General features: G+C 59.8%; 55 protein-coding genes and 2 pseudogenes (2 of these 57 running past the window's edge). 25 read left to right on the top strand and 32 right to left on the bottom strand.

Annotated elements, in window-relative coordinates; genetic code table 11:
• Both lgt and thyA read left to right on the top strand, forming a co-directional pair.
• On the top strand, positions 1-774 hold the 3' portion of the coding sequence (lgt, locus tag ACTG2U_RS10210) for a prolipoprotein diacylglyceryl transferase (protein WP_058057980.1). It extends 51 nt beyond the left edge of the window; only the last 774 of its 825 coding nucleotides appear in the window; its start codon lies off the left edge, out of view; the stop codon is at positions 772-774.
• The gene (gene thyA, locus ACTG2U_RS10205; protein WP_019445582.1) at positions 774-1,568 is read left to right on the top strand and encodes a thymidylate synthase; all 795 of its coding nucleotides are present in this window, start codon (positions 774-776) and stop codon (positions 1,566-1,568) included. The genes lgt and thyA overlap by 1 nt, the downstream gene beginning before the upstream one ends.
• A 188-nt stretch (positions 1,569-1,756) precedes the next feature.
• On the opposite strand, the gene rlmD is transcribed toward thyA, so the two are convergent.
• Entirely contained in the window at positions 1,757-3,109 is a 1,353-nt protein-coding gene (rlmD, locus tag ACTG2U_RS10200; RefSeq protein ID WP_429011792.1) for a 23S rRNA (uracil(1939)-C(5))-methyltransferase RlmD, read from the bottom strand.
• Positions 3,110-3,382: 273 nt separating this feature from the next.
• Between rlmD and ACTG2U_RS10195 the strand changes: the two genes are divergently transcribed.
• Positions 3,383-5,107 (top strand): proline--tRNA ligase, encoded by a 1,725-nt coding sequence (locus tag ACTG2U_RS10195; protein ID WP_335812289.1) that lies wholly within the window; start codon positions 3,383-3,385, stop codon positions 5,105-5,107.
• A 94-nt stretch (positions 5,108-5,201) separates the two neighbouring features.
• Here the strand turns inward: ACTG2U_RS10195 and ACTG2U_RS10190 are convergent, their stop codons facing one another.
• The 3 genes from ACTG2U_RS10190 to ACTG2U_RS10180 form a co-directional block, all read right to left on the bottom strand.
• On the bottom strand, positions 5,202-5,882 hold the full coding sequence (locus tag ACTG2U_RS10190) for an SDR family oxidoreductase (protein ID WP_100645096.1): 681 nt from the start codon (positions 5,880-5,882) through the stop codon (positions 5,202-5,204).
• Positions 5,883-6,011: 129 nt separating this feature from the next.
• Positions 6,012-6,644: a TIGR04219 family outer membrane beta-barrel protein gene (locus tag ACTG2U_RS10185; RefSeq protein WP_005354809.1), complete on the bottom strand. Its 633-nt coding sequence runs from the start codon at positions 6,642-6,644 to the stop codon at positions 6,012-6,014.
• Positions 6,645-6,739: 95 nt separating this feature from the next.
• Positions 6,740-7,189, bottom strand: a complete 450-nt coding sequence (locus ACTG2U_RS10180; RefSeq protein ID WP_005335782.1) for a copper chaperone PCu(A)C — start codon at positions 7,187-7,189, stop codon at positions 6,740-6,742.
• Positions 7,190-7,279: 90 nt separating this feature from the next.
• Here ACTG2U_RS10180 and ACTG2U_RS10175 point away from each other — a divergent pair, with 90 nt between their 5' ends.
• On the top strand, positions 7,280-8,029 hold the full coding sequence (locus tag ACTG2U_RS10175) for an enoyl-CoA hydratase-related protein (RefSeq protein WP_439974436.1): 750 nt from the start codon (positions 7,280-7,282) through the stop codon (positions 8,027-8,029).
• A 17-nt stretch (positions 8,030-8,046) separates the two neighbouring features.
• Here ACTG2U_RS10175 and ACTG2U_RS10170 read toward each other — a convergent pair whose 3' ends face one another.
• Entirely contained in the window at positions 8,047-8,475 is a 429-nt protein-coding gene (locus ACTG2U_RS10170; RefSeq protein ID WP_005335785.1) for a DUF2753 family protein, read from the bottom strand.
• A gap of 285 nt (positions 8,476-8,760) precedes the next feature.
• On the opposite strand from ACTG2U_RS10170, the gene ACTG2U_RS10165 reads away from it, so the two are divergent.
• Positions 8,761-9,420 (top strand): CatB-related O-acetyltransferase, encoded by a 660-nt coding sequence (locus ACTG2U_RS10165; RefSeq protein ID WP_335812290.1) that lies wholly within the window; start codon positions 8,761-8,763, stop codon positions 9,418-9,420.
• A 94-nt stretch (positions 9,421-9,514) separates the two neighbouring features.
• Here the strand turns inward: ACTG2U_RS10165 and ACTG2U_RS10160 are convergent, their stop codons facing one another.
• Positions 9,515-10,222, bottom strand: a complete 708-nt coding sequence (locus ACTG2U_RS10160) for a ParB-like protein (protein WP_139461962.1) — start codon at positions 10,220-10,222, stop codon at positions 9,515-9,517.
• Between the two features lie 184 nt (positions 10,223-10,406).
• Here ACTG2U_RS10160 and ACTG2U_RS10155 point away from each other — a divergent pair, with 184 nt between their 5' ends.
• The 3 genes from ACTG2U_RS10155 to ACTG2U_RS10145 all read left to right on the top strand — a co-directional run bounded on the left by ACTG2U_RS10155 (position 10,407) and on the right by ACTG2U_RS10145 (position 14,126).
• Entirely contained in the window at positions 10,407-12,011 is a 1,605-nt protein-coding gene (locus ACTG2U_RS10155; protein WP_429011793.1) for a peptide ABC transporter substrate-binding protein, read from the top strand.
• 118 nt (positions 12,012-12,129) lie between these two features.
• A complete protein-coding gene (locus tag ACTG2U_RS10150; RefSeq protein WP_013723462.1) occupies positions 12,130-12,429 on the top strand; it encodes a hypothetical protein in 300 nt (99 codons plus the stop codon).
• A 137-nt stretch (positions 12,430-12,566) separates the two neighbouring features.
• Positions 12,567-14,126: a methyl-accepting chemotaxis protein gene (locus tag ACTG2U_RS10145; protein WP_421346872.1), complete on the top strand. Its 1,560-nt coding sequence runs from the start codon at positions 12,567-12,569 to the stop codon at positions 14,124-14,126.
• 68 nt (positions 14,127-14,194) lie between these two features.
• Here the strand turns inward: ACTG2U_RS10145 and dusA are convergent, their stop codons facing one another.
• Positions 14,195-15,181, bottom strand: coding sequence for a tRNA dihydrouridine(20/20a) synthase DusA (dusA, locus tag ACTG2U_RS10140; protein WP_439974435.1), 987 nt, complete (start codon positions 15,179-15,181; stop codon positions 14,195-14,197).
• A 137-nt stretch (positions 15,182-15,318) separates the two neighbouring features.
• On the opposite strand from dusA, the gene zur reads away from it, so the two are divergent.
• The 3 genes from zur to ACTG2U_RS10125 are packed head-to-tail and all read left to right on the top strand — an operon-like array spanning position 15,319 to position 16,463.
• Positions 15,319-15,777, top strand: coding sequence for a zinc uptake transcriptional repressor Zur (gene zur / locus ACTG2U_RS10135; protein ID WP_005335805.1), 459 nt, complete (start codon positions 15,319-15,321; stop codon positions 15,775-15,777).
• Positions 15,767-16,228, top strand: coding sequence for a chemotaxis protein CheX (locus ACTG2U_RS10130; protein ID WP_005343179.1), 462 nt, complete (start codon positions 15,767-15,769; stop codon positions 16,226-16,228). Before zur ends, ACTG2U_RS10130 begins: the two co-directional genes overlap by 11 nt.
• 4 nt (positions 16,229-16,232) lie before the next feature.
• Entirely contained in the window at positions 16,233-16,463 is a 231-nt protein-coding gene (locus ACTG2U_RS10125; protein ID WP_042052444.1) for a hypothetical protein, read from the top strand.
• Between the two features lie 73 nt (positions 16,464-16,536).
• Here ACTG2U_RS10125 and brnQ (ACTG2U_RS10120) read toward each other — a convergent pair.
• The 3 genes and pseudogenes from brnQ (ACTG2U_RS10120) to ACTG2U_RS10110 all read right to left on the bottom strand — a co-directional run bounded on the left by brnQ (ACTG2U_RS10120) (position 16,537) and on the right by ACTG2U_RS10110 (position 20,472).
• Positions 16,537-17,814, bottom strand: a pseudogene (gene brnQ, locus ACTG2U_RS10120) (branched-chain amino acid transport system II carrier protein).
• 451 nt (positions 17,815-18,265) lie between these two features.
• On the bottom strand, positions 18,266-19,570 hold the full coding sequence (gene brnQ / locus ACTG2U_RS10115; RefSeq protein WP_041236099.1) for a branched-chain amino acid transport system II carrier protein: 1,305 nt from the start codon (positions 19,568-19,570) through the stop codon (positions 18,266-18,268).
• Positions 19,571-19,761: 191 nt separating this feature from the next.
• A complete protein-coding gene (locus ACTG2U_RS10110) occupies positions 19,762-20,472 on the bottom strand; it encodes a tRNA1(Val) (adenine(37)-N6)-methyltransferase (protein WP_439974434.1) in 711 nt (236 codons plus the stop codon).
• Between the two features lie 119 nt (positions 20,473-20,591).
• Between ACTG2U_RS10110 and srmB the strand changes: the two genes are divergently transcribed.
• Positions 20,592-21,815, top strand: coding sequence for an ATP-dependent RNA helicase SrmB (srmB, locus tag ACTG2U_RS10105; protein ID WP_236399255.1), 1,224 nt, complete (start codon positions 20,592-20,594; stop codon positions 21,813-21,815).
• Between the two features lie 72 nt (positions 21,816-21,887).
• Here srmB and ACTG2U_RS10100 read toward each other — a convergent pair whose 3' ends face one another.
• From ACTG2U_RS10100 to rnr, 4 genes are read right to left on the bottom strand one after another with little or no spacing between them, the layout of a single operon-like run.
• The gene (locus ACTG2U_RS10100; protein WP_335819949.1) at positions 21,888-22,343 is read right to left on the bottom strand and encodes a GNAT family N-acetyltransferase; all 456 of its coding nucleotides are present in this window, start codon (positions 22,341-22,343) and stop codon (positions 21,888-21,890) included.
• A 56-nt stretch (positions 22,344-22,399) separates the two neighbouring features.
• Positions 22,400-22,972, bottom strand: a complete 573-nt coding sequence (locus tag ACTG2U_RS10095) for a Crp/Fnr family transcriptional regulator (protein ID WP_108612042.1) — start codon at positions 22,970-22,972, stop codon at positions 22,400-22,402.
• Between the two features lie 2 nt (positions 22,973-22,974).
• Positions 22,975-23,724, bottom strand: a complete 750-nt coding sequence (rlmB, locus tag ACTG2U_RS10090) for a 23S rRNA (guanosine(2251)-2'-O)-methyltransferase RlmB (RefSeq protein WP_069554628.1) — start codon at positions 23,722-23,724, stop codon at positions 22,975-22,977.
• Positions 23,721-26,114 carry a ribonuclease R gene (gene rnr, locus ACTG2U_RS10085; protein ID WP_439974433.1) on the bottom strand — a complete coding sequence of 798 codons (2,394 nt, stop codon included), beginning with the start codon at positions 26,112-26,114 and terminating at the stop codon, positions 23,721-23,723. The genes rlmB and rnr overlap by 4 nt, the downstream gene beginning before the upstream one ends.
• Before the next feature lie 134 nt (positions 26,115-26,248).
• Here rnr and ACTG2U_RS10080 point away from each other — a divergent pair, with 134 nt between their 5' ends.
• Positions 26,249-27,271: a GGDEF domain-containing protein gene (locus ACTG2U_RS10080; protein ID WP_439974432.1), complete on the top strand. Its 1,023-nt coding sequence runs from the start codon at positions 26,249-26,251 to the stop codon at positions 27,269-27,271.
• A 131-nt stretch (positions 27,272-27,402) separates the two neighbouring features.
• On the opposite strand, the gene ompA is transcribed toward ACTG2U_RS10080, so the two are convergent.
• A complete protein-coding gene (gene ompA, locus ACTG2U_RS10075) occupies positions 27,403-28,437 on the bottom strand; it encodes a porin OmpA (protein ID WP_439974431.1) in 1,035 nt (344 codons plus the stop codon).
• 267 nt (positions 28,438-28,704) lie between these two features.
• On the bottom strand, positions 28,705-29,742 hold the full coding sequence (locus ACTG2U_RS10070) for an SGNH/GDSL hydrolase family protein (protein ID WP_439974430.1): 1,038 nt from the start codon (positions 29,740-29,742) through the stop codon (positions 28,705-28,707).
• 254 nt (positions 29,743-29,996) lie between these two features.
• On the opposite strand from ACTG2U_RS10070, the gene ACTG2U_RS10065 reads away from it, so the two are divergent.
• Complete coding sequence (locus ACTG2U_RS10065) at positions 29,997-30,383, top strand: YgiW/YdeI family stress tolerance OB fold protein (protein ID WP_005335826.1); 387 nt, start codon at positions 29,997-29,999, stop codon at positions 30,381-30,383.
• Positions 30,384-30,468: 85 nt separating this feature from the next.
• On the opposite strand, the gene mltC is transcribed toward ACTG2U_RS10065, so the two are convergent.
• From mltC to mutY, 3 genes are all read right to left on the bottom strand, one after another.
• The gene (gene mltC / locus ACTG2U_RS10060; RefSeq protein WP_042052484.1) at positions 30,469-31,572 is read right to left on the bottom strand and encodes a membrane-bound lytic murein transglycosylase MltC; all 1,104 of its coding nucleotides are present in this window, start codon (positions 31,570-31,572) and stop codon (positions 30,469-30,471) included.
• Positions 31,573-31,689: 117 nt separating this feature from the next.
• Positions 31,690-31,962 carry an oxidative damage protection protein gene (locus ACTG2U_RS10055; protein WP_005335828.1) on the bottom strand — a complete coding sequence of 91 codons (273 nt, stop codon included), beginning with the start codon at positions 31,960-31,962 and terminating at the stop codon, positions 31,690-31,692.
• Between the two features lie 8 nt (positions 31,963-31,970).
• Positions 31,971-33,023, bottom strand: coding sequence for an A/G-specific adenine glycosylase (gene mutY, locus ACTG2U_RS10050; RefSeq protein WP_439974429.1), 1,053 nt, complete (start codon positions 33,021-33,023; stop codon positions 31,971-31,973).
• 237 nt (positions 33,024-33,260) lie between these two features.
• Between mutY and ACTG2U_RS10045 the strand changes: the two are divergent.
• A pseudogene (locus tag ACTG2U_RS10045) lies at positions 33,261-34,498 on the top strand (multifunctional CCA addition/repair protein).
• Between the two features lie 118 nt (positions 34,499-34,616).
• On the opposite strand, the gene ACTG2U_RS10040 reads toward ACTG2U_RS10045, so the two are convergent.
• Positions 34,617-36,215 (bottom strand): BCCT family transporter, encoded by a 1,599-nt coding sequence (locus tag ACTG2U_RS10040; RefSeq protein ID WP_005335834.1) that lies wholly within the window; start codon positions 36,213-36,215, stop codon positions 34,617-34,619.
• A 9-nt stretch (positions 36,216-36,224) separates the two neighbouring features.
• Positions 36,225-36,752, bottom strand: coding sequence for a hypothetical protein (locus ACTG2U_RS10035; RefSeq protein ID WP_005335836.1), 528 nt, complete (start codon positions 36,750-36,752; stop codon positions 36,225-36,227).
• Positions 36,753-36,915: 163 nt separating this feature from the next.
• Between ACTG2U_RS10035 and ACTG2U_RS10030 the strand changes: the two genes are divergently transcribed.
• The gene (locus ACTG2U_RS10030) at positions 36,916-37,395 is read left to right on the top strand and encodes a MarR family winged helix-turn-helix transcriptional regulator (protein WP_150389731.1); all 480 of its coding nucleotides are present in this window, start codon (positions 36,916-36,918) and stop codon (positions 37,393-37,395) included.
• A 173-nt stretch (positions 37,396-37,568) separates the two neighbouring features.
• Here ACTG2U_RS10030 and ACTG2U_RS10025 read toward each other — a convergent pair whose 3' ends face one another.
• Positions 37,569-38,396, bottom strand: coding sequence for an ABC transporter substrate-binding protein (locus tag ACTG2U_RS10025; protein ID WP_439974428.1), 828 nt, complete (start codon positions 38,394-38,396; stop codon positions 37,569-37,571).
• Positions 38,397-38,540: 144 nt separating this feature from the next.
• Here ACTG2U_RS10025 and ACTG2U_RS10020 point away from each other — a divergent pair, with 144 nt between their 5' ends.
• A complete protein-coding gene (locus tag ACTG2U_RS10020) occupies positions 38,541-39,761 on the top strand; it encodes a DEAD/DEAH box helicase (RefSeq protein ID WP_439974427.1) in 1,221 nt (406 codons plus the stop codon).
• Between the two features lie 2 nt (positions 39,762-39,763).
• Here ACTG2U_RS10020 and ACTG2U_RS10015 read toward each other — a convergent pair whose 3' ends face one another.
• From ACTG2U_RS10015 to ACTG2U_RS10005, 3 genes are all read right to left on the bottom strand, one after another.
• Entirely contained in the window at positions 39,764-40,549 is a 786-nt protein-coding gene (locus ACTG2U_RS10015; RefSeq protein WP_439974426.1) for a hypothetical protein, read from the bottom strand.
• Positions 40,546-41,862: a sphingomyelin phosphodiesterase gene (locus tag ACTG2U_RS10010; RefSeq protein ID WP_439974425.1), complete on the bottom strand. Its 1,317-nt coding sequence runs from the start codon at positions 41,860-41,862 to the stop codon at positions 40,546-40,548. The genes ACTG2U_RS10015 and ACTG2U_RS10010 overlap by 4 nt, the downstream gene beginning before the upstream one ends.
• A gap of 198 nt (positions 41,863-42,060) precedes the next feature.
• Positions 42,061-42,891 (bottom strand): lysostaphin resistance A-like protein, encoded by an 831-nt coding sequence (locus ACTG2U_RS10005; RefSeq protein ID WP_439974424.1) that lies wholly within the window; start codon positions 42,889-42,891, stop codon positions 42,061-42,063.
• A gap of 120 nt (positions 42,892-43,011) precedes the next feature.
• Here ACTG2U_RS10005 and ACTG2U_RS10000 point away from each other — a divergent pair, with 120 nt between their 5' ends.
• The gene (locus ACTG2U_RS10000) at positions 43,012-43,749 is read left to right on the top strand and encodes a substrate-binding periplasmic protein (protein ID WP_439974423.1); all 738 of its coding nucleotides are present in this window, start codon (positions 43,012-43,014) and stop codon (positions 43,747-43,749) included.
• Positions 43,750-43,816: 67 nt separating this feature from the next.
• Here ACTG2U_RS10000 and ACTG2U_RS09995 read toward each other — a convergent pair whose 3' ends face one another.
• Both ACTG2U_RS09995 and ACTG2U_RS09990 read right to left on the bottom strand, forming a co-directional pair.
• Positions 43,817-44,113: a hypothetical protein gene (locus ACTG2U_RS09995; protein ID WP_005348860.1), complete on the bottom strand. Its 297-nt coding sequence runs from the start codon at positions 44,111-44,113 to the stop codon at positions 43,817-43,819.
• Between the two features lie 53 nt (positions 44,114-44,166).
• Complete coding sequence (locus ACTG2U_RS09990) at positions 44,167-44,541, bottom strand: YacL family protein (protein ID WP_026034971.1); 375 nt, start codon at positions 44,539-44,541, stop codon at positions 44,167-44,169.
• A 209-nt stretch (positions 44,542-44,750) separates the two neighbouring features.
• Between ACTG2U_RS09990 and ACTG2U_RS09985 the strand changes: the two genes are divergently transcribed.
• The 7 genes from ACTG2U_RS09985 to ACTG2U_RS09955 all read left to right on the top strand — a co-directional run bounded on the left by ACTG2U_RS09985 (position 44,751) and on the right by ACTG2U_RS09955 (position 52,178).
• Entirely contained in the window at positions 44,751-45,866 is a 1,116-nt protein-coding gene (locus ACTG2U_RS09985; protein WP_439974422.1) for a sugar diacid recognition domain-containing protein, read from the top strand.
• Between the two features lie 118 nt (positions 45,867-45,984).
• On the top strand, positions 45,985-47,247 hold the full coding sequence (locus tag ACTG2U_RS09980; protein WP_167564875.1) for a GntP family permease: 1,263 nt from the start codon (positions 45,985-45,987) through the stop codon (positions 47,245-47,247).
• A 9-nt stretch (positions 47,248-47,256) separates the two neighbouring features.
• On the top strand, positions 47,257-48,390 hold the full coding sequence (locus tag ACTG2U_RS09975) for a glycerate kinase (RefSeq protein ID WP_167564874.1): 1,134 nt from the start codon (positions 47,257-47,259) through the stop codon (positions 48,388-48,390).
• Between the two features lie 232 nt (positions 48,391-48,622).
• Positions 48,623-49,186, top strand: a complete 564-nt coding sequence (locus tag ACTG2U_RS09970) for an NnrU family protein (protein ID WP_439974421.1) — start codon at positions 48,623-48,625, stop codon at positions 49,184-49,186.
• A 58-nt stretch (positions 49,187-49,244) separates the two neighbouring features.
• On the top strand, positions 49,245-49,781 hold the full coding sequence (locus tag ACTG2U_RS09965) for a glutathione peroxidase (protein ID WP_005340333.1): 537 nt from the start codon (positions 49,245-49,247) through the stop codon (positions 49,779-49,781).
• Between the two features lie 82 nt (positions 49,782-49,863).
• On the top strand, positions 49,864-50,799 hold the full coding sequence (locus tag ACTG2U_RS09960) for a LysR family transcriptional regulator (protein WP_180342969.1): 936 nt from the start codon (positions 49,864-49,866) through the stop codon (positions 50,797-50,799).
• 182 nt (positions 50,800-50,981) lie between these two features.
• Complete coding sequence (locus tag ACTG2U_RS09955) at positions 50,982-52,178, top strand: NupC/NupG family nucleoside CNT transporter (protein ID WP_416033011.1); 1,197 nt, start codon at positions 50,982-50,984, stop codon at positions 52,176-52,178.
• A 101-nt stretch (positions 52,179-52,279) separates the two neighbouring features.
• On the opposite strand, the gene ACTG2U_RS09950 is transcribed toward ACTG2U_RS09955, so the two are convergent.
• The 5 genes from ACTG2U_RS09950 to ACTG2U_RS09930 all read right to left on the bottom strand — a co-directional run.
• Positions 52,280-52,699, bottom strand: coding sequence for a DUF4426 domain-containing protein (locus tag ACTG2U_RS09950; protein WP_270905199.1), 420 nt, complete (start codon positions 52,697-52,699; stop codon positions 52,280-52,282).
• A gap of 43 nt (positions 52,700-52,742) precedes the next feature.
• Positions 52,743-53,045, bottom strand: coding sequence for a DUF167 family protein YggU (gene yggU, locus ACTG2U_RS09945; RefSeq protein WP_439974420.1), 303 nt, complete (start codon positions 53,043-53,045; stop codon positions 52,743-52,745).
• Positions 53,045-53,596 carry a YggT family protein gene (locus tag ACTG2U_RS09940; RefSeq protein WP_005341416.1) on the bottom strand — a complete coding sequence of 184 codons (552 nt, stop codon included), beginning with the start codon at positions 53,594-53,596 and terminating at the stop codon, positions 53,045-53,047. Before ACTG2U_RS09940 ends, yggU begins: the two co-directional genes overlap by 1 nt.
• Positions 53,597-53,607: 11 nt before the next feature.
• Entirely contained in the window at positions 53,608-54,432 is an 825-nt protein-coding gene (gene proC, locus ACTG2U_RS09935; RefSeq protein ID WP_421260197.1) for a pyrroline-5-carboxylate reductase, read from the bottom strand.
• Between the two features lie 141 nt (positions 54,433-54,573).
• A protein-coding gene (locus tag ACTG2U_RS09930; protein ID WP_439974419.1) for a YggS family pyridoxal phosphate-dependent enzyme crosses the window boundary here: on the bottom strand, positions 54,574-54,796 show its end. 479 nt of this gene lie beyond the right edge of the window; 223 of the gene's 702 nt are visible here — the last part of the coding sequence; the start codon falls outside the window, past its right edge; it ends in the stop codon at positions 54,574-54,576.

Genomic DNA, 54,796 nt, shown 5'->3' with positions numbered 1-54,796 from the left:
AGTTTGGGACCACTATCGGTACGCTGGTATGGTCTCATGTACCTGTTCGGTTTCGCTTTTGCCATGTGGCTTGCTGGCCGTCGCGCCGATGCACCGAACAGCGGCTGGACCCGCAACGAGGTATCGGATCTGCTGTTTTACGGTTTCCTCGGGGTGATCCTCGGTGGCCGTGTCGGTTACGTGCTGTTCTACAACTTCGATCTCTTCCTCGCGGATCCCACCTACCTGTTCAAGATCTGGACCGGCGGCATGTCGTTCCACGGTGGTCTGATCGGGGTAATCACCGCGATGATCTGGTTTGCCCACAAGACCAAGCGCCACTTCTTCACCGTGGCCGACTTTGTGGCACCGCTCATTCCGTTTGGTCTCGGCGTCGGCCGGATCGGCAACTTCCTCAACGGCGAGCTGTGGGGCCGGGTCACCGATGTGCCCTGGGCCATCATCTTCCCGGAGGCCGGCCCCGAGCCGCGTCATCCCTCCCAGCTCTACCAGTTCGCCCTGGAAGGGGTGGTGCTGTTCATCATCCTCAACCTGTTCTGGCGCAAGAGTCCGCCGCGCGGCGCCATCTCCGGCATGTTCCTGCTGTTCTACGGCCTGTTCCGCTTCCTGGTGGAGTTTGTGCGCCAGCCGGACAGCCAGCTCGGTCTCTACTTCCAGGAGATCAGCATGGGCCAGATCCTCTCCACCCCGATGATTATCGCCGGTGCCCTGATGATCTGGGCCGCCTACAAGCGTCCGCAGTTGTTCGGTAATGCCGTGAAGGAGGCGAAATAATGCGAGCTTATCTCGACCTGATGCAGAAAATCCTCGATGAGGGGACCGTCAAGTCTGACCGTACCGGCACCGGTACTGTCTCCCTGTTCGGCCATCAGATGCGCTTCAATCTGGCGGAGGGGTTCCCGCTGGTGACCACCAAGAAGTGCCACCTGCGCTCCATCATTCACGAGCTGCTCTGGTTCCTCAATGGGGATACCAATACCGCTTATCTGAAGGAAAATGGCGTCAGCATCTGGGATGAGTGGGCCGACGAGAATGGCGATCTGGGGCCGGTTTACGGCGCGCAGTGGCGCTCCTGGCCTGCGGCCGACGGCTCTGTCATCGACCAGATTCAGAAGGCGGTGGATGACATCAAGCACAACCCTGATTCGCGCCGCATCATCGTATCCGCCTGGAACGTGGGCGAGCTGGACAAGATGGCACTGGCTCCCTGCCATGCCTTCTTCCAGTTCTATGTGGCGGACGGCAAGCTCTCCTGCCAGCTCTACCAGCGCAGCTGTGATGTCTTCCTCGGCCTGCCGTTCAACATCGCCAGCTACGCCCTGCTGACCCACATGATGGCCCAGCAGTGCGATCTGGAAGTGGGTGACTTCGTCTGGACTGGCGGTGATGTGCACCTCTACTCCAACCACATGGAGCAGACTGCGCTGCAGCTCTCCCGCGAGCCGCGCCCGCTGCCGACCCTGGTGATCAAGCGCAAACCTGACTCCATCTTCGATTACAAGTTCGAGGATTTCGAGATCGAGGGTTATGATCCTCATCCCGGCATCAAGGCGCCCGTCGCCATCTGATAACAAGGCGCCTCAGGGTGCCTGATACTATTAATATGCGGTGCGGTAAGGTTGCCAAAATAGACATGCAGTTATTGGTGACTGTGCGATAAGACACTTGTTGCGACTCATCTAACCTCTGGGGTATTGCCCATAAAAAAACGACGCCAGTTGGCGTCGTTTTTTTATGGGCAAGAGTCGGGGGAGACTTATGTCTTGGCAGGTAGGCTCAGGCGGGCAACCGCTTCCACATGCATGGAGTGCGGGAACATATCGACCGGCTGCACTTCGTCCAGCACGAAGCCCTGCCTGACCAGCCAGGCGAGGTCGCGGGCCAGGGTCTGCGGGTTGCAGGAGACATAGACCAGACGGCGGGGCGCCATGGCGACCAGGGTCTGCAATACGGCCTTGTCACAGCCTTTGCGGGGCGGATCCATCACCACCACGTCAGCGGTCACGCCCTGGGCGTGTAGCTCGGGCATCAGCTGCTCGGCCTTGCCAACGTGGAATTCGGTGTGCTCGATACCGTTGAGGGCGGCGTTGCGACGGGCATCGCTGATGGCGCTCTCCACCGACTCGATCCCGACGACCTTGGCGGCCTTGCCAGCCAGGAACAGGGAGATGGTGCCGATACCGCAATAGATGTCGAACACCGTCTCGTTGCCGGTCAGCTCGGCATACTCGAGGGCGCTGGAGTAGAGCACATCGGTCTGGGTCGGGTTGTTCTGGAAAAAGGAGAGCGGCGAGATCTCGAACTCGAGTTCGTGGATCTTGTCGCGGATCACCCCTTCGCCGAGCAGCACCCGGTTGGTCGCGCCCAGAATGCGGTTGGTGCGCTCGTTGTTGATGTTCTGCACCAGAGTAGTAACCGGCAGATCGCTCAGAGCTGCCAACAGTTCGGCTTCGAACGGCAGCTCCTCGCCCAGGGTCACCAGCACCACCATCAGCTCGCCGCTCTTGAAGCCCTTACGGGTCATCAGGTTGCGCACGCAGCCGCTGTGGTTCACTTCGTCATAGGCGGCGATGTCGTGCTCGCGCATCCAGTTGCGCACCCGGGCGTTCAGCTCCACGTGCAGCGGATCCTGCACCGCACAGTCATCGGCGGTGATGAGATCATGAGAGTGCTTGCGATAAAAACCGATCTCGGCACCGGCGTCACAGCCACGCACCGCATATTGCGCCTTGTTGCGATAGGCGAACGGGCTTTCCATGCCAAGGATATCCTTGACCGGAGTGTCACCCAGCCCGGCCTGCTCCAGTGCGCTCTGCACCAGTGCCTGCTTGAGCTTGAGCTGGGCCGGATAGGCCAGCGGACGTACCTGACAGCCACCACACTCGGTGTTGGGGCAGAAATCGGCAACCCGATCGGCAGAGGGCTGGAGCAGCTCGGCAACCTTGCCGTGCAGATAGTTCGGCTTGACCTCGGTCAGCTCCACCAGCGCCTGCTCACCGGGCAGCAGACCTTCGACAAACAGGGGGCGATCGAACAGGCGTCCTTTGCCATCTCCTTTGTCGGTCAGTTCCAGGATCTCGATCTGGTGTTGATGTCCCACTAACGGCATGAGCGGCTCCAAAAGTACTAAAAATGGGGGTGATGGACGCGGAAAAGCCATGCCCATCGAGAAAAGGTGGCAGAGTTTAGCGGAGAACCGGCCAAATTGCAGGCATAAAAAGCCTGCTTGTTACAATGGTCATTGTCCCAGGCTATCTGCCGGGCGTTGCCACCTTTCGGGTTGCGGCAAATTTAGCCCTTGGGCCATAACGCCCAGCCTGTTAAAATTCCGCCCTTGAAATTATCCTGGGCCCCGCGCCCGTTCTAGCTAAGGTCTACCGCGATGCGTACCAGCCAATATCTGCTTTCCACTCTCAAGGAAACCCCCTCCGACGCTGAAGTTGTCAGCCACCAGCTGATGCTGCGCGCCGGGATGATCCGTAAACTGGCCTCCGGCATGTATGCCTGGTTGCCAACCGGTCTGCGGGTACTGAAGAAAATCGAGAACATTGTTCGCGAAGAGATGAACAATGCTGGTGCCGTCGAAGTCTCCATGCCGGTGGTACAACCCGCCGAGCTGTGGCAGGAGTCCGGCCGCTGGGATGACTACGGTCCCGAGCTGTGCCGTCTGACCGACCGTCACAACCGTCCCTTCGTGCTGGGCCCGACCCACGAAGAGGTGATCACTGCGCTGGTGCGTTACGAAGTGAACAGCTACAAGCAGCTGCCGCTCAACCTCTACCAGATCCAGACCAAGTTCCGCGACGAAGTACGCCCCCGTTTCGGCGTGATGCGCGGCCGCGAATTCCTGATGAAGGATGCCTACTCCTTCCACATCGACAAAGAGTCTCTGGTCGATACCTACGAGAAGATGCACGCCGCCTACTGCAAGGCGTTCACCCGCATGGGTCTGAACTTCCGTCCGGTGCAGGCTGATACCGGCTCCATCGGTGGTACCGGTTCCCACGAATTCCAGGTACTGGCCGAGAGCGGTGAAGACTTGATCGCCTTCTCCGACAGCTCCGATTACGCCGCCAACATCGAGATGGCCGAAGCGCTGGCACCGGCTGGTGAGCGCGCTGCCGCCACAGCAGCCCTGACCAAGGTTGCCACCCCGAACGTCCACACCATCGACGAAGTGGCCGCTTTCCTGAACGTGGCTCCAACCGCCATCGCCAAAACCCTGCTGGTACTGGCAGAGGAAGATGAGCACGGCAAGCAGGCCGTTATTGCGCTGGTTCTGCGTGGCGACCACGAGCTGAACGAAATCAAGGCAGAGAAACTGGCTGGCGTGGCTAACCCGCTGACCTTCGCCAACGACGAGCAGATCAAAGCTGCCGCCGGTTGCGACGCAGGCTCCATCGGCCCGGTCGGCTTTGCCGGTCGCATCATCGTCGATCGCAGCGCTGCCCATCTGGCGGACTTCGTCTGCGGCGCCAACGAAACCGGCTTCCACCTGACCGGTGCCAACTGGGATCGCGACATCGCTTCTTACGAAGTTGCCGACCTGCGCAACGTGGTGGAAGGCGACCCGAGCCCGTGCGGCCAGGGCAAGCTGCTGCTCAAGCGCGGTATCGAAGTGGGCCACATCTTCCAGCTGGGTACCAAGTACTCCGAAGCGATGAAGGCGAGCGTGCTGAACGAAGCTGGCAAATCCGTCACCATGGAGATGGGTTGCTACGGTATCGGGGTTTCCCGTCTGGTGGCTGCCGCCATCGAGCAGAACAACGACCAGTACGGCATCATCTGGCCGGATGCCATCGCCCCGTTCGAAGTGGCCATCGTGCCGATGAACATGCACAAATCCGAGCGTGTGGCCGAGCAGGCACAACAGTTCTACGCCGAGCTGAAAGCCGCTGGTGTGGACGTGCTGTTCGACGACCGTAAAGAGCGCCCGGGCGTGATGTTCGCCGACATGGAGCTGCTGGGCATCCCGCACGCCATCGTCATCGGCGATCGCGGTCTGGACAACGGAGTGGTGGAGTACAAGTGCCGCCGCACCGGCGAGAAGCAGGAAGTGGCCATCAGCGACATCATCGCCATGCTCAAGGCCAAGCTGAGCCGTTAATTCCGCCCTCTTCCCGATATAAAAAAGCGCGCCGTTTGGCGCGCTTTTTGTTTCTGTATGTTCTGACGACGGCAACCGGATGGCGGGCTTCGCCTCAGGGATTGCGACCGATAAAGAGGTCGGTCACGTGGCAGCTGCTTCTGGCTTCCAGCGCGTCGAGCATATAGGCTGCCGCATCTTCCGGGGTCATGAAGCCACTCGGGTCCACGTGATCCGAGTTGTCCCAGAATTCGCTGCGGATCCCGCTCGGATAGAGATTGACCAGCCGCAGTGGCGAGCCTTTCAGCTCCGCGCGCAAGGATTCGAGAAAGCCGCGCATCCCCCATTTGGAGGCGCAGTAGAGGCTCTCGTTGGCCTTGCCCACCTGCGCGGCGGAGGAGAGCACATTGGCCAGTACTCCGCCTTTCTCACCGATAAGCCGCACCGTCTGCTGGGCCACCAGAATGGTGGAGATGAGATTGCTCTCCACCACCCGGCGGATCTGCTCGGCGGTGTAGACACCGACCGGGCCAAACTCGCCCACCCCGGCGCAGTGGATCACCATGTCGGGCAGGCCACCCCACTCCACCGCAGCGGCGAAGGCGACATCGACCTCTTCATGGTGCGCCAGATCGGCGGCGATGCCGATCACCGCGCTGCCGAGCAGTAGCTCCTGCTCCTGCAGTCGCTGATAACGGCGCCCCATCATGGAGACCTGATGGCCCCGCTCAACCAGACCTATGGTCAGCGCCCGGCCGAGACCAGAACCGGCGCCTGTCACTATGATGTGGCCCATGATTGCTCCTCGCCGTCAGTCGACGGTCAGATTAGAAAGTGAATTCATCGCCCATGAACCAGCCATCGACAGAATGCTCTGATAGATGTTGGCGAAGAATTTCACCCCCCGTTGTCAGACAACGTCAGATTAGAAAGTGAATTCGCCGCCCATGAACCAGCCATCGACAGACTGGTCGATATTGGCGAAGTCGACCTTGGCTTCACGCCAGCCGGCACGCAGCTTGATCGGCATGGAGGAGAACTTGTAGGAACCACCCAGACGGTAGTCATAGTTGTCCGCATCGTGAGTGCGCAGATCGCCGAAGAAGGCGATGCCGGTGCCCGGGATCTTCACTTCGCTGCCGGCATAGGCCATCAGGGTATCTTCGTCATAACCCTTGCGACCGAAGTAGACCTGCTCGCCATCGTAGTGACGACCGGTCATACCCAGATCGATCTTGAACAGATCGTTGTTGAACAGACGGTAGTAGAGGCTCAGATCGTAGGCGGTCAGATCGTTCTTGAAGTTACCGCCGGAGGTGCTGAAATCGGAGACTTCAAACTTGGCGTTCGGCAGGAAGATGATGCCGTGTTCAAGTTGCAGATAGCCGTTCCAGTTGTAGCTGTCGTCATAGCTGCCATCAGCACTGGTGCCATAAGCCTGACCACTGCCCTTGGCGGCCCATACGTCGGCACCGGCGGCAAAACGCCAGTCGTCAGCGGCCATGGCACTCTGGCTGCACAGAGCCAGCACAAAACCGGCAATCAGCGTCTTTTTCATTACGTCACTTCCTCTTGCATACATGGAAAAGAGCACTATTTTACTCGGTGCAGCCAAAATACCCAGCGTCAATCCTGAACAAACGACGACAAATGTCAGTGCTTCATATGCTTCATCTCTGCCATCGGCTCAATCGGCTTCACCGGCAGTGACAGATCCAGCTTCTGACCATCATCCATGGTGAGGGTGAGCGGGAAAGGAGTCTGCTCGGAGAGCGTGCCCACCTCGAACAACATGATGTGCAGGCTGCCCGGTTTCAGCACCGCCTCGCCCTTGGCCGGGATCTCGATATTCTCGACCTGACGCATCTTCATCACACCATTTTCGTGCAGGTGGGTGTGCAGCTCGGCACGCCCGGCCGCAGCAGAAGCCGCCGCCACCAGCTTGACCGGCTGGTCGGCATCATTCTTAAGCACCATAAAGGCGGCGGTGTTGGGGGAACCCGGCGGCAACAGGCGCACATAGCCGTCGACAGCCTCGACCTTGGCCAGTGCAGGCGCAGTCATCCCCAGAACCAGCAGAGAATAAAACGCACGTTTAAACATGGTTGAAATCCTTTTATGATGTTGTTAAACGGCGCCAAGGTTACCCCAGCAGCAACCTTTTTTGCACCTTTCAATAACAAGGATTTAGACATGGCCCCCATTCTCATTGCCGAGCAGCAGGATGGCTTGCTCACCCTGACCCTCAACCGCCCCGACAAGCGCAACGCCCTCAATACCGAGCTCTATAAGCAACTGGTGGCGGCGCTGCGAGAAGCGGCAGCCGATGAGGAGGTGCATGTCCTGTTGTTGCAGGGGCAGCAGGATTGCTTTACCGCGGGCAATGATCTGGCTGACTTTATGGGCAAGAGCTCGCTGGAGCCCGACGACCCCATACTGCAGTTCCTCCACACCCTGGCCGATTTCCCCAAACCCGTGATCGGTGCCGTTGCAGGCCCGGCAGTGGGGATTGGCACCACCATTTTGCTGCACTGCGATCTGGTCTATCTGGCGGATAACGCCCGCTTGCAGCTTCCCTTTGTCGAGCTGGGGCTGGTGCCGGAGTTCGCCTCCAGCCTGCTGCTGCCGCGCTTGGTAGGTCACCTCAAGGCAGCCGAGCTGTTGCTGCTGGCCGAGGCGATGGATGCCGAGGAGGCGCTACGTCTCGGGCTGGCCAACAAGGTGGTGGCGGCCGATGGAGTGCTCTCCCTTGCCCGCGAGCAGGGGCTGAAGCTGGCGGCCAAACCGCCCAGAGCGCTCCAAAAGAGCAAGGCGCTGCTGAAACAGGAGCTTAAACAGGCGGTGCACTTTGTCATCGATCTGGAGGCGCGCGCCTTCGCCCAGGCACTGCAAGGGGAAGAGGCGCAGCAGCGCATCGCCCAGAAACTCAAACGGCGGGGCTGAGCCTCGCCCCAATCCGTTCAGTTGAGGCGAAAACGGCCGATCAGCTCGCAACCCTGTACCTTGTCCTGCAACTGGATCAGCCGGGCAATTTCCGGATTGGGGTGACGCTTGAGAAAGGCGAGCAGGGCGCCGCGACAGCAACCCAACTCGCTGATCAGAGCCTCGCACTCCCGGTTGGGGCACTGCGGCACCAGCGCCGTCACCAGCTCGGAGGCAAGCTTCAGGTAGCGCAGCTCGTAAGTCGGCTCATCCATCGCCCGCCAGAAGTCGGCCAGCCGGTGACAGGTGGCGACCCGCATGGTGGCCAGTTCGGTCAACTCGACCTGGGTCATCTCGTAAACATCCCCCAGCGCCTGCTGATAAAAGCAGATCGCCGCCCCCAGCGAACCGGCCTGCCAGGCACGCTCCGCCTCCAGCATGTATCGTTGCCAACTTTGCGGTGTCATCTCGCTCTCCCGAGTCCGTCATGGTGGGAGTGTTATCATGGCTAATTGAGAATAAATATCAACCAGAGGGTTAGTGCAGGATCTCTGCGTAACCTTGGCAAACCCGGCGCCCGACCTTATGATCGTGCCCTTCCCCCCTTCTTTGGAGCACACCACAATGCGACCTCGCCTCCCGCAGATGCTGGGCTGCTCCCTGCTCTGCGTGCCCCGCATGCTGGTCTGGATCTATTAGCTGCGCTCAAGCGAACGCAACCCATCCGATCCATTCAGCAAAGGAGTACCAATATGAGCACCTGCCAACACTGGTCGCAGGTCGAATACCTGCACCTGACGGTGACCAACCCCAATATCTGCCTCAAAGGGCAGCACAGCTACTACTCGGGTGCCTGGGATGGCCCCTTCGAAGAGGTGGCGGTGCGCTACCTCCATGGCGATCCCTTCAGCCGCAGCCCGGAAACCGGCTGGGAGCCGCTCTGGCATATCGACAGTCTCCATATCGGCGACTATGTGCAGATTGCCGCCGGGGTAAAGATCATCATGGGGGGCAACCACACCCACAACACGTCCTTCATCAACACCTATCCGTTCGCCGATCTGGCGGTGCTCCAGCGCAGCTACCGCCCCGCTGGCGATACCCGCATCGGCAACGATGTCTGGATCGGCATGGAGGCGATGATCATGCCCGGCGTCACCATCGGCAACGGCGCCATCATCGCAGCCCGTTCGCTGGTCAATCAGGATGTGCCGCCCTATGCCATGGTGGCGGGCACCCCGGCCAGGGTGGTGCGAATGCGCTTTGGCGAGGAGGAGATTGCCCGGCTACAGGCCCTCGCCTGGTGGGATTGGCCGGATCAACAGGTCAACGATCTGCTACCGCTGATCCAGCAAGGTGACGTCGCCCTGCTTGAGCAGGCGGCTGTCCGCTGGGCGGAGCGCCATGAGTGACCACCGCTAACCAGTAGCTGACAGCATAAGGGCGACCCCGGGGTCGCCCTCTTTTATCTCCGGCATGCTCTGGATGCCGTCATCGCACATCCACTCACTGCGCGCTTTTGGACTGGTTGAGGCTGCACTGCTTGCCGGGATAACCGGGTAGATCCTTGGCATCGCTGCCGCAGGCGAGCCGTTTGGCCTGTTGCAGGCGGGCCGCCAGATTGGCGCTGTCCACCGGCATCCATTGCATCTGCTTGCCGAGCCAGCTGGCCCAGGCAAACTCGACGAAATAGACCTGTTTGTCCTTGCGAAAGTAGCCCGCATTCTGCAGCAGTCCGGCGAGGGTGCGATAGGGGTAATCAGGCAGCTTGTCGATGCTGGTCGGCAACTGCTCCGGGGTCAGTGGTTGCCCCTTCTCATCCTTGAGCCAAGCCCAATGGTTGTTCTGCATCTGGCTCCAGAAGTTGGCCTTGTCCTGCAGGCGGCCAATCACCTTGACCCGGGCATCCTTGACGCCCTGCTGCCACAACGCCTTGGTGAGATGGTGCCTGTCCACCAGCCAGTAGCTGCCATCCGGCGCAATCACCACGGGGATCTCTTTCTTTTTCATCAACTTGTCTAGCTGCTTTGCGCTCATGCCCGCCAATGTGGCCTGGGTCTCATCGACCTGGATCTGGCCGACGCCCCCCTGAGTCGGGTGCAAGGCATCGATGCCGATCTCGCACCAGTTGCCCACCGCCGTGTCGCTCTGGCACGGGGCCAACGCCCAGGCACCCTGGCTCAACACACAGGCCAGCACTAACCATGCTTTCATCGTTTGACACTCCTCACCACATTGAACTGCACAGACGCCGGGAACGCTCTTCTACCCCGATTGGGAGTGAGAGTCGAATGCTGGCGGTCAGACCAGCAAACGGGATATCATGATTTCCCATCTGTCGGCGATATTTTCTCGCCGAGTTTTCTCCCCGCTTCACACTATTTGAAGGATCCGACCCATGAAAGGATGGAGCCCCTTGCTGGCCCTGCTGGGCTGTGCTGCTGTCCAGGCTGCCGATATTCCCGCCGGAACACAACTCGCCGCCGAGCAGATTGTCGTTCGCCACCTCAAGGATGAACCTGCGAGCCTGAGCCCGCTCAAGCTGGTCGGCCTGCCGGAGTTGCAGGTACTGCGGGATCTGTTCGAGGGGCTGCTGACCCAGGGGCCGGATGGCAAACCGGTTGCCGGGGTGGCGGCCAGCTGGGAGAACAAGGGCAACCAGTTCTTTACCTTCCATCTGCGCCCGGATGCGCGCTGGTCCAACGGCGATCCGGTCAAGGCTGGCGACTTCGTCTACGGCTGGCGCAAGCTGGTCGACCCGAAAGAGGCGGCCACCTTCGCCTGGTTTGCCCAACTGGCCCGTTTCGACAAGGTGGACGAGATAGTCGCAGGCAAATTGCCAGCCAGCGAGCTGGGGGTCAAGGCCCTCGATGACCACACCCTGCAGGTGACCCTCTCCCAGCCGGTGCCCTACTTCCTGAACCTGCTGAGCCACCCCAGCCTGTCGCCGCTCCATCAAGCCAGCATCGAGCAGTACGGCAACCTGTGGACCCAACCCGGCAAACTGGTGGGCAACGGTGCCTTTGTGCTGAATAACCGGGTAGTCAACGAGAAGCTGGAGCTGACCCCCAACCCTCATTACTGGGATCGGGCCCATACCGTATTGACCAAGGTGATCTTCATGCCGATCAATCAGGAGAGCGCGGCCACCAACCGCTATCTGGCGGGCGATCTGCATATCACCGAATCCTTCCCCAAGGAGCAGTACGACAAGCTGAAGCAGCAGATCCCGAATGAGGTCTACACCCCGGACCAGCTCGGCACCTACTACTACGCCTTCAATACCCGTCAGGCACCACTGAACGATGTGCGGGTACGCAAGGCGCTCTCCTACACCATCGACCGCACCCTGATCGCCGACAAGGTGCTCGGTACCGGCGAGAAACCGGCTTATCACTTCACTCCGGATGTGACCGCCAGCTTTACCCCGGCCGCCAACTTGCTCTCCACCAGCAGCCAGCCGGCGCTGGACAGCAAGGCCAAGGCCCTGCTCAAGGAAGCCGGTTACGGCCCGGACAAGCCGCTCAAGCTGACCCTGCTCTACAACACCGCGGAAATTCACAAGAAGATGGCGCTGGCTATCGCCAGCATGTGGAAGCAGAAGCTGGGCGCCGAGGTCGAGCTGACCAACCAGGAGTGGAAAACCTATCTCGACAGCCGCCAGAGCGGTCAGTTCGAGGTGATTCGCTCCTCCTGGGTCGCCGATTACAACGACCCGTCAGCGTTCCTCGGCCTGTGGGGCTCTCGTCACAGCGGCAATATGGCTGGCTTTGCCAATGCCCGTTATGACCAACTGCTGGCAGAGGCGGCCAGCACTCAGGATGCCGCCAGCCGCAGCAAGCTGTTTGGCGAGGCAGAGGCGATCCTGCTGGATCAAGCCCCCATCGCCCCCATCTACCAGTACACCAATGCCCGCCTCATCAAGCCATGGCTCAAGGGCTACCCCATCAACAACCCGGAAGATGTGGCCTACAGCCGCCAGCTGTACCTGATCAAACACTGACACCAGCCACAACGATGCGAGGCCCCGCAGGGCCTCGCTATTGATACTGTTCACACCCCGATTTCCAGCCTAAAATGCCGCCCCTTCTGTTCAATTAATCTTCAATACCCAGTCAGACATGCGTTATTTGATACTGCTCTCGTTGTTGTGGACCCTGCCTGCGCAGGCCAACAGCGAATCCCAATGCCAGCAAGAGTTTGTCGGCTGGATGCTGCACCAGCAGCAACAGTTCAGCGATCGCAAGTCTGACAAGATGGAACGGCGCCGGGCCGAGCGGGCCATCGAGTTGGCTCGTCAGGAGTACGACAAACAAGCCAGCTTCTGCAAAACCATGCAGCTTGTACATGAGTACAAAGATGATGATCCTCGCCTCGCCCCAAGAAAGGGGGAAGTTCACGATTTCACACCGGCCAGCTGACCCTCACTTCATCAATTCATTGTGTTGATTAATTGACCCAAGCCAAGTTCGGGTCACTGAAGAGCCTTAGAATGATTAACTGAGAACGACAATAAAAAATATATTTATCAGTTATTTGGCTTTTTCAGGAACGACACATGACCAAACTCCATCAGGAGGGGGAGATACACTTCCCCGACAACATCGCACTCATCTCGACCACGGATCCCGCCAGTCATATTACCTATGCCAACCAGCACTTCTGTGATGTGGCCGGGTATGGTGCAGCCGAAATGGAAGGAGTACCCCACAATCTGGTGCGACACCCCGACATGCCCAAAGCGGCCTTCGCCGACATGTGGCAGCGGCTGCGACAGGGCAAAAGCTGGATGGGGCTGGTCAAGAACCGCGCCAAAAGCGGTCAGTTCTATTGGGTAAACGCTTACGTCACCCCGATCCTCAATGCGCAGAAGGAGATCGTCGAGTTCCAGTCGGTGCGCACCAAACCCGCCGCCAGCGATGTGGCCTGGGCCGAGCAGCTCTATGGCCTGCTGCGCAGCGGCAAGGCGCTCCCCTGGCTGAGCCGCTTTCACTTTGAACCGGGTCAGCTGACCCTCTGGCTCTCTGTTTCAGCCTTGCTCACCACCCTTGCTACCTTTGCCACCGGCAACCTGTTATGGCTGCTGCCCACCGCCTTGTTGCTGTTGGCACAGGCAATTCACGGCTGGCGATTGCAACAACGGCTGGCTCATCTGCTCACCCTTGCCGATCAAGACAAGGGAACCCGCCTCTGTCAGGTGCTCTACACCCGACGGCGCGACACCCTGGCGGCCGTCGAACTGGCCCTGCGGATGAAGCAGGCCGAGCTCAAGGCCGTGGTCGGGCGCAGCGCCGACACCAACCAGCAGATCCTGCAGGCAGCCGAAGATGACCGGGGCAATATCCAGACCATTGATACTCATCTGCAGCAGCAGCGCGCCCACAGCGAGCAGCTGGCGACCGCCATCACCGAGCTGAGCCACTCAATTCGGGATGTGGCCCACAGTGCCCATGAGGCAAGCAATCTGGTCATAGAGGTACAGCAGGTCTCCGATGAGGGGCTGCAAGCATTGGCGACCACCCGCTCCGCCGTCAACCAACTCCATCAGGAGCTGGATGCCAACCACGCCGTGCTGGCCCAGCTCACCAGCGACAGCCAGAAGATCAGCGGTATTCTGGAGGTGATCAGTCAAATCGCCGACCAGACCAACCTGCTCGCACTCAATGCAGCCATCGAGGCAGCCCGTGCTGGCGAACAGGGGCGCGGTTTTGCCGTGGTGGCGGATGAAGTGAGGGCGCTGGCTCAGAAGACCCGTGCCTCGACCAGCGAGATCCACGAGATGATCCAGGCGCTGCAACAGACTACACAACAGCTGTCGGACGGGATGACACAAGGGGCACAGACTTCGGTGCGCTGCCAGCAGCACGCAGGCACCACCGCCGATGTGCTCACCCAGATCAACCGGATGCTGGGGCAGGTAACCCGCACCAGCGACGAGATCGCCCAGGCGGTGAGTCAGCAGGCCGACGTCACGGCGACGCTCGATGAAGGGGTGCACCAGATCCACCAACTTGCCAGCCACACCGCCGACAACAGCAGGCAGGCCCTCGATGGCATCACCCTGCTGGTAGAGCGGCTGCAGGACCTCTCGCGGCTGATCAACCAGTTCAGATATTGAAGCGACAGCGCTCAAAAAAGCGCGTCAACTGACGCGCTTTTTGTTGCTCTTGCCTTGGCACAACTGGCTTATTCGGCCGTCTCGCTGCTGGCAAACTCCGGCACCTTGGCCATGGCATCCAGCACCACCTGAATACCGGCGCCCGGCTTGCAGGCGTTCTCACTCAGGTGACGGCGCCAGGCGCGAGCCCCCTGCATGTTCTGGAACAGCCCCAGCATGTGGCGAGTCATGTGGGAGAGGTAGTTGCCCTTGGCCAGCTCCTGCTCGATATAGGGCAGCATCATCCGCACCACCTCGTGGCGGCTCGGCACGGCGTTGTTCTGACCAAACACCAGATTGTCCACCTGCGCCAGAATGTAGGGGTTCTGATAGGCTTCGCGCCCCATCATGACGCCATCGACGTGTTGCAGGTGCTCCAGAGTCTGCTCCATGGAGGTGACGCCGCCGTTGAGGGCGATGGTGAGATCCGGGTAATCCTGCTTGACCCGATAGACGCGGGGATAATCGAGGGGCGGGATCTCGCGGTTCTCCTTGGGGCTCAGGCCACTCAGCCACGCCTTGCGGGCATGGACGATAAAGGTGTCGCAACCGGCATCGCGCACCTGTTCGATAAAGGCCTGCAAAAACTCGTAAGAGTCCTGATCGTCGATACCAATACGGGTCTTCACCGTCACCGGAATATCGACCACATCGCGCATCGCCTTGACGCAGTCCGCCACCAGCGTCGGTTCCCCCATCAGGCAGGCACCAAAGCGGCCGTTTTGCACCCGATCGGAGGGGCAGCCGACGTTGATGTTCACCTCGTCATAGCCGCGCTCCTCGGCCAGCTTGGCACAGCGCGCCAAATCGGCGGGATTGCTGCCACCCAGCTGCAGGGAGATGGGGTGCTCCTGCTCGCTGTAACCCAGATAATCCCCCTTGCCGTGGATGATGGCGCCGGTGGTCACCATTTCGGTATAGAGCAAGGTCTGGCGGCTCATCAGTCGATGAAAGTAACGGCAATGCCGATCAGTCCAGTCCAGCATGGGGGCGATGGAAAAACGCTGCGCCTGCATAAAAATCATCCGGGTTGGCTAAAGAAAGGGGCGGATTTTATCACAACGTGAAGCAGCCCCAGAAAATGAATTTTGTCGCCGCGCCATGCGAGGCCCTGTGATAGTATCCGGCTAATAGAAAGGGTATCTGCGCGATCATGAATCAAGACCAACTTTTACAACGAGCCGAGCGACTCTGTATACAGCGAGGGATCCGCTTCACCCCGACCCGACGTCAGGTATTTCGCCTGCTGGCGGCACACGGCAACGCCATCAGCGCCTATGATTTGTTGGCTCAGCTGCAACAAACCGAAGCCAATGCCAAGCCGCCAACCGTCTATCGGGCACTCGATTTTTTGCTCGAACAGGGCTTTGCTCACAAGGTGGAATCTCTCAACGCGTTTATCTTCTGCTGCCACTTCGATCACGCTCACCCGATGCAGTTGCTGATCTGCGACGAGTGCGGGGATGTGGTCGAGCTTCACGATACGGCGATCGATAGCGCGTTTTCCGAGCAGGCCCACTTGCATGGTTTTACTATTACCAATAAGACGATAGAGGCACATGGCCAATGTGCCCGTTGTACGCCCACTGTAGGAAGTCATCATGAAGGCTGATTTTGTAAATCCGTTCCTGCTATCCCTGCTCAATGTGCTCTCGACCATGGCACAGCTGGAACTCAAACCGGGCAAACCGAAACGCAAGATGGATGAGCTGGCGCGCGGCGACGTCTCCGGCCTGATCGGCATGGTCGGCCCGCAGACCCGTGGCTCCCTCTCAATCAGCTTCGAGAAGGGGCTGGCGCTGGAGATCATGCGCCGCATGCTGGGGGAAGCGCCCGCCTCCATCAACGAAGAGGTGACCGACATGGTCGGCGAAATCACCAACATGGTGACCGGCGGTGCCAAGCGGATGCTGGGCGAGAAGGGCTACGAGTTTGACATGGCGACCCCCATCATCGTCTCCGGTCCCAACCACACCATTACCCACCGTGCCGATGGCACCAAGATCATGATGCCGTTCGAATCTGATTTCGGTCGCGCCACTATCGAAATCTGCTTCGAGTAACCCTATGTGGAAAGCATTGAAATGGATTTTCATCTGCTGGGCTCTGCTGTTGATCCTGTCGGACATTCAGATCAGCACCTCCCTCTACAAGTACGAAGATAACCGGGTGCTCATCAACTTCCCGCGCTGGGAAGCCAAGCAGCCCTGGGGCACCTTCGAGTGGCATGCCGGACGGGTAGAAACCCACTGGTATGGTCTGGATGGCAAACCCAAGCCGTCAGGCCCGCAAATCTGATCCGGTAACGGATCCGGCAGAAACAGAAGAGGCCAGCAGATGCTGGCCTCTTTGCTATCTCGTTGATCCTGAATCAAGCTGCTTCGGCAGCCAACTTCCCGCTTGGTCGCATCAAGATGCCAACGATGCAGGCCAACAGTGTCGGCAGCAGCTAGGCAAGTCCCTTGTCGAACAGCGGCAGGAAGGCAAAGCCGTCCATCACCATCCCGGCAGCCCCCAGCCCATCGAGGCAACCAAACAGAAAGGCGACCGTCAGCACGCTGCGAAACGCCAGCCGTGGCTGGGCAAACCATCCCTTGAGGAAGGTCACCAGCACCTGCGCGATGGCCACCGGATAGATGGCCACCAGCACCGGAATCGAGAGACTGATAAGCTCACTCAGCCCCACATTGGCCACCAGTGCACAGAGCGCCCCCAGCAGCATGACCCAGTTGCGATAGGCCCAACCTGTCAGGCCATGGAAGTAGTCGGCACCGGCACAGAGCAGGCCGACCGCACTGGTAAAACAGGCCAGGGTGATGATGGCAGCCAGAATAAACTGACCCAGTTGACCAAACAGACTCAGGACGTAAGCATTGACGATGGCGCCGCCGTTGCTGATATCGCTCGCCACCCCACCGGCGCTGTTGCCCAGCTGAAAGAGCGAGACATACACCGCCGACAACCCGACCGCCGAGATCAAGCCTGCAATAGTCAGATATTTGAACTGGCTGCGATAATCCTCGATCCCCTTCTGGCGCAGCAACCCGATGATCAGGGCGCCAAACATCAGGGAGGCCAGGGTATCCATGGTGTTGTACCCCTCCAGCATTCCTTTGGTCAGGGCTGCATCTATGTACTCACCGCTGGCATCTGGCATGGTGCCCTGCGGCGTCATAAAGACCCCGACCGCCAGAATAAGCAGCATCGCCATCAGGGCTGGGGTCAGATACTTGCCGACCGCATCGAGCAGTTTGCCCCGATCGAGCGCCACCAGGATCACCAGCGCAAAGAAACTCAGGGTGTAGATCAGCAGTCCCGCATGACCGGCATCGCCGAGCCAGGGCTTGAGCCCCATCTCGTAGGCGACCAGACCGGTGCGGGGAATGGCAAAGGCGGGCCCCATGATGATATAGATGGCGATGGCCAGCGCCGTCGCCGCCCCGGCGGGCAGATAGCGGGTCATTCCGGTCCAGCCACTCGCGCCGCCCCCCGAACTCCCCTTGGCCACCGCAATCAGGGTGATCAGCGGCAAGCCCACTGCCGTTAGCAAAAAGCCGCACATGGCGGCCAACAGATGCTCACCGGCCATAAAACCGGCCAGCGGCGGAAAAATGATATTGCCTGCCCCCAGATAGAAGGCAAACGTCATAAATCCCAATCCGAATACGTCGGACAACTTCAATGATTTCGTCAAACTCAACCTCATCTGCCTTATCAGCTTGTTATTGATTGCACCCACTGCCTGGCAGATAACCGGTAACAATACCTCTCGCCCCCACACGGCCCGCGGACCGGATGAGGCGCACCACCTTTAGCATAAAGAAGAGGAGTTCGATCTCAATCACCAATTAATATCTTGAAACAATTTACTGCTGCAGAATTAATCGCCGAACAACTCGGCGCTCCATAAACAGGTGTCACACGTGGCGTATGGGAGGCAAGAAGAGGGGAACGGGTTATAGCGGCAAGATACGGCTGCTCAGATGCTATCTGAGCACGGGGACAACTACGGCAGTGTAAAGCGAGGCGAGAAGCGAGGCTCACAGAAAACAAAAGAGCCTGCACGGGGCAGGCTCTTGGCAATATCAGATCGGGAGTGATCAGGCTGCTTCGGCAGCCATCTCGGTCGGACGCACCATCACGCCAACTACGCAGGCCAGCAGGGTCGGCATCAGCCAGGCGAGGCCCTTGTCGAACAGCGGCAGGAAGGCAAACGCATCCATCTTCATACCGGCAGCACCCAGACCATCCAGGCAACCGAACAGGAAGGCCACCATCAACACGCCACGGAACACCAGACGGGGACGGCCGAAGTAACCCTTCAGGAAGGTGACCAGCACCAGCGCCACGGCAACCGGATAGATGGCAACCAGCACCGGAATGGAGAGGCTGATCAACTGGCTCAGGCCCACGTTGGCTACCACGGCACAGATAACGCCCAGCAACACCACCAGCTTCTTGTAAGCCATGCCGGTCAGATTGTGGAAGAAATCGGAACAGGCAGAGATCAGGCCCACGGCAGTGGTGAAGCAAGCCAGAGTGATGATGGCCGCCAGAATGAACTGACCCGGCTGACCAAACAGGCTCAGTACGTAAGCGTTGACGATGGCGCCACCGTTGCTGACATCGGTCGCCACGCCGGCTGCAGTGTTGCCCAGCTGGAACAGGGAGACGTACACCACGCTCAGACCAACGGCAGAGATGAGGCCGGCAATGGCCAGATACTTGAACTGGCTCTTGTAATCGTTGATGCCTTTCTGGCGCAGCAGATCGACGATCAGGGCGCCAAACATCAGGGACGCCAGGGTGTCCATGGTGTTGTAGCCTTCCAGGATCCCTTTGACGAAGGGGCTGTTCTGATAGTCACCGGACGCATCAGGCATGGAGCCTTGCGGCGCTACGAATACCCCGACCGCCAGAGTCAGCAGCAGCAGCATCAGTACCGGAGTCAGGTATTTGCCGATGGCGTCCATCAGCTTGCCCTGGTTCATGGAGACCAGAATGGCCACACCAAAGAAGATCACGGTATAGGCCGCCAGACCCGCTTGCCCCATATCGCCGATAAACGGCTTGAGGCCCATTTCATAGGCAACCAGACCGGTACGGGGCGCGGCAAAGGCCGGGCCAATGATGATGTAGATGGCAACGGCCAGCGCAGTCGCGACACCGGCAGGCAGCAGCTTGGTCATACCAGCCCAGCCGTTACCGGCTTTCGCCACGGCCAGAATGGTCACCAGAGGCAGGCCCACGGCAGTGACCAGGAAGCCAAACATCGCCAGGGAGAGGTGCTCACCAGCCATGTAACCGGCCAACGGCGGGAAAATGATGTTACCGGCGCCCAGATAGAAGGCGAAGGTCATAAACCCTAATCCGAGTACATCGGACAATGTGAGTGATTTCGTCAAGTTCAACCTCGTCTGTCTTGTAAATTATTGCTTGTTATAGTTTTTATCGGTCGCTGACCGGGTGTGTTCAGGGGGTATAAAAAAAGAGCCCCGCATGTTTTTTCATCGCAACCAGTGGTTTTAGCTGGTCTGGAGCGGGCGCTCGATCTGGAACCAGCATAATGGCGTGAAAAAATAGTTCAAGACGAAATTTACATCTTCAAATAGAAGGGGTTGGTCAGTTGGATATATCTGTCGGAATAGGCCCCGTCAGCAGAATGGATCACAATTTCACCCCTCTCACACCTGTTTAATCCTCTGCCAAGTAGCAATAAAACACGATTTGCCTCTTTACCCTCTCTGGTGATAACAGCTGTATAACAAATGCCATGCAGATCATAATTCGCCGAAATGCATAAAATTTCATCGGCCATCGCCGTCGGCAGCACCAGCGCCACCTGCCCGTTCGGGCTCAGCAAACGATTGCAGGCAGCCAGTAATGCGTGGCTGTCGAGGGCACCGGTATGGCGGGCCAAAGCCCGTGCCGGATCGCTAAATGACTGGCCTGCCACGAAATAGGGAGGGTTGGAGACGACAAGATCGTAAGGGTCAGCCTGATAATCCTGAATGGCACTCTCTATGACGGTCACCCGATCGGCCCAGGGAGAAGCAGCCGCATTCTCCCGCGCCTGACTGGCCGCATTAATATCCAGTTCGACCGCATCAAGACGGCAGTCAGATCTGCTGCGCTGGGCCAGCATCAGAGCGATCAGGCCGCTGCCGGTGCCGATATCGAGCACTCGACCCGCCTGTTCGACCGGCGCCCAGGCACCGAGCAAAATGCCATCGGTGCCCACCTTCATGGCGCAGCGATCGTGATTGATATGGAACTGTTTGAAGGTAAATCCGCGACTACGTCCCATCTGGCCCCCGTCATCTGCAAAAATGGTGGGCGATTATAGCGGCTAAGACACACTCACCAATAGGAGCCGACGAGATAATCGCCTATAATCTGCCGTTTCCTTAATGACCGAGTATTGCCATGAGCCAGTCCTTTGATGATTTCGACCTGCACCCAGCCCTCAACCGGGCCTTGGCCGAGATGGGATTCACCCGCCCCACCACCATCCAGCAGATGGTGCTGGAGCCAGCCCTGGACGGCCGCGATATTCTGGCATCCGCTCCGACCGGTACCGGCAAGACTGCCTCCTTCCTGCTGCCGGCACTCCAGCACCTGCTGGACTTCCCGCGCCGCAAGCCGGGCCCCTGCCGCATGCTGATCCTGACCCCGACCCGCGAGCTGGCGCTGCAGGTGACCGCCCACGCCAAGGCGCTGGCGGCTCACACCAACCTCAGCATCGAGACCATCATCGGCGGCGTCAGCCATGAAGAGCAGCTGCCTGCTCTGACCAAAACCACCGACATAGTGGTGGCAACCCCGGGCCGTCTGCTCGAGTACATCGAGAAAGAGGAGTTCGAGAGCCACGACATCGAGGTGCTGGTGCTGGACGAAGCGGACCGCATGCTGGACATGGGCTTTATCAAGGATGTGAACCGCATCGTGGCCGAAGCGCGCTACCGCAAGCACACCATGCTCTTCTCCGCCACCCTGGAAGGGGCCGGCCTCGAGAAGTTCGCCAACGAGATCCTCAAGGATCCGGTGGAGCTGCACGCCGAGCCGCCCCGCAGCGAACGTCGCCCCATCACCCAGTGGATCCATCTGGCCGATGACGCCGCCCACAAGCTGGCGCTGCTGACCCATATCCTGAAAGATCCGGAAACCCAGAAAGCCATCATCTTCGTCAAGACTCGCGAGCGTCTGGCGGAGCTCTCCGGCCAGCTGCAGGCTGCAGGTATCTCCTGCGCCTGGATCCGTGGCGAGATGGAGCAGAGCAAGCGTATCGAGTCGATCCGCAAGTTCCACGAAGGGGAAGTGGCCTTCCTGATCGCCACCGACGTCGCCGCCCGCGGCATCGACCTGCCGAACGTCAGCCATGTCATCAACTACGACATGCCCTACGGCGCCGATGTCTACGTCCACCGGATCGGTCGTACCGGCCGAGCTGGCAACCGTGGCTGTGCCATCAGCCTGGTGGAAGCCCACGACATGGCGATGGTCGCCAAGATCGAGCGCTACACCGAGGAGCGCCTCAAGCGCCGGGTGATCGACGAGCTGCGCCCGAAACACAAGGAAGCGCGGGTACCGGTGAAGAAGAAAAAGCCGGTCGACAAGAAGAAGTCCGCCAAGAAGAAAAAGAAGAAGTGATCGCCTGGCGATAAAGAGAAGGGCCATCCCGCGGGATGGCCCTTCTGCATTCTGAATCACTCTGACGAGTGGTTATGCCACCACTCTGCGCATCCCCATATGGGGGATATCATCTTCGAGATAGCCTTCCCCTTCCGCCACAAAACCGTGCTGGCCATAGAAGCCCTGCAGATGGGCCTGCGCCCCCAGCCAGATGCTGTGAGTCGGCCAGCGCGCCTCGCACGCCTTGACCGCCTCGCCGATCAGCTTATGACCAAGACCACCGCCACGCGCCTTGGGTGAGGTCACCACCCGACCGATGGCGGCGCCGTTCTCATCGCCGATGCCGGGCGCCATGATCCGCGCATAGGCGGCCAGCAGCTCGCCCTGATAGCCGAGCAGGTGCCAGACCCCTTCGCGGCGATCGAGCCCGTCCAGATCCTGAAAGGGGCAGGTCTGCTCCACCACGAACACCTCGGCCCGCAGCACCAGCAACTCATACAACTCGTCAGTGGTCAGTTCAGACCAGGGTTTCAGGATCCAGTTCATCGGCAACTCCTTATCAGTTCGGCCTGCCAGCATAATCGTGGCGCCAGCGCCCTGCATTAACCTTTGTTAAGTTCTTTCAGCCGTTTGCGAATGCGACTCAGGCTGATGGGAGTAATGCCGAGATAGGCGGCGATCTGGTGGTCGGGCACTCTGGCATCGAGTGCGGGAAAGCTGTCGAGAAAGTGCTGATAGCGCGCCTGCGGGCTGCCGGTCAGCAGCAACTGCTCCTTCTCCTCCTTGATGCGCAGCTGTACCTCCAGCAGGTGCTGATACCAACGCGGCCAGCCGGGCAGCTGGCGCAAGTCGGCCAGACTGAACAGCTGCAAACGGCAGGGCTCCAGCGCCTCCACGCTGTAGCGGGCCGGCTCACCACTGAGCAGGTGGTGGAAGTCGAGAAACTCGTCCCCCTCCCAGTAGAACTCCTTGATGTACTCGCGGCCATCCTCCAGCACCAGCTTGGCCCGCAGCAACCCCTGCTCCACCCTGACCAGCAGATCCGGGCTGTCGCCGGCATGCCAGAGGCAGCTTTTCGGGCTGAGGGTCAGCGGACGGGCAAAAGAGAGGAGGCGCGCGGCCTCCTCTTTATCTGCGACCTGCGCCCAATCGAAGGGGGGTCTGTCAGTCAGCATGATTAACCGCGGCGCTGACGCACGGCTTCAAACAGGCAGACGCCGGTCGCCACCGAGACGTTGAGGCTGGATACCGCCCCCGCCATCGGGATACTCACCAGCTCGTCGCAGTGCTCGCGGGTCAGACGGCGCATGCCTTTGCCTTCAGCACCCATCACCAGCGCCATCGGGCCGGTCAGTTTGGCCTGATAGAGGTCGTGATCGGCCTCGCCAGCGGTGCCGACGATCCAGACGCCGCGCTCCTGCAGCTCGCGCAGGGTGCGGGCCAGGTTGGTGACCTGAATAAGCGGCACCACTTCGGCGGCGCCACAGGCGACCTTGCGCACGATTGGGGTGAGACCCGTGGCCTTGTCCCGCGGCACGATGACAGCATGAGCCCCGGCAGCATCGGCACTGCGCAGGCAGGCGCCGAGGTTGTGCGGATCGGTCACGCCATCCAGCACCAGCAGGAAGGGCTGGCTCTGTTGTGCCGCCAACTCGTCCAGCAGGCTGGCCAGATCGTGCTCGGCGAGCTTCGGCGCCTCTTTCACCCGGGCCATGATGCCCTGGTGATTGTTGCCTTCCGCTTTGTCATCAAGGGTCTTGCGGTTCACGCTCTGCACGCGCAAGCCGAGGGACTCCAGCTCGGCCAGCAGAGGTTGCAGCCGGTCGTCATCCCGCCCCTTGAGGGCCCACACTTCGATAAAGCGCTCGGGTGTGCGCTCCAGCAGCGCGGTGACAGCGTGAATGCCGTAGATCAGTTCTGTACTCATTTAGTGCTCTTGGCCTTATCGCGAGCCTTTTTGCTCGGTCGTCTGTTGCTCGGTTTGGCGCGGCCACCCTTGTCGGATTTGCCGTGATCCTTGCCCTCTTTACGTTTTTCGTGGCGCTGGGCGCTCTTGGCCTTCTCTTTCTTGATCTCGGCCTGCTTGCGCGCCATCTCTTTGGCGTTCTTGCCGGTGGCCTTGAGCGGCTCTTCCACCATCACGAAGTCGATCTTGCGATCATCCAGGTTCACGCCCATCACCTTGACCCGCACCTTGTCACCCAGACGGTAGCGACGGCGGAAGTTCTCGCCGATCAGCTGCATGTGCAGGGGATCAAACTGGTAGTAGTCGTTGGTGAGGGTGCTGACGTGCACCAGACCGTCGATGTGGATCTCCGCCAGACGCACGAAGAAGCCAAAGCCGGTGACGCTGGCGATAACGCCGTCAAACTCGTCACCCACGTGATCCAGCATGTACTCGCACTTGAGCCAGTCGGCCACGTCGCGAGTGGCATCGTCGGCACGGCGCTCGGTCATGGAGCAGTGCTCGCCCATCGGGTCCACTTCTTCCAGCTGGTAGTGGTAACCACCGCTCGGGGTCCACTTGTGCCGCAGGTTGCCCTGTTGCTCCTTGGCGGTCTGGTACTTGATCGCCCGGTGCAGGATCAGGTCTGGGTAGCGACGGATTGGCGAGGTGAAATGCGCGTAGGACTTCAGGGCCAGACCGAAGTGACCGATGTTGTCGGCCTGATAGATGGCCTGACGCATGGAGCGCAGCAGCATGGTGGAGAGCAGCTCCGCATCCGGGCGACCTTCAAACTTGGCGGCCAGCTCGGCAAAATCTTTCGGCTCGGGCTCGAGGCCACCTTTAAGCTCCAGACCCAGTTCGGCCAGGAAGTCGCGGAAACCGGTCAGACGCTCTTCGCCCGGACGATCGTGGACCCGGAACAGGGCAGCAGCTTCGTTCTTCTCGATATAACGAGCAGCAGCCACGTTCGCCTGGATCATGCACTCTTCGATGATCTTGTGGGCATCGTTGCGCACCAGCGGCACGATGCGGTCGATCTTGCGCTGGGCGTTGAAGATGAAGCGGGTCTCCTCGCTCTCGAACTCCACCGCGCCACGCTGATGGCGGGCATGCTTGAGCGCCTTGTAGAGGTTGTTGAGCTCCTCGATATGGCCCACCAGCGGATCATACTGCTGACGCAGCTTGGGATCCCCGTCGAGGATCGCCGCCACCTTGGTGTAGGTCAGACGGGCGTGAGAGTTCATTACCGCTTCGTAGAACTTGTAACCGGACATGCGGCCAGCGGCGGAGATGGTCATCTCGCACACCATGCAGAGGCGGTCAACTTGCGGGTTCAGAGAACACAGACCGTTGGAGAGCACCTCCGGCAGCATGGGCACCACGAACTCGGGGAAGTAGACGGAGTTGCCACGCTGATACGCTTCGGCATCCAGCGCCGTGCCGGGCTTCACGTAAGCGGAAACGTCAGCAATGGCAACCCACAGACGCCAGCCACCACCGCGTTTGGCTTCACAGAAGACAGCGTCATCGAAGTCGCGGGCATCTTCGCCGTCGATGGTGACCAGCGGCAGGGCGCGCAGGTCGATGCGGCCCTCTTTGGCTTTCTCCGGCACCTGCTCACCGAGACCGGCAACCTCTTTGGTCACCTCTTCCGGCCAGGTGTGCGGGATACCGTGGGTACGCAGGGCAATTTCGATCTCCATGCCCGGCGCCATGTTCTCGCCCAGCACTTCCAGTACGGTGCCGACGGCATTGATGCGGGAGGTGGCGCGCTGATTGATGCGCACAACCACGACCTGGCTCTGGCGAGCCCCTTTGCTTTCCCCTTCCGGGATGATGATGTCCTGGCCGATACGGCTGTCATCCGGCACCACGAAACCAACACCATTCTCGACGAAGTAACGGCCGACAATGTCTGCCTCACGGGACTTGAGCAGGCGCACCAGACGCGCTTCCTGACGACCCTTGCGGTCGATCTCGGTCGGCTGCACCAGCACGTAATCGCCATGCATCAGGCGTTGCATCTCTCGGTTGTTCAGATACAGATCCGGACCACCACCTTCCGGACGCAGAAAACCGAAGCCATCCTTGTGGCCGATTACATAACCTTTGACCAGATTCAGGCGATCCGGCAGGGCATAACATTGGTTGCGAGTGAATACCAGTTGTCCATCACGCTCCATGGCGCGCAGACGACGACGCAAGGCTTCCAACGGCTCTTCATCTTTCAGCTTGAGGACCTTGGCCAACTCTTCACGGGACATGGGCTTTTCATGGCCCTTGATGAGTTCCATGATCAACTCGCGACTGGCGATGGGGTTATCGTATTTTTCGGCCTCGCGTTCGAGGAAAGGATCTTTTTGAGACATAAGCAGGCCTTAGGGTAGGTGGTAACGGTGCCATTATATCGGAGGGGGGGGCGAATGGCATCCATCGGCTGCCTTTTGGCCAATCTCTCTGTCATACTATCTTCAGTTCGCTGGCATGATGAGACACAGAACTCATGAGTAAGGACACATTTGCCCAATCCGCCGCCTATCTCAAACAGGCGGTCCCTTTGATGATCAAGTACCAGATCCCCACGACGCCGGACAATTACCACCTGTGGTACAACTATGTCTCGGCCAGCATGCCCGAGCTCAACCAGGCGATTGATCAGGCTGTCAAAATGCAGGGAACCTGCTCGCTCACCACTTGCGAGCGGCTCTATCACCAGTATCTGGCTGCTCAGGACGAGAAGCAGATGGAGGCGATGAAGCTCAACCTTGCAGCCATGGCCAACGAGCTCGGCCACTCCATGCAGGATGCCATCTCCGATACCGGTATGTTTCAGGAGATGCTCGACAAGAGCTTCGACAAGTTAAGTAAGATCGACGATGAGGGGCTGAGCCTGGAAGATACCATGGGCATCTTGCGAGACTTGGTGCGCGAATCGCGGGATGTACGCATGTCCACCATGCACTTTCGCAGCCAGCTCAGCAATGCCGAGAAGGAGATCAAGGAGCTGCGTGCCGCGCTCAACGAAACCCGCAAACTGGCCAACGAGGATGCCCTCACCAACCTGCTCAACCGCCGAGCCTTCGATCTGGAGCTGGAGGGGTTGATCCGCAGTCAGCACCCCTTCTCGCTGATCCTCGCCGATATCGATCGGTTCAAAAATTTCAACGACGAATATGGGCACCTGCTCGGCGATCAGGTGCTGCGAGCCTTCAGCAAACGGCTGCGCGATGCCTGCAAGGAGGGGGTCACCGCCTATCGACTGGGTGGCGAGGAGTTCGCCATGCTGGTCCCCCATCGCTCGCTGGCGCTGGCCAGACAGATGGCGGAGAGCATGCGCCGCGCCATCGAGCGGATGTCGATTCTGGATCGCAAATCGGGCCGCCGCATCGATCACATCACAGCCTCGTTTGGCGTGGGTGAGTTCAACGGTCAGGAGAGCGCAGACTGTCTGGTCGAACGTACCGACAAGCTGCTCTACAAGGCCAAGGAGCTGGGGCGCAACCGGGTGATGCCTCTCCCTTCCTGATTTAGTCCCCTGCCCGACCGCAATGCCAATGTAAAAAGCCAGTCAGATCAACTGACTGGCTTTTTGGTCTCTCTTGCTCCGACAGGGGCTGTTCATTCCAGCCCTAGTGGAACTCTGCTCAGTGTGGAGGATTACTCCTGCACCTCGCTGACACCTTCGACTTTCACATCAACACGGCGATCCGGAGCCAGGCAGACGATCAGCTCACGCTTGGACTTGCTGACGCAGCTGTCGCCGGTAACCGGTGAGGATTTACCACGCCCTTCCACATTGATCTTGGCGGCCGGAATCCCTTTACCAACCAGATAGTTGGCAACGGTCTGGGCACGCTGCTCGGAGAGTTTCTGGTTGTAGGCATCGGAACCGATACGGTCGGTGTGACCAATTACGGTTGCCACGCCATCCTTGGGTCGCGCCTCTTCAATCTGGCTATAGAGGCTATCCAGTGCCTGACTGGCCTCTGGCTTGAGGGTCGCCTTGTTGAAGTCAAACAGCACATCGGAGCTCAGGGTGAACTGCTTCTCAACCATCACAGGTGCAGGAGCAGGTTCCGGAGCCGGGGCGGGCGCCACAGGGGCAACCTGACCAAAGCGATAAACCGCTGCCAGCGAGAGCAGGCCGTTATCCATTCGCAGACCGGTATCATCACGGCTGCCATACGGGGTGGTGTACTGATACTCCAGGCGAGCGGCCCAGTCGAGATTGAACGCATACTCGGCACCCAGCGCGCTGACAAAGTTGAACCGGCCATCACCGCCTTTCAGATCACTGTTGGCGGCCGCATAACCGCCGCCGATACGTCCGTACAGGTCGAGGCTATCAGTTACAGGGAAGCCCAGCTTCAATGATAAATGAATAAGTTGGGCCTGAACTTCATCTTGAAACGCTGCGCCCGTGGCTGAGCGGGCATCATATTTGTACTTACCCAGATAATCGTAGCCATATTCGATGCCCAAGTTCTTGTTAAGCTGATAGCCAAAAAATACACCAGCCCCAAGAGCATCATTGGTCTCATTGCCGAGGGTAAAGCTGTTGCTTTCATCAATGCCGTAAAAGTTGGACCAACCCAGTTTGGCACCGCCATACCAGGTGTTGTCTTGACCGGCAGCCTGGGCATTGGCCGCCAGCAAGCCGGCAACCAGCAAAGTAATCAATGATTTTTTCATGTTTGAGCCTCTGCAACTTTATGTAGGAGGAGGTTGATTGATATCACCTCGTCTTATAGGTGCAACCACCCAAAAGCGATCGCAGCATATCAACGTTAGCCTATTTTCAAGTCACTGATATCAATTAACAAAAAACACTCTAACGCAACCACGTTACAAAAACAGCAACAAATGTTTGTTATTTGAACTAAGTGTGACGCCAAAAGACGTATTGATCAGGGCTCGGGGGAGAACAGGGGCCAGCAGAATGCTGGCCCCTGTGAGGAATCAGTGACGAACAAACTCGTAGTTTCGGTCAATAAAATCAGCCACGCGCTGACTCAGTGCCGTGTGCACGGTTTTGGTCGGATGCACCTGATCCCAGAACATATGCTCATCGCAGTTGAGGGCTGCGGCACTACGTTTTGCCTGCGGGCTCACCACCGCCTGCGCCAGGATCGGGTTACCGGCGATCGCCACCCTCTCGGACAGACTCAAAGCCGGAGCCGGGGCAACCTCGGCGGCGCTGCCTGAGAAAGGCTTCCACATATAGCCGCCGTCATAACAGGCGTGCTCGGTATCGCTCAGACCAAACAGCTGCGGATCGCGCACCATCTCGTCAAACTGCTTGTCCACTTCGAACAGCTTCACGATGCCGAGGGGGGCCAGCTCGCGGGTGAGGTTCTGCAGCCGCTGGTTGTGGTAGCTGGCCACATGGCGCACCTTCTCCACCACCTTCATGCTGCGGGCTGACGGGGTCTGCCCCAGATCCGGGATGTTGAACAGCAGGATCTGCTGCGCACCGTTGAGCACCAACCGGTTGGATGCCAGCCGGATGGTATCGATCACCCGATCCGCATCCCGCTCGGTGTTCCAGCCATAAGCCAGATAGTCGTTGGCACCGACCCAGATCACCACCAGGTCATCGGGGCGGAACTTATCCTTTTTCAGGAATTGATCGATCTCGTAGTCAAGGTTATTGATCACCTGATATTTGGGATCCCAAGACCAGAAACCGAGCCAGCCGTTGAGGGCGCCTAGATGGTTATAGGCCACCGCCGTCGCGCCGCCTTCCGCCTCGTTGGCCACGACCAGACCGGGGAAATGCTGGTCACGCAACTGCTCCAGCCACACCGGACCGTTGCTGAAGCGCCCGTTGAAGTAGGGTGGGCTGGAGGGGAGATATCCCCGCATCTTCTTGTACATTTTTCCGGTGTCGGAGAGACTGTCACCAAACATCACGACCCGGGAAAAAGGCTGGCGTCCCTCTGCCGCTTGCGCGGTCAATGCCATTAACCCCAATAAACAAACAAGCCATTTTTTCATATTGTTATGCTCTTCGATTAAGCAGGTGAGACCTGCGGACTTCCCCTCGAATGGCGGCAAGCACGGGAAGAGTCTGCCACCACTGACTTCTGGTGAAGGCGACAGATTACAGTTCCAGATGAAATCACACATGTTCCATCACCGATGAAATCGCTTGCGCTCACAAAACAGACAATCACATCTGCGTATTTCTTTCACGCTTGTTTCACGCCCCGCGCGGCACAATGCCCTCATACCAACGACAGGAGTATGAAATGAACAAGGCAAGCGCAAGCGTAATCGGACTGTTGACCCTGATGTCTGTCTCCTCTTTTGCCATGGCGGCCTATACCGGCCCGCAAGAGCAGAACAAGGTTTCCGTTGCTCAACTGAAAGATCTGGCCGATGACAGCTGGGCCACCCTGGAAGGGAAACTGGTCAAGCACCTGGGCGGCGAGAACTATCTGTTCCGCGATGCCAGCGGTGAAGTAGAGGTAGAAGTAGATCAGGATGTGTGGCGTGGCACCGAAGTGGGCCCGGATGATCAGATCCGTATCCGTGGTGAAGTGGACCACAGCTGGAACAAGACCGAAGTGGAAGTCAAAACCCTAGAGAAAGTGGGCGCGGCCCCGCAGACCAAGGGCGGCTTTATCGCCAAATAAGGCCACTTCAACGACGAACTGGCCAGATGTTAAAAGGGCGCTTGATATCAAGCGCCCTTTTGCATGGTTAACCCAGCGTCACCGCTTAACCGGCCCGACTGGCAAAGGCTCTCTTGAACCCCTTCTCGGCCTGATTGACCTTGTAGAGGTAACGGCGCGCCTCCTCTTTGGGATGCTGCTCGGTCAACACCTGATAGACCGCCTCGGGGGAGAGCCGGTTGATCCGGCCCGGCGCCGCCTTGCGATCGCTGGAGAAGGTATTGAGTACCCCGCCCGCACCACCGTTATAGGCGGAGATCACCGCATAGCGACGGGAGCGCGGATCCTCGATATCCGCCAGATAGACGGTCTGCAACAGGTGCAGATAGGCGGTACCAACATCGATGTTGTAGGCTGGGTTGAACAGCTCCTCCCGGGTCGGCTGACCGTTCTTGCCCTTGACCCGCACATAGACGTCACGACCAGCCGTCGCCGGAATGACCTGCATCAGGCCATAAGCGTTGGCATGGCTCACCGCATAGGGGTTGAAGCTGCTCTCGGTCTTGATCACCGCATAGATCAGGCTCTCCGGCACGCCGTATTTGCGCGACGCTTCCCGGATGATCCCCGCATACTTATAGCCCCGTCGATCTTCATGGTTGGCCACCATGGGAATATCGACGAAGAAGATGGTGCGAATACCCAGAGTGCGCTTCTTCATCGCCGTGTTGAGCAGGTAATCGGCATAACGCTCGGCGCGCCAGGAGGCGCGGATTGGTTGGCGCTGATTGTCCAGCACCTGACCGTAGAGGAAGGGCTCGCCGCCGGTCAGAATTTCCCGATCGGAGTAAAGATCCACTTCGGCCGGATCGTCCGGCGTCAGCAGGGTCTCGATAATGGCGCGACGCAGGTGAGCGCGGGGATCGATGCCAGATACCGTTTCCACCATGATGTGGCCGCTGGAGAAGTCGATGTGGGCCCGGCTCTTGTACTGATCCGTGTATTTGACGTAGTCAAACTTGCCCGCAAACAGCGCCTCCCGCCCCCATATCTCGTTCACGTTATGGGAGAGCGCGCTGATCATGTGTTCAAAACCGCGGATGTCCTTGCCGTTGACCAGATCGTCATCCTCACTCCCGCTGGGCTTGGGGGAGGATGAGCAGGCAGAGAGAAACAGCAGGGTGCACAGCAGCCAAAAAATTCGGCCCATAGGATCCTCAAACCGGGCAGCAGAGCTGCCCATCATTCATTTGCTGCGACTTCAGGAGCGGTCACGCCAGTGTGGCGCCATTCCCGCACCTGTTCACACGTACAACAGCCGGAGAGCTTACTGGGCAGGCGGGGTGTAACCTTCGATCTGCACTTCACCTGCATCAAACAGGTAGCTGACCATCTCTTTTTCCAGCAGTTGGCGATGCTCAAGATTCATCATGTTGAGCTTTTTCTCGTTGATCAGCATCACCTGCTTCTTCTGCCACTCGGCCCAGGCTTCCTTGCTGATGTTGTCAAAAATCCGCTTGCCGAGCTCACCGGGATAGAGTTGAAAATCCAGACCCGGGCCCTCTTTTTTCAGGCGTTGGCAAAATACAGTACGGCTCATGTTGACCTCTATGGTTGTAACTCTGGATAGGCGAGCAGACGGGCCGTGGCGGCCGCCAGCCCCACCTCGGCAGGATGGCGTAAGTTATACCAGAGTCGGTTATCTGCTTCCATGAGCCGCAGCGGCTGCGCCTCATCAATGTCAATCAGCAGCGGCTGAATATCGAGATGGAAGTGGCTGAAGGTATGGCGAAAACCGGCCAGTTCCCGATAACCGTGATGGCTCAGGCCGAGGGACGCCAGCAGACCATCCACCTCCGCCAGCGAAGCCACCTGCGGGAAGCAGTAGAGCCCGCCCCAGATCCCCTGTGGCGGCCGCTTCTCCAGCAGCAGCTCATCACCGTGACGGATCAGCAGCATGATGCCATCGCGGGCCGGAATGCTCTTCTTGGGCTTGCTGTTGGGATAAGCGGTAGGCTTGCCTTGCGACAGCCCCTGGCAATCGGCCCGCACCGGACAGCGATCACAGGCAGGCTTGCTGCGGGTGCAGATAGTGGCCCCGATATCCATCATTGCCTGATTGTATTGCGCCACCCCCAGCTTGGGGGTGAGCCGGATGGCGATCTCCCACAGCTCGTTCTCCACCTGTTTTTGGCCGGGCCAGCCCGGCAGCGCCAGCCAGCGGGTGAGTACCCGCTTCACGTTGCCATCAAGGATGGCGTGGGGCTGACCCAGAGAGAGCGACAGCACGGCCCCGGCGGTTGAGCGGCCAATCCCCGGCAGCGCCATCACCTCGTCAAAGCGCTCGGGAAAGAGACCGTGGTGGTGATCGCGGATCTGCTGGGCCGCCTTGTGCAGGTTGCGGGCCCGAGCGTAGTAGCCAAGCCCAGTCCAGTGGTGCAGCACCTCGTCGACGGGGGCATCGGCCAGCGTCACCACATCAGGGAAGCGTGCCATAAAACGCTGGTAATAGGGGATCACGGTAGCGACCTGAGTCTGCTGCAGCATGATCTCCGAGACCCAGACCCGGTAAGGGGTCTTCTCCTGCTGCCAGGGCAGGGTTTTGCGGCCATGAAGCTCATACCACTCCAGAACCCGGCTTGCGAAGGTTGATTGATTCACGTTGTTCTCATGTCGTTGATATAAGGGGAACTCTGCGGTTCCTTCGGCTCATCTGGCCTGAGCGGGCATAAAGTCATCCCGCAGCACAGCGCCAGCTGTCTGGTGCGGCAGCGTAAGGCCTCGTCACGCCCAAGTCAAAGCCGCGCTGACTGGCGCTGCGGCCAGGTGGTGGTCAGGCAGCAAAGCGGTAACAAAGACGATATACTCGGCCCCACGATTGATGACGGGAGAGACGGTTTGCAGACTTATCTGGTTGGGGGCGCAGTGCGGGATCGCCTGCTGGGATTGCCGCAGGGCGACAGGGATCATCTGGTGGTCGGCGCCACCGTGGAGCAGATGCTGGCGCTGGGTTTTACCCAGGTCGGTCGCGACTTTCCCGTGTTTCTCCACCCCAAAACCCAGCAGGAGTATGCCCTCGCCCGTACCGAACGCAAACAGGGTCAGGGCTACACCGGCTTTGTCTGCCACGCCGCCCCGGATGTGACGCTGGAGCAGGATCTGCTGCGCCGGGATCTCACCATCAACGCCATCGCCGAAGATGATCAGGGCCAGCTCCATGATCCCTACGGTGGCATTGAGGATTTGGAAAAGCGGCTGCTGCGCCACGTCTCTCCTGCCTTTGCCGAAGATCCGCTGCGCATCCTGCGGGTCGCCCGCTTCGCCGCCCGCTTCCACGCTCAAGGCTTTACCATAGCGCCGGAGACCCTCGCCCTGATGAGCGAGATGACGGCCGCTGGCGAGCTGGCCCACCTCACGCCGGAGCGAGTCTGGAAGGAGCTGGAGAAGGTGCTGCTGGGGCCGACCCCGCAGATCTTTATCGAGGTGCTGCGCCAGTGCGGCGCCCTGAAGGCACTCTTCCCCGAAATCGACGCTCTGTTCGGCGTCCCCGCCCCGGCCAAGTGGCACCCGGAGATCGACACCGGCATCCACACCCTGATGGTGCTGGAGCAGGCGTGCCGGATCTCCCCGAGCTGACCGTCCGCTTTGCTGCCCTCTGCCACGACCTTGGCAAGGGAGTCACCCCCAAGGAGTTCTGGCCAAGCCATCACGGTCACGGCCAGAAGGGGCTGCCGCTTATTCGCGCTCTGTGCGAGCGGTTCCGGGTACCCAATGAGTGCCGGGATCTGGCGCTGCTGGTGAGCGATCTGCACACCCACATCCATATCGCCTTTGAGCTCAAGCCCGCCACCCTGCTCAAGGTGTTCGACAAGGCGGATGCCTGGCGTCGCCCCGAGCGCTTTGCCCAGCTGCTGGATGCCTGCCGCGCCGGCTTCCACGGCCGCACCGGTTTCGAGGAGCGGGTCTACGCCGAGCCGGACTATGTGGCAGAAGCGCTGGCTGCCGCCCAGGCGGTGCCGGTGAAAGAGATAGTGGCGGCCGGTTACAAGGGAGAAGAGATCAAGGAGCAGCTCGCCAAAAAGCGCACCGATGCCATCAGCCGCATCAAGGATGAGTGGACCTTTATCGAGGAGTAACCTCGGCCCCATAACAGACGGCCGCCCTGATGATGAGCTCCGCAAAGAGAGCATCGCCAGGGCGGCCGTTTTGCATCCAGGTTTATATGTAAAGGGGCGCTAACCCCTGCTGGTGCTGTTATGCTGGACCAATTCGCTCCATCAGGCTCATATGGGATGAGCCATCGTGACGCTTGAGATTCTGGCGATACTCAAACTGGCGCTGGCTCTCCTGCTTGAGCCCCAGCATCAGCGAATAGCACATCGCCAGCATGATCACCGAGAACGGCAGCGCGGCTATGATGCTGGCTGCCTGCAAGGCTGCCAGGCCGCCAGAGACCAGCAGGATAGCGGCAACCAGCCCCTGCCCCAGACCCCATACGGCGCGGTGCAGTACCGGCGGCTCCTGATCACCGATGGAGAGCAGGGTGGTGATGACCAGCGTGCCCGAGTCACTGGAGGTGATGAAGTAGGTGCAGATGAGCAGGGTCAACACTGCCTTGGCGATCCAGCCGAAGGTATCCCAGTGCAGCAGCTCGACCGTTTTGTAGAGCGCCAGCGTCACATCCTGATTGACCGCAGCGACCACGCCGCCACCGCCAAACAGCTCCAGATTCATCGCCGTACCGCCAAACACGGTGAGCCAGAACATGCCGAGCAGCGAGGGGACCAGCAACACACCGAGCACAAACTCGCGGATAGTACGCCCCTTGGAAATGCGGGCGATAAACATGCCGACAAACGGCGCCCAGGCAATCCACCAGCCCCAGTAAAACGCTGTCCAGCTCGACTGCCAGGCAGAAGTGCCGTTGGCCTCGGTGTTGGTCCAGAAGCTCAGTTTGACGATGTTCTGCAGGTAATCACCGATATTCTGCACATAGGCGTTGAGGATATAGGTGGTCGGCCCCAGCACCAGAAAGAGTGCGAGTACGAAGACGCTCAGCCAGATATTGAGCTCGGAGAGGATTTTCACTCCGCGCCCGACCCCGGAAACCGCCGACAGAGTGGCGATCAGGCTGATACCGCCAATCAGCCAGAGCTGGTTGGACTGCGACACCGCCATACCAAACATCTGGTTGAGGCCGGTATTCATCTGGGAGACCCCCAGACCAAGGGAGGTCGCCACCCCGAACACGGTGCCGAACACCGCCAGCACATCGGCCGCATGGCCCCAAAAACCGTAAATCCGCTCGCCAAGGATGGGGTAAAGTACAGAGCGGATAGCCAGCGGCAACTTGCGCCGGTAGCTGAAAAAGGCAAGTGACAGGCCGACGATCACATAAATGGCCCAGGGGTGCAGGCCCCAATGGAAAAAGGTGAGGCGCATGGCGATCTGGGCCGCTTCCGGGGTCATCCCTTCGGTAATGAACGGATTGCCCTGCAGATGGTTCATCGGCTCGGCGATGCTCCAGAACACCAGACCGATACCCATGCCTGCGCTAAAGAGCATGGAGAACCAGGCGAAGTAGCCGAACTCCGGTACCTGGTCGTCGTCACCCAGCCGGATGCTGCCAAAACGGCTGAACATCAGGTAGACAGCGAAGAACAGGAACAGGGCGACCACCAGAATGTAGTACCACTTGAACCCGGCAATAATCTGATCCTTGGCACCGACAAACCAGGCGGCCGCGGTATCGGGAACAAATACGCCAAACAGCAAAAACAGGGTGATCACGGTGAGGGCCGTCATGGCCATGGTGGGGTTGAGGCCTTTCAATAGCCCTTTGCTTGCTCGCATCCAGCCTCCTTAGTCGTTGTTGAAAAAGTCTTCGCCCACATGATCACCGGCGCCGCCGATGGCACGATAGACCAGTTTGCCAGCCGCCTGTTCGCGGTGATCCACCAGCGAAACCGAGGGCTGGCCATTCACGGCGTGACGCTTGCCAAGGAAGATGGCCATGGGGACGCCCAGATTGGAGATACCGCTGGTGATCCAGAGGCGGTTGAAGTCGTAAGAGCCACCGATGAACTCCAGCTGAGCCAGACCGGTATCGAGGCCGGTCAGATAGAAGTTCATGGCACTTTCGTCAGGAAAGAGGTGCACCAGCACATAGGCGTAGCGCAATTCATTCACCAACTCCTTTAGGTTGAAAGTACCTGTCTCACTGCAAGAGAGGGGTAACTCACCATCATAGTGGTGTACCTTGAGGTTGTTGGGGTCTTCATCATAGGCAGGCTGATAGCGCACAAAAGCCGAGGTATCCGGCAGTTCATAGCGCACTCTGACCACACGTAACTCGGCCACCAGAGACTTGATATCCAGCTCGTCATTCATCATTTCGCTCCTCAAATGTCAGGGTGAATTCCGTGAAATGCCCGTCAACCTAACACAAAATTAATTAGAGCAGAAATCATTACAACAAAAACCATATTGACCTTGTGACGAATTAGGCGGAAAATTTTGCCCCTCTCCATAGCCCTCCAATGACGCACACCCCATGGAAAAACATGATGAAGTGCTGGTCGCCCTGCGCCAGATTATTCGTGCCATAGACATGCACTCCAGGCGCTTGATCAAAGAAGCCGGGCTCACTTCCCCGCAACTCTTGCTGCTCAAAGGGATCGACGAGCTGGGACAGATCTCCATGCGTCAGCTGGCCGATCACACCAACATGAGCCAGGCCACCGCCACCACCATCATGGACCGATTGGAGAGCCGCCAACTGGTGCAGCGCGTTCGCAGCAATACCGACAAGCGCAAGGTTCACGCGACACTGACTGACGAAGGCCGCGCCCTGCTGGCTCAGGCCCCGACCCCGCTGCAAGAGCGCTTCATCCAGCGTTTTCAGGCACTGGAAGCGTGGGAGCAGACGCTGCTGCTCTCTTCCCTGCAACGCATCTCCTCCATGATGAATGCAGACGAAATCGACGCCGCCCCAGTGCTGAGCGTCAGACCCCTCACCGAAGAGCAGGCATAGCCCCCACGCTAAATAACCGGGATGTACCGGAAAGTGGACACTAGTTGTGGTGTAACCAATTGCTATAGCCAGTTCGCTCTGGCTAACTGAGTAGTCTCTATCAGACGGGTCTAATTGGCCTAACAGTATGTGGCACATATGGTCGGGGCATGCTGTCATGGCGGGCTTTCTGTTCAGGGCGTAGCGGGCGGGGTGGTTGCCGGTTCAACCTTGGCGGTTGGGGAGGGTTGCCACTCCACATAGGGGCGGTGGATCTTCTCGTAGATCTCGGCCAGTTTGCCGGTGGCGGCCAGCTGATCGATGGCTTGGCGGAGAAATTCGTCCATCTCATCACCAGCAGCCCCTTTCTGGATGATGAAGACATCCTCGAAATCACCGAAAAATTCTCGCCTGATATTGGTCAGCCCCAGCTGCTTGAGCATCAGGTCGGCCTCCTCTTGCGCCCAGACAAAGGCGTCGATACGGCCGCGTGAGAGCTTGCGCAGTGACTGCTCGATACTCATCGAGCGCTGCACCGGGAAGGGCATATAGTCGGGAACGGCCTCGATCAGCAGATCCCGTTTGGTGGGCACTATGCCGTAGGCCATATCCGTGGTGACCGGATAGGCGGTATTGCTGTAAATCACATGGGCAACCTTGCCAAAACTGCGGGTGCTGAAGCGATAAGCCAGCATATCGATATCCTTGAGGTTGCGGATGGCGGGCAGCCCCAGATCAGCCTTGCCGGAGATCACCCCAGCCATGGCACGGGCGATGGGGTAGATGGTGATCTTGATGGTTACATCGGGGTAGAGGTCATCGATGGCGTGTACCAGATCGACAAAGGGGCCTGTCTTGTCGGCATTGATCAGCCCTGGCAGCTCGCCAAGGTGGGCATTGAGGATGCGCACCGGTTTAGGCTGCTCGGGGGCTGCGTCGTTCTCCGGAGTCTGCGACAGGCCGAGAGTCGCGCTGCCGAGCAGGGTGACCACGAGCAGCAGAAGGGGGATGTGTCTGGTCATGGCGGGTCTCTCTTGGTGATGGGTCAGCTAAAGTGTAGTCAGCCCGTCGCCAGCGCCCCTCGGCCAAGCCATCATGGATAGGGTTTTACTTCTCGGCCCCCGCTCACTAGACTTCGCCTCCCACTTCTTTGTTGACGTAGCGCCATGACCTTTAGCGAACTTGCCCTTCATCCCGACTTGCTTGCCTCTTTGCCCGTCACCTTGCAGACGCCTACCCGCATCCAGCAGTTGGCCATTCCGGCGGCGCTGGCGGGGCAGGATCTGCTGGCACTGGCCCAGACCGGCAGCGGCAAGACGCTGGCGTTTGGCTTGCCGCTGCTGCAACGGCTGGATTCTTCCTCCAGTCAGGTGCAGGGGCTGGTGCTGGTGCCAACCCGCGAGCTGGCGACTCAGGTCACTGCCGCGCTTGAAGAGGGCGCCGAGGCGCTGGGGCTGCGTATCGTGACGCTGTGTGGGGGCGTTGCGCAGGAGCGGCAACAGGCCGAACTGGCGCTGGGGCCACAGCTGCTGGTCGCCACGCCGGGGCGGTTGCGGGATCTGCTGACCCAACAGTTGCTGGGGCTGGATGGTTTACAACTCTTGGTGCTGGATGAGGCGGATCGCCTGCTGGAGATGGGCTTTGCTCCCGACATCAAGGCGCTACTCGGCTTTATTCCTGCGGATCGCCAGACCCTGCTCTTCTCCGCCACCTTGCCTGCCGAGCTGGAGACGCTGGCCAACGGCCTGCTGCGCGAGCCTACCCGTATCGAGGCCAACCCCCTCAACAGCGTGGTGAACGAGATCGAAGAGCGGCTCTATCTGGTCAACAAGAGCAGCAAGGTCCCGGCGCTCATCAGCCTGCTCAAGGAGCAGGCGTGGCCGCAGGTGCTGGTCTTTATCAGTGCGCGGGATGATGCCGACGGGGTTGCCAGAAAGCTGGCCAAGGCGGGCATTGCGGTGGTCGCCCTTCATGGCGAGAAGGAGCAGGCGGTGCGCGAGCAGGCGCTCGGCGATTTCAAAGAGGGCAAAATTCGGGTGCTGGTGGCCACCGACCTGATGGCGCGCGGCATCCATGTAGAGGCGCTGCCGGTGGTGATCAATCTGGACTTGCCCGCCAGCGCCCCTGTTTACGTACACCGCATCGGTCGTACCGCCCGGGCTGGTCGCGAGGGGCTGGCCATTTCGCTGGTCTGCCATGGCGAGAGTGACATGCTGCAAGCTATCCGCACCCTGACCGGCCGCGAGCTGCCGTTGGGCGATCTGGCGGGATTCCCGGTCACCGACCAGCCTGCCAGCGGGGAGGGCAAGCGCCCCCCTCGTGACAAGCAGGCCAATCGCCGTACTCAGGCCAAACGCAGCGTCAAGCAGTTCAAGGGCAAGCGCTGACCTCAGGGTTTGCCTTGCTCCCGTGCGAAGAAGTCACGACGCCACTGGCTCAATACCTCCTCCTTGTGCTGTTGCCACAGCGCAGGATCCATCTGCTGTTGGCTGATCGCCAGTTGCTGCTCCAGCTCGGCCAGCTCTCGCTGGTAGCGGCTGCGTTGATCGAGCTGTTGCTGGCGCGCCCCGGCAAATGCCAGCGTGGCTTCGGCCTTCTCTGCGGGCAGGAAGTGATGGGCCTGGGTGGCCAGCTCCTCATCTCCCCACAGCTGACGGGCTTGCTGCAGGCGGGCATCCGGGTTGAACAGCTCGCCTGCTAGATCCGGATGATCCGCTGCCCACCGGTCCTGCAAGCGGCTGAGGGCGTCCAGCCGCTCTGCCAGCGGTAACTGTTCGCTCTCCTGTGCCAACTGATCCAGCGCCAGGGCATAGCGCCCCTGTAACCGGATCAGGCTCTCTCCCTCGCTCAGCCACTCGGCCTCTGTTGCTTCCAGATTGCTCACACGCTGCGCCAGCGGCAACTCGCTGTCGCTGATCTCGCTGGCAAGCTGGGTGATCAGTTCATCCGGCATCGCCTGCCAGCTGCTGGGCACTTCTTTGCTTTTGCCATCCATCCCCTCAGCGTTTGACATGCGGGGAGGCGGGCTCCCCGGTTCTGCTGGCAACTGCATATCGGCCGGAGAAGGCGTCTCCGACCGTTCTGGCGATATCGGAGACGGCTCTTCCTGCCAGCCCAGATTCACCAGCAAAAGGGTCAGGATAGCCAGCGCCAGTATCCCGTAACGGCGAGTCATCGGCTGATCTCTCCCTTGACCGGGAAGTGATCGGAGAGGTTGCTGGCGGGCCAGAGGCTGCCATCGCTGCTGCGCGGGATCCAGACCGTGTTGAGGTTGTGGCTGGCGCTGCCGTACTCCCGGCTCACTACCAGGTAGTCCAGATACTCGACGTTGGCGCCACCGGAGAGCGGGCCACCGGCATAGGGGTTGATCCTGGGATCGAAGGTGGCTTCGGTATAGCCGCCATAGGCGGGTTCATGGGCGTTCAGATTGGTCAGCATATTGGCGTAGTCATCGGCAAACTTGCGTTTGTTGACGTTGAAGTCGCCGCCGTAGATGACGGTGTCGCTGGCGGGGATCTTGAGGCTGGCTGCCAGAGAGCGGATCTGACCGAACTGGATCTGGCGCAGCTTGCGCGCCTCGTCGGTGTCGAAGCTGGCGGTGTGGGTGGCGAACAGGTGCCACGCCTTGCCCCCCTTGATCACCTCGGCGTACATCACCCCCTTGTCGGCGAAGCAGTCGGTGCCGGTACATTGGGGATAGACCAGCTGGGCCTCCCGCACTATGGGATAGCGGCTGACGATCACCACGCCGCCGTCATGAATGTTGACCCCGGGCTTGTCGAGTACTTTGGTCTGGTAGGGGTACTCTTTCGCCAGCGCCTGCAAAAAGCCCTCGCGGCGGCCATCGAATACCTCTTGCAGCAGTAGGGCGTCATAGCCCTTGAGATAATCAGGCAGCAAGGTCAACCGCTCGCCGATGCTGGAGGCGATCACCGGCAGTGCCCAGACGTTGTAGCTGGCCACCTTGAGCCTGTTTTCTGCCGGTTCCGGTTGCTCCCGTTTTTGGGGGGGCGTGATCATATAGTGCAGATCGTCGTAGCGGCCGGTGAACTTGGCGGCAAAGGCCAGCTCTTGTGGCCCCGCAACGCGATGGATCTCCCTATCGTTTTGCCAGCCGGATGCGCTGGTCGGCGTCTCGCCACCGTGCTGCAAGGTGGTGTTCCACCAGGTTCCCTCCATCAGCTGGTTGAGGCGATAGACATCGCCAGCCGCTGTGGTCACGCGGGTTTCGAACAGATAGCTCTTGCCCGCTTTTACCCCCTCATAGCGATTGAAGCTGAGTACCATGGCGCTCTCCCTCGGGCCCAGCTCGGTGCGGTGCTGGCTCCACTGACTGCCGGGTTGCAGCTGGCCGCTGCCGCTTTGGCGGATGTCGATCTGGAGCGGTTCAGGACTGTTGTTGGTGAGATAGACATCGGTATCGGCCAGTGCCAGTTGCGGGAACTGGCTGACCAGCAGCAGGGCGGCATAACTGAGGGTTTTCTGCATCACAGGATCCTTTTGGTTGCAGGGCAATGGAAAGTGACTGTTATGGCGAATGCAGAGGTCAGTTTGTTTACATTTTGGTTACAAGTAAATGAATTGGTTTTGTTTGGAGCTTTGTAGAGGTGTAAAGCGAGCGAGGCAGCACGCTTAAAGAGAGCGGGAAGCGCGAGGGAAGGCGCCCCTGTCAGGCGCCTTCAGGAGTTAGCGGTGGGCCAGCGGGTAGGTGAAGAGCGCCAGATGGGCGAAGTTGAAGGCGAAGTGGATCAGGATGGCCACGGAGAGTCGCCCGCTGAGCTGGAATGCCAGGCCATAGCAGCAGCCTGCCAGGGTCGCAAACAGCGCCAGCAGTGGGCCACCGGGCAGGTGAATAGCTCCGAACAGTAGCGCAGCCACGACGATGCCAATCCAGGGGCGGTAACGCTCGGTCAGCCCCTGCTGGATCGCGCCACGAAACAGCGCCTCTTCCGCCACACAGGTGAGCAGCAGATTGTTGAGTGCAAACAGCCACCACCAGTGGGGCAGACCCACTTCCGGTTTCAGTGCCCCCAACAGCCAGGCGATGACCAGCAGGGTACCCAGCGGCAGCAGCAACAGGGCCAAAGGGCGCCAGCGGATGGTGCCCCCCTTGCCCAGCAGCATCGGGCAGGCCAGCAGCAAGCCAAAGAGCAGCAGCGGTTTGTCGAGGTTCAGATACATGTTGAACGGCACGCTTGCGGGGCCTGCCAGCGCCTGATCCAGCACCTTGAGATTGTTGAAGCCGGGGATCAGATGCAGGGTCAGCGCAATCGCCCAGAGGATCAGCACCACTCGGGCCGCCATCGCCCAGCGGGCGGGGAGGGTTGGCGTACGCCATGCCAGCAGTAATCCTGCGACCGAGACCAGCAGGGCGGGTAGTGTCATTCGGTCAAGCCACAGTGCCAGCAGCAGGGAGAGTCCCAGCAGAGCAAAGGCGGGAAGACGTTGGCGGAAGAGGGCAAGCAGCACGGCCAGCGCCAGCGCGCCCCAGATAAATGAGTCGGGGAGGGGTAACATTGGATCTCCTTGAACGAGGCAGGCGGCAACCTTAACAAGTGGGCGTCAGCAGGACAACCGCGCAGGAGGTGGTCGGATCCCTTCTCTATACTCATCAACAGGGTAAAGGGAGAGCAGCTGATGAAGCACTGTCTGTGGTTGTTGTGTTGTTGGTGTGTCTGGCTGCAGGCCGCACCCTTGCTGCTGGTGACCGGTGAGTTCACCCCTTATACCGGCAAGGCACTGCCTGAAGGCGGCGAGAGCACCCGGCTGGTGACGACCCTGCTGCAAGAGGCCGGGTATCGAGAGCTCCAGGTCGACTACCTGCCCTGGCCCCGCGGCTATCAGTTGACCCGCAATGGGTTGGTCGCGGCCACCTTCCCCTACGCCTGGACTGCCGAGCGGGCCAAGCTCTTCCACTACAGCGCTCCCATTCACATAGATCGCCTCTCCTGGTTTACCTATCGGGGGCGCGAGGCCATTCAGGCTGGCCGCTGGCAAGGATTGCGTGTCTGCATTCCGCTGGGGTGGAGCACCAGCCATGCCGACGGGGTGATCAAGCGTTTCGGGCTGGATCTGCAGCGCCCCAAGACACTGGCACAATGTCTGCAACTGCTGGATCGCAAACGGATCGATCTGCTGCCGATGAACGAGACGGTGACCCGGGATGCCAGCCGCCAACTGTTTGGCGATCCCTGCCATCTGCAGGCATTGCCCCACTTTCGTCAGAGCGACACCTTTTACCTGATCATTTCACGGCAGTACCCTGAGGCCGCCAACCTGCTTGAGCGTTTCAATCATGCCCTGGCTGCCGCCCGTGCCGATGGTCGCTATGACCAACTGGTCTCCCGAGCCGGAAAGGGGATCGATTGCCGTTGAGAGTACCTGAGCGGAAAACAAAAAGCCGGAGCAGTGGCTCCGGCTTTCTTTATACCTTCAGGGGCGATTAGCGGCCTGATTCGGCGATGACGCGGGCGATGATATCGGCGCGCTTGCCGGCTTCCAGTTCGCCCAGGGCGATCAGGCCAGCCTTGAAGATGACGTTCTTCGGCAGGCTGACGTCGTCCAGTGTGGCGATCGCTTCAACGTGCATGCCGTTCAGGCGGCTGGCATCGCGCGGGCTCAGGTTGACCTGGGTGTTCATCACCTGCTTGCCTTTCTTCTTGGCAGGTGCAGCCGCTTTCTTGGTGGATTCCTGTTCTTCGTCTTCCGGCAGTTCGTCATCAAAATCGTAAATAGACATAGTCAATCCTGTTGAGTTAGGCAAAAGGGCACATTTGCCCGACATTGGGTCAATCAGCCCATATCCTCGTTACGGATAAAGGCGCGCCAGGAGGTGAGCACCTGGGCAAAATCTTCCAGCCCGCACATGGCCAGCTGTTCATCATCGTAGTAGGCGAGATCGTCAAGATCCTCACCCAGCTCGATATTGAGGGCGTTGGCTTTCACCTCCGCCTCTTCATGGGTCAGCAGCAGGGAGTAGTCACCGCCGTTGAGCCGGTATTCGACTCGGGTGCGGTTGGAGAGCTGATCAATGATGGAGAAGAGCTCGTCGAGCTTCTCCTCATCCTTGCCAACCTCGTCGATCAGCCACTGACCGATGGCTTCATGGCCCATGGAGAACCGGGCGCGATAGCCACCAAACGGGTCGCGGCGAAATTCATAATCCATAGCACAGTCCAGATCGGAGGGATGGGCCATCACGGGCAGGCGGGTGCAAGCACGCAATTCCTGCTCCATGGCGGGGCACACATCGGGTAAAGTGGCCTATTCTAGCGATCCCCCTCTCGCTTGTCTTGATGATGTGGCATCTTTGCGCCCATGTGCCCTGAATCGCCTCGTGGTGACGTAGCCAGATCAGCCCCTTGTCCGGAGATGTTATGCAGCTAAACGATAACCTTGCCCGCCAGATCGTCTCACGGGCGATGAAGATCCTGTCGTTCTCGGTCAACGTGATGGACGAACATGGCCTCATCATTGCGTCCGGCAATCCGGAGCGAATTCATCAGCGTCACGAAGGGGCCGTGCTGGCATTGACCGAAAACCGGGTGGTGGAGATAAGCGAAGCGACAGCCTTGCAGCTCAAGGGGGTGCGACCCGGCATCAATTTACCCATCTCCTATCAGGGGGAGCTGATCGGGGTGATCGGCATCTCCGGCGATCCGGAGGAAGTTCGCGCTTACGCCGAGTTGGTGCGAATGACCGCCGAACTGATCCTGGAGCAGGCGGCGCTCACCGAGCAGTTGCAGTGGGACAAGCGCCACAAAGAGGAGCTGGTGTTGCAGCTCATTCGGGGCGAGGGGCGAGTCGATCAATTGCAGCAGGCGGCCCGCTTTCTCGGACTGGAGTTGGCCCAGCCTCGGGTGGTAGCCGTGCTGGCGCTGGAGGAGGCGGATCCGGCGCGTCTGCGAGAGCTGGTTCATCAGCTGGAAAATCCGGAGCGGGACAATCTGGTCGCCATCAACGGGCTCGACGAGATAGTGGTGCTCAAACCGGCGCAATTGAGTGATGGCGTCTGGCAATCGGCGCAGGAGCGCAGCCGGATCAAGCAGTTGCTGGCCCGCATTCCCCACTTCAAGGTGCATATCGCGGTGGGCGATTACTTCGCCGGGATCGACGGGCTGGCGCGCTCTTACCAGACGGCGCGGGATACATTGCGCCGTGGCATGCGGCAGGCGCCGCGCAAACAGGTCTACTTCTTTGAGGACTACCGTTTGCCGGTGCTGCTGGGCAGTCTGGCGGACTCCTGGCAAGCGGATCAGCTGCGCATACCGCTGCAGAAACTGGCCCGGGAAGATGGCAAAGGGGCGCTGCAGAAGACCCTACGCCACTATTTCTTGCAGGATTGTGATCTGCATCGCTGTGCCGAAACGCTGTTCATTCACCCCAATACCCTGCGTTATCGGCTGGGGCGGATAGAGCAGATAACCGGGTTGAATTTCAACAAGTTAGACGACAAATTTTTGCTCTATCTCGGCCTTAATCTCGACTTGTGATTGTAAAATTAGACAAAAAACTACTTTTACATGACGCTATTTTTGGTTTTTAAGCCAAAGCATTCTGATTGCAGATCTCCATAATGGCGGCCATTCACTCCCATTGAAGGTGTCCGTCATGATCCCGGTTACTGCCCTTGGCGCCATCGCGGCGCTCTCCATCGCCATCTTCCTCATTTTGAAGAAGGTGCCGCCCGCTTACGGCATGATCGTGGGTGCCCTGGCCGGCGGCCTGATTGGCGGTGCCGATCTGACCCAGACCGTCGCCCTGATGATCGGCGGCGCCCAGGGGATCACCACAGCGGTGATGCGGATCCTGGCGGCCGGTGTACTGGCGGGCGTGCTGATCGAATCGGGTGCGGCCACCACTATCGCCGAGACTATCGTCAAGAAGCTGGGTGAAACCCGCGCCCTGCTGGCACTGGCGCTGGCGACTCTGATCCTGACTGCGGTCGGCGTATTCGTGGATGTGGCCGTTATCACGGTCGCCCCCATCGCGCTGGCCATCGCCCGCCGTGCCGACCTCTCCAAGGCGGCAATCCTGCTGGCGATGATCGGCGGCGGCAAGGCGGGTAACGTCATGTCCCCCAATCCCAACGCTATTGCCGCGGCTGATGCCTTCCATCTGCCCCTCACCTCTGTGATGGCGGCGGGCATCATTCCGGGTCTGTTCGGTCTGGTGATGGCCTACTGGCTGGCCAAGCGGCTGAACAATAAGGGCAGCAAGGTTGCTGCTGATGAAGTGGTGAGCTTTGCCGGTGCCAAGTTGCCGGGCTTTGCCGCCGCCATCAGCGCGCCGCTGGTCGCCATCCTGCTGCTGGCCCTGCGGCCGGTCGCCGGTATCGTGGTGGATCCGCTGATTGCACTGCCCCTCGGTGGTCTGGTTGGTGCCCTGATGATGGGTAAATTCAGCAAGGTGAACCAGTTTGCGGTATCCGGTCTCGCCCGCATGGCGCCAGTCGCCATCATGCTGCTGGGTACCGGTACCCTGGCAGGCATCATCGCCAACTCCGGCCTGAAAGATGTGCTGATCAGCGGCCTGACCGCCTCAGGTCTGCCTTCTTACCTGCTGGCGCCTATCTCCGGTGCTTTGATGTCGCTAGCGACCGCCTCGACCACCGCCGGTACCGTGGTGGCCTCCAACGTATTCAGCTCCACCCTGATTGAACTGGGGGTCAGCAGTCTGGCCGGGGCGGCGATGATCCATGCCGGTGCCACCGTGTTTGACCACATGCCCCACGGCTCCTTCTTCCATGCCACCGGTGGCAGCGTCCACATGGGGGTGGGTGAGCGCCTGAAACTTATCCCTTACGAAACCGCAGTCGGTCTGACCATTGCCACTGTCTCCACCCTGATGTTTGGCGTGTTTGGCCTCGCCTAAGGAATTGATATGAAAATTGTTATTGCCCCCGATTCATTCAAGGAGAGTCTGAGCGCCATGGCGGTGGCTGATGCCATCGAGGCCGGTTTCAAGCAGGTGCTGCCGAACGCCACCTACGTCAAATTGCCGATGGCCGATGGCGGCGAGGGCACGGTGCAATCGCTGGTCGATGCCACCGGTGGCCGGATCCTGCCGGTCGAAGTGACCGCCCCCCTTGGCAACAAGGTGCAGGGCTTCGTCGGTCTGCTGGGTGATGGCGAGCGCGCCGTCATCGAGATGGCCGCCGCCTCCGGTATCCATCTGGTCGCTCCCGAGCAGCGCAATCCGCTGCACACCTCCAGCTTCGGCACCGGCGAGCTGATCCTGGCCGCGCTGGAGATGGGGGTGAAACATCTGATCCTCGGTATCGGCGGCAGCGCCACCAATGACGGCGGTGCCGGCATGATCCAGGCGCTCGGTGGCAAGTTGCTCAAATCAGATGGTTCCGCCATCGAGCTGGGTGGCGCAGGTCTCAGTGAGCTCGCGACCATCGATCTGAGCGGTCTGGATCCGCGTCTGGGTGAGCTGGGTATCGAGGTGGCGTGTGATGTGAACAATCCGCTCTGTGGCCCGAAAGGCGCCTCTGCGGTGTTTGGCCCGCAGAAGGGGGCAACGCCCGAGATGGTTGTCGAACTTGATGCCAACCTCTCCCGTTATGCTGACTGCATTGAGCAGGCCCTTGGCAAGCAGGTGAAGGATATTCCGGGGGCGGGTGCTGCCGGTGGCATGGGGGCCGCACTGGTTGGTCTGCTTGGTGCCGAGCTCAAGCCCGGCATTCAAATCGTCATCGAAGCGCTGAAACTGGCCGAGGAAGTGGCCGATGCGGATCTGGTCATTACTGGTGAAGGTCGCATCGACAGCCAGACCATCCATGGCAAGACGCCAATCGGTGTCGCACGTTGCGCCAAGCAGTTCGGCAAGCCGGTGCTCGGTATCTCCGGTTGCCTGACCGACGATTGCGGTGTGGTACATGATCACGGACTGGACGCGGTATTCGCCGTGGTCAACCGCGCCATGTCTCTGCCGGAGGCGCTGGAGAGCGCCAGCACCAATATTCAACTCACTGCGCGCAACGTAGCGGCGCTCTATCAACTCAAGGGTTGATCCGGTTCGGCCGATGGGTACCATCGGCCACTCAATATCCCCGTTTGGGGCATCTCCCATCTCGCGAGATGTCTGACTGCCCTGGCACTTATTTGCCGATCCATCGTGATCGGCTCTTTTCTTTCCGTTCCTTTGTCTTGCCACACTTTTGACTCCATGGGTCAGCGCGGTTTTGATAGGCGCAAATCTCCCTTTACGGCATAGTGGTCGTACCAAGTACAAGGAGAGACTCATGTTCCTGCTGACCCTGGGGGTTGCGCTGTTTACCCTGATCCATATCTATCCCTGTTTTGCGGTGGCCCATCGGGCGCGACTGAGAGAACGGCTGGGTGAGAATCGCTACAAGGGGCTCTTCTCCCTGCTGGTGTTTGTCGCCATCGCCTGCATCATCGCCGGTTGGCGCTCGGCCAGCTCGCTGCCGCTCTATTTCCTGCCGGAGTGGGGGCCGATGACCATGACGGTGATGATGCCCTTTGCGCTGATCCTGTTCTTCTCCGGCCAGGGGCCCAACCATCTGCGCCGCTGGCTGGTGCATCCCCAACTGCTCGGTACCCTGCTCTGGGCGGTGGCCCATCTGCTGGTCAACAGCGAGGCGCGCTCTCTGGTGTTGTTTGGCGGCATCGGGCTGTGGGCGCTGGTGAGCATGGTCTGGATTTCGGTGCGGGACTGGCAGCGATATCCCCGTCCTGCGGCCAACTGGACGGGCACCGGCATCAGCGTCGGGGCGGGCCTGGCTGCCACCACGCTGCTGGTGTTCTGGGGCCACGGCTGGCTGACCGGCATTCCATTGCATTGAGAGTGAACTGCGGCTCTGGTAACCGCGTATGATGGACAAAACAAAAGGAGTCTTGGCGATGAAATGGTTCACTCTGTTGCTGTTATTGGGGGCCGGAGCGGCCTCTGCGGCGTGCCCCGATTATTTCAATGTTGAGATGCGGGAGCTAAACAACTCTCAGCGCCATAACCTCTGTCAGCTGACCGAGGGCAAGGTGGTGCTGGTGGTCAATACCGCCTCCTACTGCGGCTACAGCGGCCAGTTCCGCGATCTGGAGAAGCTCTACCAGAGCTACAAGGATAAAGGGCTGATTATTCTCGGCTTCCCCTCCAACGACTTCTGGCAGGAGGCGGGCAACGAGACCAAGACTGCCGAGGTATGCCGCCGCGACTATGGCGTCACCTTCCCCATGTTCAATCGGGTGGCGGTGCGGGGCTCCGATGCTGTGCCACTGTTCAAGGGGCTGGCGGCGGCCGCTGATGGGGATGAGCCGAACTGGAACTTCCACAAGTATCTGGTGGGGCGCGATGGCAAGCTGATCGCCAGCTACGGCGCCAACCAGAATCCGGCTGACGACCCCCTCAAACTGCAGATCACCCGGGCGCTGGGGCTCTGACCCTACCCCTTGGCGGGCGGCTCTGGAATAATGGGCTCCCGCCACTCAATCCGGTTATCTTGTGCTGCAACGTCTTCCTCAAATGGTGATCTTCGATGCGCTGGTGCGCGAGCAGGGGATCTCTGCCGCCGCCCGTCGTCTCGGGGTCTCCAAATCCCATATCAGCAAGCAGCTGGCGCTGCTGGAGACCACCCTTGGCGCCCAGCTGGTCCAGCGCACCACCCGCCGTTTTGTCCTGACCGAGCTGGGTCAGGAGTATGCCCGTCACTGCCATGCGCTGGTGGCGGTGGCGCAGGAGGCGGACTCCATGATCGCCGAGCGGCGTGGCAAGGTGAGTGGCGTGCTCCATCTCGCGGTGGGCCAATCTTTTGGCCGCTTGCACGTCATTCCTCATCTCAAGGCGTTTCAGGATCGCTATCCCGAGCTGGAGCTGGAAGTCTCGCTGTTCGACCACAGAACCAATCTGGTGGATGAGGGGCTGGATCTCTGGCTCACCACCTATGAGGACAAGCCGGAAGGGCTGGTGGGACAGCGGCTGGCCGACATTGGCTTCGTGGTGGCGGCTTCGCCGGATTACCTGCTGAGCCACGGCACGCCGCTTCATCCCAAGGATCTGGCCCAACACAACTGCATCACTTACCAGAGTCGGGAGCGGCGCTATCACCAGTGGTCGTTTCGCCAGGGCAAGGAGCGTCAGACGGTGCAGGTGGCGGGCAACTATCGGGTGGATATGGCAGAGGCGGTGCGGGATGCGGCACTGGCCGGGCTCGGTATCGCCTATATTGCCAACTACTTGCTGGACAAGGAGTTACAGAGCGGCAAGCTGATCCCTGTGCTGCCAGGGTGGCGACCGAACCAGCAGATGGCGGTACACGCCGTTTATGCCCGGCGTGAACATCTGGATCCCAAGATCCGTCTCTTCATCGATTTCCTCAAGGCCCGCTTTGGCCCCGAACCCTATTGGGAGCAGCGACTGGCCCCCTGGCTCGGGGGTAAATTGTCCGGTGGTGAGGAATGATTGTTTCCATTTAAGAACTCTCGATTTCTCCTGATACTAAAATCGAACCAAATCAGCCAGTTGGCGCAACCGATATCGTGCAAACGTTTTTTCTAACAGGGTTGTAACCAAGCGGACTTGCAGTGACGGGGTGAGAGGCGCAGAATCCGCGCCCATCTTTTGCCCCACCTGATGGAGTCCCTATGATTGCCCTGCTCGGCATCCTGAGTATCCTGGCGCTTGCCGTCATCTGCTCTGATAATCGTCGTCGTATCCCGTTGCGAACAGTTGGCCTTGCCCTCTGCTTGCAAATCATGTTTGCCGGTTTGGTGCTCTGGTTGCCTGCTGGTCAGCATGTGCTGAACGGGGTCAGCGAGAGCGTAAGCAGCGTGATTGGTTATGGTCAGGAGGGGATCGCCTTCCTGTTCGGCGATCTGGCCAAGTTCAAGCTGGGCTTCATCTTTGCCTTCAACGTGTTGCCGGTCATCATCTTCTTCTCCGCGGTGATCGCCATCCTCTACCACATCGGTATCATGCCGCGGGTGATCGCCCTGCTGGGTGGTGGCTTGCAGAAGCTGCTGGGCACCGGCCGTGCCGAGAGTCTTTCCGCGACCGCCAACATCTTCGTCGGCATGGTGGAAGCGCCGCTGGTGGTCAAACCCTACCTCTCCAAGATGTCCGATTCCCAGTTCTTCGCTGTGATGAGCTGTGGTCTCGCTTCTGTCGCCGGTGGCACCTTGGTGGGCTATGCCAGCCTCGGGGTTGAGTTGAAATACCTGATCGCTGCCGCCTTCATGTCGGCCCCTGCCGGTCTGGCGATGGCCAAGATCCTGGTGCCGCCGGGAGCTGAAGAGATCGATCACCATCAGGATGTCGAGATCCCCCGCGCCACCAACGTGATTGAAGCGGCGGCCGATGGCGCCATGTCCGGCCTCAATATTGCGGTGGCGGTCGGTGCCACCCTGCTGGCCTTCGTTGGCGTGATCGCCATGCTCAATGGTCTGCTGGGTTGGGCTGGCGGTCTGGTGGGGCTGGATCTGAGCTTCCAGATCATTCTGGGCTGGCTGTTTGCCCCCGTCTCCTGGCTGATCGGGGTACCCTGGGATCAGGCACAAGCCGCTGGCGCCCTGATCGGTACCAAGATCGTGGTCAACGAGTTCGTCGCCTTCATCGGTCTGGTGCAGGATCAGACCCTGAGCGAGTCGAGCAAGGCCATCGTGACCTTCGCCCTGTGCGGCTTTGCCAACATCTCCTCCATGGCGATCCTGATCGGTGGTCTGGGCTCCATGGTGCCGGAGCGCAAATCCTTCATCGCCCGTTACGGCATGCGCGCCATTCTCTCTGGCGTGCTGGCTAACCTGATGAGTGCCTGTCTGGCCGGTCTGTTCCTCGCCCTGTAACCGTTGCGGTACGGGATAGATGCAACAAGGGCGCCCTGATGGCGCCCTTGTCATATGGATAAAATGAAGCCCAGGCCTTGGTCGGGGCTTCTTGTTGCTGCTCAGTCTACGTAGAAGGTCTGCTGGAAGCTGAGGTTCTGTTGCTGCCCACCGCCCATGATCTTCAGGGTGAACTGATAGGTATCTTCGTTGCGGTAGGGGAGGGTCGCCAGATAGTAGATGGCATCCCCCTCTTTTACCTCCTGAAAGTTCAGGGTGCGGATGGTACCGGTCAGGTTCTTGGCCTCACCGGTGATCCCCACGGCTTGCGCCACTTTCTGCTTGTCCTGTACCGCGATATTGATGATGGCGTTGTAGCGGCTGCGCTCCAGTCCATACGCTTTGGCGACCTCGGGGGTGAGGAAGCTGGAGTTGAAGGCGTTGTAGTGCACCAGCCAGGGCCCCAGCTCCTTAATCTGTTCTGCCTTGAGCGGCAGGGTCATCAGCAGTGCCAGCAGGCCACTCATCCAGGCTGTTTTCATCTGTCATCCCTCTCATATCTACGGTTGGCGCAGGCCGATTCATTCAGCCTTGCGTGTCATTCAGCAGTGCACTCACTTCTTGCGGCAACTGTTTGGGGCTGTCGATGGCGACGGTTTTGTGTCGCCCCAGCTCGCCCCGCACTATGGTGATCTGTCCCTTGGCTACCTTGAACTGCTTGGCCAGAAACTTGATCAGATAGCTGTTGGCCTGGCCATCGACGGGCGGCGCCGTGATGGCCACTTTCAGCTCTTCGCCATGCAATCCGATGATCTGATCCCGACTCGCCTTGGGCTGGATCACCAGATGCAGTACCAGTTCATCCCCTTGTTGCAGGACGGCTGGCATCAAATCATCCACCACAGCTGGCCAAACAGGTCACCCAGCAGGTAGTTGATGGCTTGCAGGCCGATAAAGGCGACCAGCACCGAGAGATCCAGTCCGCCCAGTGCCGGCAGTACGCGGCGGATAGGGGCGAGGAACGGCTCGGTCAGCTGATGCATCACGTATTCGATGGGGTTGCGGCCCTGGCTGACCCAGCTCAGGATGGCGCGGATCAGCAGTACCCAGAAGATCATCGAGCCCGCTTTCTTCAGCACGGTCAGCGCGGCAAACAGGCTGATGCTGAGCCAGTCCGCCAGCAGTACGTTCATGCTCTTGAGCAGGGCCAGCTTGGCGAAGGCGATGGCCAGCGCCAGCACCACGGAAGCGAGATCGATGCCACCAAAGCCCGGGATAACGCGGCGCAGCGGGATCACCAGCGGATTGGTCAGCTTGACCACCATCTGGCTCATCGGGTTGTAGAAGTCGGCGCGGGCCCACTGCAGCCAGACGCGCAGCAGGATCACCATCAGGTAGAGATCGAAAACGGTGTTAATCAGAAAGTAAGCAGTGTTCATCTGGGCTCCTGTTAGAAGAGGGTTTCCATTTCGGTGGCGCGAGCAACGGCCGCCTGCATGGCTTGTGCAGTCAGCGGCATCAGCCCCTGTTGCTGGAATGTCTTGATGGCTTCGGCTGTGGTGCCGCCCTTGCTGGTCACCTGCTCACGCAGGGTCTGCAGCGCCAGCTCCGGGTTTTGCTCCACCATGGCGGCTGCGCCCAGCGCGGTCTGCTGCACCAGCAGGCGAGCCTGCTCGGGCGAGAAGCCCATTGCCTCTGCCTCTTCGGCGATCGCCTGCATAAAGAGGAAGAAGTAGGCTGGGGCACTGCCCGCTGCGGCGATGATGCCGTTGATACCGGACTCCTGCTCCACCCAGAGGGTCTTGCCAACCGCCTGCATCATCTGCTCGGCAAACTCGCGATCCGCGGCGGCAATATGTTCGGGCGCGTAGAGACCGGTCATGCCCAGACCCAGCAGGGCAGGGGTATTGGGCATGGTGCGGATGATGCGGTCGTGGCCACCGGCCATCTCGCCAAGGCGCGCCACCTTGATGCCAGCCGCGATGGAGATGAGCAGCTTGCCCTCAAGGGATCCCAGCTCTTCAACCAGTGCTGCCAACATGCCGGCCATCAGCTGCGGTTTGACCGCCAGCACGATCACCTCGGCGCCTCGGGCCGCCTCGGCATTACTCTGGGTGATGCGAATGCCATGTTCGCTCGCCAGCGTCTCCAGCTTGGGCAGACTGGGGTTGGCAGCAGTGATCTGCCCGGCGGGATAACCCGCCTTGACCAGTCCGGCGATGATGCTGCGGCTCATGTTGCCCGCGCCGATAAAGGCCAGCGTTCTATGCTGCATCAGATGCTCCTGTTGCACATGGGGTCGCGGCGGGGTTGGCGCTGCCTGCACCACCTGACGCCAGAATTCGGTGTTCCATCAAACGCTCCTGTTGATGAAGTCGGGCAAGAGGCGGACGTATGGGTTATCCGCTGGCCTTGCCTATGAGTAGTCACGGGCGCCGAAGATGGCGGTGCCGACCCGCACCATGGTGCTGCCGTGGGCTATCGCCAGTTCAAGATCCTCGGTCATGCCCATCGAGAGGGTATCCACCGTGGGGTATTGTCGCGCAAGCTCGGTGAACAGAGTCTGCATACGGGTCATTTGGGCGGCCAGTACGCTCTCGTCACTGGTGTGTTCGGGAATTGCCATCAGCCCCCGCAGC

The organism is Aeromonas sp. 95A (assembly GCF_051919235.1).
Taxonomy (GTDB): Bacteria; Pseudomonadota; Gammaproteobacteria; order Enterobacterales; family Aeromonadaceae; genus Aeromonas; species Aeromonas veronii.
This window is presented reverse-complemented; position numbering and strand designations above follow the sequence as displayed.

What these genes read in the sequence shown, in the direction of transcription:
- rnr (WP_439974433.1), bottom strand. Translation starts at nt 26,114, where the DNA reads ATGTCTCAAAAAGATCCTTTCCTCGAACGCGAGGCCGAAAAATACGAT.
- ACTG2U_RS10080 (WP_439974432.1), top strand. Translation starts at nt 26,249, where the DNA reads ATGAGTAAGGACACATTTGCCCAATCCGCCGCCTATCTCAAACAGGCG.
- ACTG2U_RS10005 (WP_439974424.1), bottom strand. Translation starts at nt 42,891, where the DNA reads ATGTTACCCCTCCCCGACTCATTTATCTGGGGCGCGCTGGCGCTGGCC.
- ACTG2U_RS10150 (WP_013723462.1), top strand. Translation starts at nt 12,130, where the DNA reads ATGCGTTATTTGATACTGCTCTCGTTGTTGTGGACCCTGCCTGCGCAG.
- srmB (WP_236399255.1), top strand. Translation starts at nt 20,592, where the DNA reads ATGAGCCAGTCCTTTGATGATTTCGACCTGCACCCAGCCCTCAACCGG.
- ACTG2U_RS10070 (WP_439974430.1), bottom strand. Translation starts at nt 29,742, where the DNA reads ATGAAAAAATGGCTTGTTTGTTTATTGGGGTTAATGGCATTGACCGCG.
- zur (WP_005335805.1), top strand. Translation starts at nt 15,319, where the DNA reads ATGAATCAAGACCAACTTTTACAACGAGCCGAGCGACTCTGTATACAG.
- ACTG2U_RS10185 (WP_005354809.1), bottom strand. Translation starts at nt 6,644, where the DNA reads ATGAAAAAGACGCTGATTGCCGGTTTTGTGCTGGCTCTGTGCAGCCAG.
- ACTG2U_RS10180 (WP_005335782.1), bottom strand. Translation starts at nt 7,189, where the DNA reads ATGTTTAAACGTGCGTTTTATTCTCTGCTGGTTCTGGGGATGACTGCG.
- ACTG2U_RS10065 (WP_005335826.1), top strand. Translation starts at nt 29,997, where the DNA reads ATGAACAAGGCAAGCGCAAGCGTAATCGGACTGTTGACCCTGATGTCT.
- ACTG2U_RS10155 (WP_429011793.1), top strand. Translation starts at nt 10,407, where the DNA reads ATGAAAGGATGGAGCCCCTTGCTGGCCCTGCTGGGCTGTGCTGCTGTC.
- ACTG2U_RS10175 (WP_439974436.1), top strand. Translation starts at nt 7,280, where the DNA reads ATGGCCCCCATTCTCATTGCCGAGCAGCAGGATGGCTTGCTCACCCTG.
- ACTG2U_RS10130 (WP_005343179.1), top strand. Translation starts at nt 15,767, where the DNA reads ATGAAGGCTGATTTTGTAAATCCGTTCCTGCTATCCCTGCTCAATGTG.
- thyA (WP_019445582.1), top strand. Translation starts at nt 774, where the DNA reads ATGCGAGCTTATCTCGACCTGATGCAGAAAATCCTCGATGAGGGGACC.
- ACTG2U_RS10020 (WP_439974427.1), top strand. Translation starts at nt 38,541, where the DNA reads ATGACCTTTAGCGAACTTGCCCTTCATCCCGACTTGCTTGCCTCTTTG.
- ACTG2U_RS09995 (WP_005348860.1), bottom strand. Translation starts at nt 44,113, where the DNA reads ATGTCTATTTACGATTTTGATGACGAACTGCCGGAAGACGAAGAACAG.
- ACTG2U_RS09950 (WP_270905199.1), bottom strand. Translation starts at nt 52,699, where the DNA reads ATGAAAACAGCCTGGATGAGTGGCCTGCTGGCACTGCTGATGACCCTG.
- ACTG2U_RS10030 (WP_150389731.1), top strand. Translation starts at nt 36,916, where the DNA reads ATGGAAAAACATGATGAAGTGCTGGTCGCCCTGCGCCAGATTATTCGT.
- ACTG2U_RS10190 (WP_100645096.1), bottom strand. Translation starts at nt 5,882, where the DNA reads ATGGGCCACATCATAGTGACAGGCGCCGGTTCTGGTCTCGGCCGGGCG.
- ACTG2U_RS09990 (WP_026034971.1), bottom strand. Translation starts at nt 44,541, where the DNA reads ATGGATTATGAATTTCGCCGCGACCCGTTTGGTGGCTATCGCGCCCGG.
- ACTG2U_RS10095 (WP_108612042.1), bottom strand. Translation starts at nt 22,972, where the DNA reads ATGCTGACTGACAGACCCCCCTTCGATTGGGCGCAGGTCGCAGATAAA.
- ACTG2U_RS10170 (WP_005335785.1), bottom strand. Translation starts at nt 8,475, where the DNA reads ATGACACCGCAAAGTTGGCAACGATACATGCTGGAGGCGGAGCGTGCC.
- yggU (WP_439974420.1), bottom strand. Translation starts at nt 53,045, where the DNA reads ATGCCAGCCGTCCTGCAACAAGGGGATGAACTGGTACTGCATCTGGTG.
- ACTG2U_RS09955 (WP_416033011.1), top strand. Translation starts at nt 50,982, where the DNA reads ATGATTGCCCTGCTCGGCATCCTGAGTATCCTGGCGCTTGCCGTCATC.
- ACTG2U_RS09965 (WP_005340333.1), top strand. Translation starts at nt 49,245, where the DNA reads ATGAAATGGTTCACTCTGTTGCTGTTATTGGGGGCCGGAGCGGCCTCT.
- ACTG2U_RS10165 (WP_335812290.1), top strand. Translation starts at nt 8,761, where the DNA reads ATGAGCACCTGCCAACACTGGTCGCAGGTCGAATACCTGCACCTGACG.
- ACTG2U_RS10035 (WP_005335836.1), bottom strand. Translation starts at nt 36,752, where the DNA reads ATGAATGACGAGCTGGATATCAAGTCTCTGGTGGCCGAGTTACGTGTG.
- ACTG2U_RS10195 (WP_335812289.1), top strand. Translation starts at nt 3,383, where the DNA reads ATGCGTACCAGCCAATATCTGCTTTCCACTCTCAAGGAAACCCCCTCC.
- ACTG2U_RS09960 (WP_180342969.1), top strand. Translation starts at nt 49,864, where the DNA reads ATGGTGATCTTCGATGCGCTGGTGCGCGAGCAGGGGATCTCTGCCGCC.
- ACTG2U_RS10110 (WP_439974434.1), bottom strand. Translation starts at nt 20,472, where the DNA reads ATGGGACGTAGTCGCGGATTTACCTTCAAACAGTTCCATATCAATCAC.
- ompA (WP_439974431.1), bottom strand. Translation starts at nt 28,437, where the DNA reads ATGAAAAAATCATTGATTACTTTGCTGGTTGCCGGCTTGCTGGCGGCC.
- ACTG2U_RS10160 (WP_139461962.1), bottom strand. Translation starts at nt 10,222, where the DNA reads ATGAAAGCATGGTTAGTGCTGGCCTGTGTGTTGAGCCAGGGTGCCTGG.
- dusA (WP_439974435.1), bottom strand. Translation starts at nt 15,181, where the DNA reads ATGCAGGCGCAGCGTTTTTCCATCGCCCCCATGCTGGACTGGACTGAT.
- ACTG2U_RS10125 (WP_042052444.1), top strand. Translation starts at nt 16,233, where the DNA reads ATGTGGAAAGCATTGAAATGGATTTTCATCTGCTGGGCTCTGCTGTTG.
- ACTG2U_RS10010 (WP_439974425.1), bottom strand. Translation starts at nt 41,862, where the DNA reads ATGCAGAAAACCCTCAGTTATGCCGCCCTGCTGCTGGTCAGCCAGTTC.
- ACTG2U_RS09970 (WP_439974421.1), top strand. Translation starts at nt 48,623, where the DNA reads ATGTTCCTGCTGACCCTGGGGGTTGCGCTGTTTACCCTGATCCATATC.
- ACTG2U_RS09980 (WP_167564875.1), top strand. Translation starts at nt 45,985, where the DNA reads ATGATCCCGGTTACTGCCCTTGGCGCCATCGCGGCGCTCTCCATCGCC.
- ACTG2U_RS10000 (WP_439974423.1), top strand. Translation starts at nt 43,012, where the DNA reads ATGAAGCACTGTCTGTGGTTGTTGTGTTGTTGGTGTGTCTGGCTGCAG.
- ACTG2U_RS10100 (WP_335819949.1), bottom strand. Translation starts at nt 22,343, where the DNA reads ATGAACTGGATCCTGAAACCCTGGTCTGAACTGACCACTGACGAGTTG.
- rlmB (WP_069554628.1), bottom strand. Translation starts at nt 23,724, where the DNA reads ATGAGTACAGAACTGATCTACGGCATTCACGCTGTCACCGCGCTGCTG.
- ACTG2U_RS10040 (WP_005335834.1), bottom strand. Translation starts at nt 36,215, where the DNA reads ATGCGAGCAAGCAAAGGGCTATTGAAAGGCCTCAACCCCACCATGGCC.
- ACTG2U_RS10055 (WP_005335828.1), bottom strand. Translation starts at nt 31,962, where the DNA reads ATGAGCCGTACTGTATTTTGCCAACGCCTGAAAAAAGAGGGCCCGGGT.
- proC (WP_421260197.1), bottom strand. Translation starts at nt 54,432, where the DNA reads ATGCAGCATAGAACGCTGGCCTTTATCGGCGCGGGCAACATGAGCCGC.
- ACTG2U_RS10025 (WP_439974428.1), bottom strand. Translation starts at nt 38,396, where the DNA reads ATGACCAGACACATCCCCCTTCTGCTGCTCGTGGTCACCCTGCTCGGC.
- ACTG2U_RS09985 (WP_439974422.1), top strand. Translation starts at nt 44,751, where the DNA reads ATGCAGCTAAACGATAACCTTGCCCGCCAGATCGTCTCACGGGCGATG.
- ACTG2U_RS09975 (WP_167564874.1), top strand. Translation starts at nt 47,257, where the DNA reads ATGAAAATTGTTATTGCCCCCGATTCATTCAAGGAGAGTCTGAGCGCC.
- ACTG2U_RS10145 (WP_421346872.1), top strand. Translation starts at nt 12,567, where the DNA reads ATGACCAAACTCCATCAGGAGGGGGAGATACACTTCCCCGACAACATC.
- mltC (WP_042052484.1), bottom strand. Translation starts at nt 31,572, where the DNA reads ATGGGCCGAATTTTTTGGCTGCTGTGCACCCTGCTGTTTCTCTCTGCC.
- ACTG2U_RS09940 (WP_005341416.1), bottom strand. Translation starts at nt 53,596, where the DNA reads ATGAACACTGCTTACTTTCTGATTAACACCGTTTTCGATCTCTACCTG.
- rlmD (WP_429011792.1), bottom strand. Translation starts at nt 3,109, where the DNA reads ATGCCGTTAGTGGGACATCAACACCAGATCGAGATCCTGGAACTGACC.
- ACTG2U_RS10015 (WP_439974426.1), bottom strand. Translation starts at nt 40,549, where the DNA reads ATGACTCGCCGTTACGGGATACTGGCGCTGGCTATCCTGACCCTTTTG.